The sequence below is a fragment of the Aquimarina sp. 2-A2 genome, from assembly GCF_045505135.1.
GTDB classification, from domain to species: domain Bacteria; phylum Bacteroidota; class Bacteroidia; order Flavobacteriales; family Flavobacteriaceae; genus Aquimarina; species Aquimarina intermedia.
In genome coordinates, this window is the sequence record NZ_JBJKFI010000003.1 from 133,830 (window position 1) to 191,500 (window position 57,671).

Sequence of the window (57,671 nt, forward strand, 5' to 3'; positions counted from 1 at the left end):
CATTATACGGTAGGGAAATATTATTACGAGCACAAAGAATACAAAGCAGCAATTATTGCTTTTAAAAAAGCATTGCAACGCGAAGTAACTACGGTTCCTGATGTGGAGATGCTACAGAATTATATTAAAAAAAGCTACCGTAAATTGTAAGTATGCCTATGAAAAATGAACAACAGCTAGCTACCCAAACAGCAGTACTACAAAACGAGAAGCTTACAGCATTGTTACAGTATGTGCAGGCACATTCTCCCTATTATCAGCGATTGTTTGCCGAGCACAAAATAACTGCCGATCAAATCACTACAGTTGAAGATTTGAAATACATACCGCTAACTACCAAAGAAGACCTGCAGGCGTATAATGATGACTTTTTATGCGTCCCAAAAACCGAGATTGTAGATTATGTTACAACTTCGGGTACTTTGGGTAAGCCCGTTACTTTTGCGTTAACCGATCGGGACCTGGAACGCCTAACCGATAATGAATCGCGCTCTTTTGCTATTGCAGGGGTCACCAAAGAAGATGTGGTGCAACTAACAACTACACTGGATCGACGTTTTATGGCGGGGTTAGCATATTTTTTAGGGACACGTAAGTTAGGGGCCGCTATGGTACGGGTAGGATCGGGTATTCCTGAGTTGCAATGGGATTCGATACATCGTTTTCAATCAACCTATCTAATAGTGGTGCCGTCGTTTTTATTAAAATTAATCGCGTATGCCGAAACGCATGGTATTGATTACAATGCTTCTTCGGTAAAAGCTGCGATTTGTATTGGTGAACCTTTGCGCGATCAAAACTTTGAGCTCAATACTCTGGGAGCTAAGATCAAAGAAAAATGGGATATTGAGTTATACTCAACATACGCCTCTACCGAGATGAGTACGGCTTTTACGGAGTGTGCCGCGCACAATGGAGGACACCACCATCCGGATCTGATCATAACCGAAATTTTGGATGATAATGGAAAGGCAGTACAAGATGGCGAAGTAGGGGAGTTGGTTATCACAATCCTGGGCGTAGAAGCCATGCCGTTATTGCGCTACACAACCGGAGATATGGTGCGCGCTCATAACGAACCCTGTAGATGTGGTCGTACTACGATGCGACTCAGCCCGGTCTTGGGTCGTAAAAAGCATATGATTAAATATAAAGGCACGACGCTCTACCCACAAAGTGTGGTTGAGGTATTGACCAGTTTTGAAGAAGTACTCTTGTACGTAATCGAAGTCATCACTAACGAACTGGGAACCGACAAACTTTTGATTCATGTGTCAGATGCGTTAAGTGCTGCGGACTGTAAAGCGTTAAAAGAACATTTTAGAGCTAATCTACGAGTCGTTCCCGATCTGGTATTACAACCCATAGCCACGTTGAAGGCTATGAAATTTCCCGAAATGAGCCGTAAACCGATTACGTTTATTGATTCGAGAGAAGGGTAGTTTTTTTAATTAGTGACTCGAAAATAATGCATAATAATAATAATGGTTATATATTGGAATAGTAATAACTTAGATTTATGCTAGATCAGCATCATTTTATAAGAAAATTTGACTATAAAACTAAGGCAGAATTATTATTGATCGCAACTAGTGATAAACATGTTGCAGAAGCAAAATCTGCTGCGAACTGGTTACTTGAACATAAAGATTTTAATAAGAATGCCGTCGTAATAGATTCATTTTATAATAACGAAATTAATAGAATCAATAACCTTTGGTACGTTAAAAACGATTTTAGGAAATTCATAGCGACATTTAGCTTTAGAGAATGTTTGAGTGTATTAAGTCTGTTATCGTTAGATTTATGTTTTCGAGAATTTGGAGCATTATTTCATCATCTAGAGAATTGGTTTTTGAATGATACAACTTTACCTAATATATTTCGATTGAATATTGTAATTGTACTACTTCATGTTTTCTATATAATAGAACATAAAAGAGTTAGTACTTACCTTATTAGACTATTATATGATCTAATATTTATTTCAACATACTTTGTTTTTTATTCTCTTCTAAAACAACAATTTTCCATTTCTATTTATTGGGTGGTAGGTTTGGTTTCTCTATGTATGCTGATTGAATTTTTTAATTCTTTTTTGTATTATTTATATAAACTGATCAAATGAGTTTTTATAGTAAAATAAAAATTTGCATTCTAGTCCCATGCGTTGCATTTCTATGTTACTTGCATCTTTACAGTAAAGCTTTTTTCAGGGAAAATATAGAAACAAAATGGACTAAACTAACATGGGATCATTTTCAGGGCATCGTAAAACCGTTTAGTCCCTATAGTGCTTCTATATATTCAGAAATAAAGGTCAGCTATGATACGATTTCTGATCGATATATTTCTTATGCTATTCAAGAGAACCAATTCTCTTGGAAGAAAAGTTCAGTTGGAGATGATAAACATCTTTTACGTCATGAACAATATCATTTCAATCTTACGGAGTACTATTCTCGCAGGATGAATTCTTTTCTAAGAGTTAATAACATAGAGTCTACAGATGATTTTATGGGCGAGTTGAATAGACTAAGTAAGGAATTAGGAAAAGCTCAAAATTTATATGATACTGAAACCAATCATAATCTAAATACTGAGGAACAAAAGCGATGGGAAGCTAAAATTGATAGTATGCTCAAAGAGACTAACTTGTTATACGAGCAATAGCTCTATTTTACCCGATCTGGTATTACAACCTATAGCCACGTTGAAAGCTATGAAATTTCCCGAAATGAGCCGTAAACCGATTACGTTTATTGATTCGAGAGAAGGGTAGTTTTTTAATAACATCTTCCCCGATAGGGAAGGTAGCCAAGCAACACGCAGTCGGACAGGAAGAAACCAATATCGAATACTGAATTCTGAATTCTGAATAACGAAGTTGAAGTTAAACGCTAAATGTAAAAGTGTACCGACTCTTGATTCTTTTTTTTACCCACTGTACAAACTTCGTTGTCAACTCGAACGAAGTCGAGAGGTTGTTCTAGCATATCCTTAAAACTAAAATATCCTTTGACGCCACTGGTCACAGACCAGCGGGAGCCGGAGATACAATAAGTAAACGTATTAAAACTATCATTTTAATCTGCAAGTAAATAGTTTTTATAATATCTTTCGATCTGAAAATTACACATATAACGAGTTGTAGACTAGAAGTAGCTGGTTTATATAAATTGTACGACTAATATAGATAAACCGAATGGAAAACGAATTTAAACACATAATGTCAGAACGGACTGACGAAGAATTAATTAAAATAGTGACAGTTGATAGTGATAAATACAAATCAATCGCGCGAGAAGCAGCACAAATAGAAATAGAGAACAGGAATATTGATGTGGCTAAATTTGATAAAATAAAATCGGAAGCTATAATTCATAAAGAACAAATAAAAAAAATTGATTCCAACGTAGTTAATTCAGGAATTCGATTCATAAATTTAATCATTGACTCAGTAGTGTGGTATATTCTCATAATTATTGTCTTTTTTATTTTTGGATTATTGATTCCAGATGCAGCTTTAGTAAATGATATTGTTATTGTCATCATTAATCTAGTTTTAGTATTTGGAACATTCTTCGCGTATCATAGTTTAATGGAAATTAAATTTCAAAAGACACTCGGAAAATTTGCGACAAAAACAAAAGTTGTAAAGTTAAATGGGGAGAAGCCAGAAAACTCGGATATTATTCATAGAACTTTCTGTAGATTGATTCCATTTGACAGAATTTCGTTTTTGTTTACAAAAAATGGAATCCATGATTTTTTGTCTAAAACTAAGGTTATAAAGGATACTGAAAAATAAATTCCATAAGTTTTTTTCCAATACCGCTAGTCAATAACCAGTACCAATAAGCTACTTTAAAAAAAACCACCCAACACATATTCAATCAGTATAATCTCGGAAGTGGTTGAGGTGGTTTATTATAGATTATGAACTGCTAATTATAGCACTTCTTTAGGAGTATCGGTATCTGTCGCAGTGGTGGTACGATTATCTACCGTTTGGTTGTAGTGTTTTGCCAGAATATCCAACTCGTTTAATAATACATCGTACTCTTTGGTATCCTCTAGCGTAGCATGTGCATTTATGTGATTGACCAAAACACGATAGGCATCAGTAACTACTACACGTAATTGCGGAATATTTCTTAACGCCACTGGTCACAAAACCAGCAGTTGCCATAAGACATACTTATAATTAATAACTCCTTTCCTTGACAGGGAAAGGTGGCCAAGCAACGCGCGGTCGGAAAGGGTTTTTTGTAGCATTCACTCATTTTTATAGCGAAAGTCGATTTTTAAAATAATCTTTGTAGTTTATGGGTGTTTTATATGAAATATCCTCAAAACACCCTATTTTAAAGGAAATGACACTTACATGACATCTATATGTCGTATAAAAGACAAGGGGTATGAGATACATTTGTTTCATAATTTAAAAATCAAAAATTCATGGACAATCAAGCACTTGCAGAACGGTTAAAATATCAACGACAACTTAAGGGACTCTCTCAGGAAGAACTTTCTCATCGTACCAATATTGCCGTACGTACCATACAACGCATCGAAAAAGCTGAGGTAAATCCGCACCTGAATACAGTAAAATTATTGGCAGTTGCTTTAGAGGTTGAAGTAAGCGATTTGCTGCCCTTAGACAATCCCAAAGAAGAAACCATAAAGAAAAAATGGCTGTTATTACTACATGCCATTCCGTTACTGGGAATTTTTATTCCTTTATGTAATGTGCTACTTCCGCTTTTTATTTGGATTCATAAAAGAGAGGACAATCCAATATACGACAAGCATGGGGTGAAGGTAATCAACTTTCAGATTACTGTTTTGTTGTTGGCAGTACTTTCCTTTGTTAGTTTGCTAACGATAGAAAAGTGGGGCTTCATCATATTTATTGCTACACTTCCTGTTTGTGTGGGTGTTGTAATTTTCAATATTATCTATGTATTGCAAAAAGAAAGATGTTACTACCCTTTATCCATCCCTTTTTTAAAATTCAAACCGGGACGTTTCTCAAAAGTAATAGCACTGCTGTTATTGATGGTAACCTTTAGTCAATGTGCAACTGTAGATAATAATACAATACAGCGTTTAGACGGGAGCAGAATTTCTAACGACTCTATTGCCCAAAAAATCAACGTACTTGCCAAAGAAGGAAATGTCCAAGGTATGGCAATAGCTGTTTTTAACGATAAACAACCCGTATATAAGCAAATTGTGGGATTTAAAAACCTTCCTGAAAGGTTGACTTTGTCAGATTCAACAAATATCTACGGGGCCTCTTTGAGTAAGGCTATATTTAGTGTATTGGTTATGAAGCTGGTCGAAAACAATGTAATTGATCTGGATACTCCACTAGAATCCTACTTGCCAAAGAAACTATATGAGTATAAACCCTTGACGCGTTGGCATGATCATTATGCGGATCTGAAAGAGGATAGTTTGTATCATAAAATTACAGCTCGTATGTGTTTAGCACACACCACCGGATTTGCGAATTGGCGGTTTTTAGAACCAGATCAAAAACTAAGAGTTCATGATGAGCCGGGTACTAAATATAGTTACAGTGGCGAAGGATTTGTATACCTCCAAGTAGTTTTAGAAAAGCTAACGGGTATAGGACTGGAGCAGCTGGCAAAAGAATATATTTTTGACCCGTTACGAATGACCAAAACTTCGTACCAATGGCAACCAGCTTTTGAAAGCGATTTTGCGTATGGACATACCATGAATGGAAGAATCTACAGGAAAGATAAGGACAACGAACCAAGGGGTGGGAGTACCTTAGAAACTACAGCTGATGATTATATCAAATTTTTGACAGCCGTACTTAATCATCAGCTCATTAGTGAAAAATCAACCAACCAAATGTTTAGCCCACAGGTTAAGATTCATTCGTTAACTCAGTTTGGTGAGGGATCCAATATTACTACCGATACATACAGAGATATTAAGTTGAGTTACGCACTTGGTTGGGGCTATCTGGAAACACCTTATGGTAAAGGTGTATTTAAAGGTGGTCATGGCAATGGATTTCAGCATTTTTCTATTCTTTTTCCCGAATCAGGAAAAGGAGTTTTAATCATGAGCAACTCTGATAATGCTGAAGGTATTTATCAAAGACTTCTAGAATATATATTGGCAGACAGTTCTATACCATGGGAGTGGTTGGGTTTTGTGCCTTATAAATAGCGTTTGTACACATTCTTTGAGTCATTTGGGCAAATATATCTGCTTATCAAACTAAAGGAACCTGTTTATACTGGTTCCTTTTTTAGTATGGAAAATGCGTTTTAGCAGAATATTTTGATCGAAGGAGTGTTATAAAATTATCTTTATAACCACGAGATGATTTATAAAATACACTCTTTAAACCTATAAAGTTATAAAGATGAAAACGGTTGATAACGTAGGTTTTGATGCATGTGCTGCGATGATAATTATATGATGCATGCTTTAAAAGTGTAACAAATCCTAAAATTGACTTTTTAACAGGATGAAGAATAACATTTATTTACAAGTATATGAAAAGCTTACTCTACCTCTTGTTGATCGTTATATGTTTTATAACAGAGGCGTTTAGTCAAGAAACTCCTTTGAGTCCTGAAAATCATTCTGTGAATGTAAATCTGGTCAAAAACGAAAAATCAGATTTGTCATGGTTTATGATACAGGATACGCTCAAAATTGAATTGGGTAAAGTGCATACTGAAGTCAAAAAGATAGAAGATACGCTGTATGTGATCACTCGTATCAACACAAAACAATCTTCTACACAGTGGATTGACAGTACAATCGTTGAAATTCCAAACTTTAAACCGTTGTATCATTCCTCTTATAACCAACAAAGAGAGATGGTATTGAAGTTTGGAGAAAAGGTTACTGGGTATTATTTAGATAAAAAGACCGGAACGAAAAATGATATTTCAGAAGAAACTACTGCTCCATATTTTGACAGTAATTTTTATCCTCAACTAATCAGATGGCTACCTTTAGAAGAAGGCTACGCTAACACAATTAAGATTTTTGATTACAATCCTACAGCAAAAATAGGTACGATGACAGCGACTATCAAAGAAGTGAGCAGTGCTACGATGAATTTAAAACAAAAGGAAATAGCTGTTTGGAAAGTTGAAGTGACCGATGATATTTCTGATAATACAGCTATTAGCACTTATTATATTGATCAAAATACACGCAAAATTCTTCAGCAGGATATTGATTTTAGAGGAAGAAAAATGTCGATGGAGCTTATTGAAGCGCGGAATTAATTTTTACTTCATCAATCCATTGAACAAAGCCAGATGAGTTAAGCTTGTAAATAGTATAAACAATGGGAAAACAAAAACTTATCAAACGTTTAAAGAGCTATTACCCGTTGGAACGGTTTCATGCTTTTATCACTTTTCCTGCAATCGTGCTATATGTTTTGTATCACAACACGTTTAAAGATGTGATATTTTTACTCTACGGCTTAGGGGTTGTCATCTTTATTCTTATTCAGGGACAACATTACTGGAAATTAAAGTTATATCGGTTATTAAATAAACCTTTTGATCAGATTCAGAATCTCAAATTGTTTAGAAAAGCTAAAACTATTAATTTCTATTTGATGGCTTTGATGCCCATCGTTTTTTTATTTCAACTCTATATAAATGACTGGTCCATTATTCCGGAGAACCTCATGAATTGGGTAGTTGTAGCTAATGTTTTTGGAGTTTTAGAACATATTAACTATTACCATAGGCAACTTATGGTTGATAATCAATCGGATGTCAAATACTTAATGACAAACAAAAAGCTAAAGGTTGCTAGTTTAGCAAAGGATTTAGATGAAAATCAATTTTAGACATAACTATGTTTGTTTAAAACTCAAATAAGGTAACTCATAGAGTATTATGCTCAGCACCCCACGCATCTAAGCTTCTTAAAATCGATTCTAGCGATCGTCCTTTTGCACTCAGCGAGTATTCCACTTTGGGCGGAACAGTTGCAAAAACTTTACGTTCAATGAGTCCGTCGCGTTCTAATTCTCGTACAGATTGAGTAAACATTTTATTAGAGATTTCGCCCGTCTGTTTTTGTAACACGCCTGAGCGAAGCGGCTGCTCTAATAGATGAAACAGGAGTAACGGTTTCCATTTATTACCAATTAAGTTCATGGTATAATGTAGAGGGCAGTGATTATTTTTATTCATTTTAGCTTTCTAAGCGTTTTATAGTGTGCGTAGTACTCCTTTTAGTAAGTATCGAACAATTAGGTAAGGTATTGTTTGGCTGCACGTTATGGTTTAATTTTGCAATATAAATTTATATACTATGAAAGCAAGTAAAAATTATCCAAAATCTTTTTCGCATATAGGACTTACCGTTCCCGACATTCATAAAGCCGTTACATTTTATACAGAGGTTATGGGATGGTATACCATTATGGAACCATCAAAGGTAAAAAAAGATAGAGATACTGCGATCGGTCAAATGTGTATTGATGTATTGGGTGAGGATTGGGAGGAATTCGAGATAGCACATTTGTCAACCTCTGATGGTATTGGGATTGAGCTGTTTTCATTTTCAAACAAACCAAAAGATCCTGCGGCATTCAACCCATTTAATACAGGGTTATTTCATTTTTGTATTCAGGATCCTAACATCGAGAAGCTTGTTGGTAACATCGTAGCCAACGGAGGAAAGCAACGTATGCCTATTCGATCGTATTATCCGGATGATAAACCGTTTAAGATGTGTTATGTAGAGGACCCTTTTGGTATTGTGTTCGAAATTTATACCCATAGTTATGAGTTAACGTATTCTTCTGGTGCATATACGAGTTAAATCGTACTTCCTGTACCTAAGAATTGTTTGTTACAACTATTATATTTTTTATATCTAAAGTCTAATAGGATACACTTTCTTTGTATCCTATTATGCTTTATAGAGATTGTTGTAAGAAGTAAGTATGAAAAAGGAACTAAGTAACATGACAAAAGAAGTTTACGAACGCTGCGGTTTTGAGATTTCTAATTTGAAAACAGAAGATGAAAGTAGGGAGTACGAAGCATGTCAGTTTGAGCTCAACTCATTAAAGGTTATTTCGCGAAACGCAAAGACCACCCCTAAGAAAATAGGGCAGTTTGTAACCTTTTGGAAACGAAGTACAACGGGTCCGATTGAACCTTTTCATGCTACTGATCACTTTGACTTTTATGTAGTCAATGTTAACGCTAAAGATGCTTGCGGACAATTTGTATTTCCTAAATCGGTGCTGATCAAAAAAGGAATCGTTACATGCGAAGAAAAAGAAGGAAAGCGTGGTTTTAGAGTATATCCATCGTGGGATACTCCAACCAGCGCCCAAGCCTTGCGTACACAACAGTGGCAACTTAATTATTTCTTTGTGCTTAATGAAAACAACTGGTTAGAGCGAGCTAAAGCGTTGTATGAACTTTAACTCCTTACTCGTTCGCAGCTATTCTATGCAATTTCCAGGTATTGTTTTTTTGCTTTATTGCGAGGAGATCGTCTGATATGAAATGCGAATAGATTCTCGGGCGTTTTCTTAGTTTTGATTTGGTAAAAACCAGATGCTCCGGCCCCGAGACATGCTCAATGGCATTGCCTAAATTATCAATAATTACCTCATCATAGCTGTAAGACACCATTTCTTTACCCAACAGATCATTGGTGCCCAGCTGCTCCTTAGTCAATTTCAAAACAATAGCTTTCCCATTAGCAAAGGTGGTCGCATTGAGAAATTGTGGCGGTATTATCACAGTACCTGAAGTATCTATGTAGCCGTAGTATATGACGCCATCTTTTTCCTGCTGAATTAAGCATCGCTTATCAGAAAAATAGGGATACTTTATCCCATGGATGTCTTTTCCAAGTCTTAGATCACTCTCTTCGTTCCAGACATAATCCTTTCGATAGGGAATTACGATAGATCCTGTTTTATCAACAAACGCCCAGGAATCACCTTTTTGAATCGCTGCAAGATCTTCATGAAACGGTGTTATAGTTTCTAGATTATCAATTGTTTGTGCAGATGCAAAGGCAAAACACGATAAGAATAAACCGAAAAAAATATGTGATGTTTTCATAGAAATAAAATTGTGTTTGAAATTTAAAACTATGAGAATTACTACTAATAAAAAATGATATTAATCATGTTACAAGGATGATAAATCTCATGAAACTGTAAAGAGAGGTTTCCTATTTTTAAACCAGATATGCCACAATCGAGTTGTGGACTGTATTACTATGACCATTGAACTAATTTATATGAAAAAATTGAAGCAACAGTTACAGGTAGAAGTGGATACTGCTTTTTTATATACTGCTATGGCAGCTAGGGAACGAGACGATGTGTTAAGAAAAGTGTTGCTTGCACTGGCCCAAATAGAACGGGGACATGCAAAGCATATGTTAGTTCGCATACAAGAAGTCACACCAATGTATGAGTATCCGCAACCCAGTCTGCGTGCCAAAATCCAGCTGCGTCTCGGTAAGGTTTTTGGATATGATCATATCATCGGAATGTTGTCGGGTACAGAACGACAAATGGCGCGTCTAGCAGTGCAAAAAAAACTAAAAGCCGGAGAACAGCTCTCGGGTTTTGAACACAATCATCTACGCATTATTGAAGCGGTTAGTAAGAACAAGAATCATATGATATCGGGTGGGTTGTTATCAAAATTTGAAGGACGTCATAAATCTGTTGGGGGTAATGCGGTACGAGCAGCGGTACTGGGAGCTAACGATGGTTTGGTATCCAATATGAGTCTGGTTATGGGTGTGGCCGGTGCAGCAGCGCAAAGCTCTACAATATTACTAACAGGTCTTGCAGGTTTGTTAGCAGGAGCTATATCGATGTCATTGGGAGAGTGGTTATCGGTACAAAGTTCGAGAGAACTTTATCAACGACAAATAGCATTGGAAGCCGAAGAGTTGGAAGCTGCGCCCGAAGAAGAGAAGCAAGAATTGGTGTTACTTTACCAAGCCAAGGGTATGGATGAGCAATCCGCGCAATCCCTGGCAGATAAAGTATTCGAGAATAAAGATTCTGCCTTAGATGCTTTAATTGTTGAAGAGCTTGGTATTGATAAAGAAGAATTAGGAGGATCCGCTTGGGAAGCCGCACTTGTATCTTTTTTTCTCTTTGCTATTGGAGCTATTTTACCGGTAATACCCTATTTTTTTACTTCAGATCGTTTGGCACTTTGGTGGAGTCTGGGATGCAGTGTTTTTGGACTCTTTGTAATAGGGGCTTCAATTACCTTGTTTACGGGTAAATCTGTGGGTTTCTCCGGCTTTAGACAAGTTCTTTTCGGTTTGGTCGCGGCGGCTGTGACTTATGGAGTTGGTACCTTGATTGGCGTTACGATTACAGGGTAGATTTCTATCTGATTTCGAATCTGTCAAAGTGTTTAGGTGTACCTTCAGTATGATCGACCTGAGTGACACTTGCCAACTCTGGTCCTGTAGCGCACCAGGTCAGTAGTTCTTTAAGTTGTTCCTTAGACCCTTCGGCCTCGATGTAGACTGATCCGTTTGATTGATTTTTCACATAACCTTTCAGCCCCAAAGCAATAGCTTTTTCTAGTGTATGCTTGCGATACCAAACACCTTGTACTTTTCCGTAAACAGTAATAAAATAATGCATAATATATAATTAGGATAACACAAAATAACGTAAAACCTTTTTAAATGTTTCTAATTCTGTGTTAATCTAATTCATTGAAATAAATTAAAAGTTAGGTTCCTGATAATTGTCATATGAAATGTCGGCTACTCTATGTAATTTTTCAAGAATTATTAATTTAACTAAATGCATATGAAAGCGCTAGAATCCACATTGAAGGAGATCCTAGAACTTACCACAAAAATCGAGTATGAGTATCCCGAATTATATCGATTTTTAGATGAAAATCCTCAGGTGATACCTAAACATCGTACGATAGAGCAGGATGATTTTAATGAATATCTAAAGGGACTCAAGGATTTGTTAGATCGGTATGTCATGTCCAAAGGGAAACTCCGTGGATTGGAGTGGGAAAAGTAAAAGATCTACGACAGGATATTTCATAACAATCTTTACAATGATGACGGTGATAGCATAAATCTTTAAACCTATATTAAAAGTGTCCTAAAGAATGCTAATTCTCATTAGTGTCTGTATTAAAAAAAGTATTTTAAACAAAAAAATATATGGAGACAATGAGTAAAAAAAAGAACGTCGAAGCACAAGAAAAATTTGGCGAAGCGGTAAATACAGGAAATCTGGAATTAATTCGTGACGTTGTTGCGGATAATGTCAAGGATCATGATCCAGCACCAGATCAAGGACCAGGTCCGCAAGGATTTATAGACTTTTTCAGCGGTATGCGAACTTCGTTTCCTGACTTTGAGGTTGAGGTAGATCACATGGTTACAGATCAAGATAATGTGAGCTTTGCGTATACTGCCAAGGGTACTCATAAAGGAAATTTTATGGGATATGAACCTACCGGGAAATCTTTTGAGGTTCGCGGAATGCAAATTGGACGATTTGAAGATGGAAAACTTGCCGAACGCTGGGGAAGTACCAATCAGTTGGGTATTTTACAACAACTTGGTTTAGTTGAAGGTTCCAGTTAAACCTACCATACATACGATTTAAAAAAGCACGCGATAGTTTTATATATCGCGTGCTTTTTGGTTTAATTAGAGTACTTTATAGGTAAAAGCTATACTAATTTCCTGGCTAATAGATTGTCGTGTAAACAGTTTTTAGGATACAATTTCAATAGATAATCGGACACTTTATTTTTGACAAATAATCAAAGGTTGTTAGAATTGGTTTCGCTACTGCCTTTTTGATTCAAAAGTGTCCGATATCTCTCACTACTGAGGTTACAAAACACACACACAAATTCTTTTCTACTATCGAATACGTTAAAAAAGATTTTGTGTATATACTATAGGTTTTAAAAGTTTCAGATCTTGGATATTAATTCAATGAATACTATATCCATTTATACTACTAAAGTTGGTTAAAGTAAATTTTTATGAAAACAAGTCAATCAACGTGAAAGGGATCAAATAATTTCATAGAGAAAAATTAATGGAATAGCGTTGTTAATCGCAAGAATGAACGCAGGTGTATTTTACGAACAAAAAGTTATAATTTTCCCTTACAGTTTTAAAAGGTGTTTGATACTCCCTTAAGCATCAACCGTTAATCAGCTGGATAAAACTAAATTAAAATTAACTAAAGAACCCTGAATAAGTACGTATTTATCTACGTTAAAGCACGTAGTTTTATACGTGTTTGTTTTAAAATGGTAAATATTGGTGTATGAAAGATACCTGTCAATATATAATTGCTGTATGTAATGCTAAGAGGTCAAACGCTATTTTTACTGAATTTTTTATGAAATTCCTTTCTGTTTGTAGCTCCGGTTTTTTTGAAAATATTGGAGGCATGCTTAGAAACAGTTCTCTCTGCTATAAAAAAGTTATTAGCGATGGTTTTATAAGTCTTTTCTTCTAAAATAGAAACAGATATATCAATTTCCCGTGGGGTTAGCTTGTAATTGGCCAAAGAGGAAAATTTAATGTCGTTTTTTTCATTGCGAACCTTTAAGGTTAAAAACTTGTATTTTTCTTTGATTGAATGGATGTATCGATCAATCTCAATCGCAAGGAGCGCATAAAAGGAAACATTCATTATAGTAAAAGTAAGCCATTGATAATCACCTAGCATTGTCATAATGGGTAATAAGGTTATACCGCCTATGCTAAGTATAGCGAGATCCTTGCGCCGACGGATGTAAGGACAGGGTTCTCTTGCGGCTTTTACTCTTTTACAAAAAAGCCAGAAGAAGTATAGAGCTATAAAGGCTAATGGAAGGACAAACGACAGTCTTGCAATGGCTATAGAGTTGGTAATTGTATATGGCAATATAAACATCACAGCAAACAAAAGCGTAAGCCATATAGACATGTTTTTAATTCGGAACATAAAAATATTAATACGTAAATCATATTCTTTATAAATAAAATAGATAGTGTAAACGCATAGGGTAATAGCTACACTATATGAAATGATGTACTGTAAGAGAAGTAAGTCAGTAAAATTTTTCAATGGAAGAAAGCCTCCACTTGCATTGTATAAAATAAATAAGGTCCCGAGAATCAAAAACCTATCTAGCTTGTAGGATTTAAGAGCAACAGATCTAATGAAAACGAATAAAACGATAAATAAATCTATGAGTAAATAGAAAAAAGTTGTCCAATGTATTGATGTATCAAACATATCGATTAACTTTAAGTGTTTGAAATTTATTTTCATCCAGATTTTTATATACATCATACCATTCAAAGACTTTTCCGTTCATGGCAATAAATACACCTTGAGTTAAATGCATTAATGATGAAATAGCAAACCCCAAATTAAAAGAACCGTCTGTTCTTTTATCAAACCCTAAGACAAAAGCTCCTACCAGGACTATGGTTTTGTTAATTCTTAATTTTCCCAGATACTCAGCAGTTTCTTGCATGGTAAAAGTGCCATGGGTAATTAATATCTTATCATGTGGAGAAGTTTGAACCATTTGTGCGAGCACCTCTCTATCTTTATCTTTTATCAACCGACTGTCTTTACTGAATACTTTTTTAATCGAATACTCAAAAGCTACATTCGCTGTTTTAAAAAAAGAATCAATCTGTACACTATTCTCTTTACTTAAATTTTGATTATTCTCATAATCCAATCCTGCTATGGTGCCTCCTGTGGTAAGTATATGTATCATGACCAGTAGCTGTATAGTTAAAAATCTCCCTTAGAAAAACACGCTCTTTTAGTAATTGCTCCTTTGTAAAGTTGTCGGCGTATTGTGGGCATAGTTTACGCTTATGGACCTTTGAGTAGATGAAAGATCTAACTGAAATCAATATCTTTTCAATCTAAAATCAGCAGAATTACTAAGTTGGTGTCTTACAAACATAGAATTAAAATTTTAATAATCAAATGGTTGGCAAATAATTCAAAGAACTGATATTGTAAAATCTACACAAGATCTAATAAACTACCTAAGGTATTTTAATTAATAAGGCTATACCAGTGGTCTTTATATGTACGGATTATAAGAGTGTGTAATACTATAAAAAAGTGGTAAATCAGAATAATTTAAATTGCAGATTGTATAGCTAGAGGAATTCACTAGGAGGTTTATGAAACTTAAGCTAACCAGAGTATTTATTGAAGCACCAGAGTAAAAACGAATTAAACGATTCGAAAAAGGAAAATTTGCCAAAAGATGCGGAAATATAAATCAGTTGAAGGTTTTACAGCAGTGGGGTTTGGTTGAAAATTCTAAATGGAGGTTAGTTAATAGATAAATTGCTAGCATGTTCTCTATCCATCTGCCTGAAATCCAATGACTAGCCACCTAAACACCTCCTGAAATCTCTTTTTTTGAACATATAAAACGACTCAATACAAAAAAAATAGCTGTAATACAATTTTCAACTTGTTAAACAAATATTAAAGTATTAGATTGCGTTCCTAATAAAAGTTCCCTGATATAAGATGAAAACTACTATTTCCCTGTAATACCGGCACATAAATGACTAAAAAAGAGAATTTTGTAAAATTTTTATACATATGGCGTAGCAAATTTTAATTGCCTTCTAATCCAAAAAAGTTTTCATTTATAACAAATAGGCATATTAATTCATGATTGCATGGATATTGCCGAATAGAAGCGTTAGTAATTTAACCATTGCTAATTTTAGAAAAGAATACAAAAGATGGTTTTACGAAATACGCAGGTTGTGCTACTATCGATGATTTTAGAATAATTATGTAAAACCCTTTTGCTAAGCCGGATATCGCTATATCCAAAAATTAATAATTATCAATCATAAAGCCATTCTATATTACATTAGGTAACTAATACAACTACACTATGAAAAAATCTACTTATCTATTTGAAAATCAATGGACCGATAGTCATTGGAAATTAGTGCGACCTTCCGCACCACTATTACTACTTATCTTTCTTACCCTTGCAGTTTTTACCAATGTCCAAGCTCAAAATTTTACTTGGGAAACAGGTATAGATAATGGCAACACAGTTTCTGAAACCGTAAATGGTGTTACTGCTACGGTGAGTTCGTCTAGTGGGAATGTAGGGATAACTGACGCACGCGGACATGCTGGATCTACTGGAAAAATAGTATTTGAGGGTGAAGGTAGTGAGACTTTTACCATTGCTTTTGACTCTCCTTTAGATATAGAAAGTATTTTTGCTATTGACCTAGATAGACAAGGAGGAAACACTTGGGTTTTTACACCTACAGGAGGTTTTAATTCGGTAGTTACTGAACCAGTAGGTTCAGTTGGAGAAACAGTCACTCTAAACTGGACAAATGTAACAGTAATTACAATTACAATTACTTCAGGTGGTCGAGAGAATTACGGGGTTGACGATATTATTTTATCACCTCCTAACACAGCACCAGCAATAGGTGGAACCTTAGCAGGTCAAGCTGTAAATGACGATGCCACCATTGTTCCTTTTTCTACTATCACTGTAGCAGATGCTGATGGAGATAACCTTTCAGCAACGATTACTTTGGACAACAATGCAAAAGGTATTTTATCTGGTACAGGTTTAACCGGTACTGGTCCTTATACCATTGCGAGTACTACGCCAGCAAACTTACAAGCTATACTAAGAGCCTTGTCTTTTGACCCAACAGACAACCGATCATCAACCAGCGAAACAACTACTTTTACAGTTGTTGTAGATGATGGTAACGATATAGATACCGATAATACCACTACGGTTATATCAAGCGCTGTAGCACCAACCATAACCAGTGTTATGGTACCCTCTAACGCCACATATATAGCAGGACAAAATCTAGACTTTACGATTAACTTTGATGAAAATATAACAGCTAATACAGCAGGAGGCACTCCGCAACTAGCAATAACTATAGGGGCAACAACGCGACAAGCTACGTATCAAAGTGGAAGCGGAAGCTCGGCATTGTTATTTAGATACACTGTACAAGCAGGTGATCTAGATACCAATGGAATAGCTGTAGGGGCTTTGAGTGCCAATGGTGGGACCTTTAGAGATTCTGGAGGGATGGATGCTAACCTGACCTTAAACAGTGTGGGAAGCACCACGGCTGTATTAGTAGATGCAGCAGGACCTATTGTAACGAGCGTGAATGTGCCCGCTAATTGGACCTATATAGCAGGACAAAATCTTAATTTCACAGTAAACACTAATGAAAATGTAACGGTAAATACAGGAGGAGGCATTCCGCAACTAGCAATAGCCATTGGAGCCACAACACGACAAGCTGTTTATCAAAGCGGAAGTGGAAGTTCTACCTTATTATTTAGATACACTGTTCAAACCGGAGAACTGGACACCGATGGTATCGCTATAGGTACGTTGGCTGCCAATGGTGGAACCTTAAGAGACGCTGTTGGAAATAATTTGAATACCACATTAAACAGTGTGGGAAACACCACGGCTGTATTAGTAGACGCAGTAGCGCCCACTGTAACGAGTGTTACAGTACCCGCCAATGCTACATACATAGCAGGACAAAATCTAGACTTTACGATTAACTTTAATGAAAGTATAACCGTTAATACAGGAGGAGGTACCCCACAACTAGCAATAACTATAGGAGCAACAACGCGACAAGCTACCTATCAAAGCGGAAGCGGAACAGCTGCCTTATTATTTAGATACACCGTTCAAGCGGGTGAATTAGATACCGATGGAATTACTATAGGTACGTTGGCTGCTAATGGCGGAACATTAAGAGATGCTGCTTCTAATAATGCTAACGCAACTTTAAATGCTGTAGGTGCAACTACCGCTGTTCTAGTGGAGGCAGTAGCTCCAACAGTAACTAGTGTCACCGTTCCTTCAGATGGTATATATAATAACGGTAGCAATTTAACTTTTACGGTTATCTTTAATGAAAACATAACGGTTGATACTACTGGAGGAACTCCAGAGCTAGCCATTACCATTGGCAGTACAGTTCGTCAAGCAGTATTTAACTTCGCTTTTGGAAATAGGGTGTCATTTAGATACCGTGTTCAAGCAGGTGAATTAGATACGGATGGTATTACTATAGGAACTTTATCCGCTAATGGCGGAACGTTAAGAGATGCTGCTGGTAATGATGCAAATCTAGCATTGAATAGTGTTGGTAACACCTCTGGAGTGTTGGTTGATGCAGTGGCGCCAATAGTAACTAGTGTTACGGTACCCGCTGATGCGACTTACATCACAGGAGAAAATTTAGACTTTACGGTCAATTTTAATGAAAATATATTCCTTACAAGTACAGGAGAAACTCCTTCGGAGTTTAGCATAACTATAGGAACATCAACACGATATGCCAGATTTCTGAGTGCAAGCTCACCCACTTCTTTGATATATCGGTACACCGTACGAGCCGGAGATTTGGATACCGATGGAATAGCGATAGAGAATTTAAGACCGTATGAAGATTTCATAGGTGACACAGCCGGTAACGAAGCTGATCTCACATTAAATAGTGTTGGTAATACCTCTGCAGTTTTTGTAAATGGAGTACCGCCAACCGTAACTAGTGTTTCGGTACCCGCAAATGCGACCTATACTACAGGAGAAAATTTAGACTTTATGGTAAATACCGATGAGAACGTAACTGTAAATACTGTTGGTGGCACTCCGCAACTATCAATAATCATAGGAACAACAACCCGACAAGCTATCTATCAAAGTGGAAGCGGAACTTCGGCAATGTTATTTAGATATACCGTGCAATCGGGAGAGCAGGATACGGATGGAATAGTGGTAGGGGCCTTAAGCGCCAATGGCGGGACTTTAAAAAGCGCTATCGGGAATAACTTGGACACGACATTGAATAGTGTGGGAAGCACTATTGCAGTATTAGTAGATACGGTTGCTCCAACAGGATATTCAGTGGTCATAGATCAAAGTCCTATTAATGCAGATAATCAAACTTCAGTAAGTTATACATTTGACAACGCTGAGGTAGGTACTACCTATAACTACACTTTCATCACTTCTGGTGGCATAGAAACAGTAACCGGATCTGGAATTGTAGGTTCAACGGGAGCTACCATTACAGGAATTGATCTAAGCGGTTTGACCGATGGAACTATTACGTTAAACGTAACCTTAACGGATACAAGTGGAAATATAGGAAGTGTTGCTACAGATACAGAAACTAAGGATACGGCATCAACCGAACCAGTTACAGTAAATATTATGAGCACAGCTACCAGTCCGGTAACTGAACAGGATCTTCCAATCCTTATTACCATCACTTTCAGTACTTCGGTAATAGATTTTGAAGAAGGTGATATACTGTTGTCTAATGCATCCTTAGAAAATTTTGAAGGTACGGGAGATACCTATACGTTTGATTTAATCCCGACTGCCGAGGGTGTCGCTACTGTTGATGTTTCTGAGGATGTTACGCAAGACGCAGATGGAAATATGAATATAGCTGCAGCACAATTTGCTATAGATTATGTGATAGAGGAGAGCGAATTGGAAACACTATTAGTGCCAAAAGGATTCTCGCCAAACGGGGACGGAATTAATGATACCTGGGTCATAGAAGGGAATGGAGAATTGCAAAATATAGCAGTTAAGGTGTTTAATCGATGGGGAGCAGAGGTGTTTAGTGCTGAAAGTTATGAAAATGATTGGGATGGAACGTCAAATGGTAAAACTGTCTTAAGAGCATCTAACAAATTACCTGTGGGTGCTTACTATTATGTGATCACAGCGCTTACAACCAATGCAGAGCCAATAACCGGATGGATTTATATCAATTATTAATTCCAGAATCATTTATTCCCAAATTCATAAATAGTAAAAGATGAAAAATTTAAAATTCCTATATATAGTAATTATTTCGGTTCTGGGCTTACAAGTTCAGGCACAGCAAGATCCCCATTTTAGCTTATATAAATTTAACATGAATGCGGTCAACCCTGCCTATGCTGGAACTAATGGCAGTCTCGAAGGCATTTTTAGTGTCCGTAGCCAATGGACCGGGACACCGGATGCCCCGGAAACCTTTAATTTTAATGTGAATTCTCCGGTAGGTAAAAAAGTTGGACTTGGTTTAAGTGTTATTGCAGATAATGTATATGTGCTCAATGAAACTCATGTATATGCTGATTTCTCCTATAAAATTCCCTTATCAGAAACCACCAATTTATTTGCAGGTGTAAAAGCTGGAGGTTCCTTTTTAAATATTAACTTATCAGAGACCGGTGTGCAAAATGATCCCTTATTTACTGGTGATGTAAGTGAGTTTAATCCAAATGTTGGTGTGGGCTTTTATCTAAAGGCTACTAAATACTACATTACGGCTTCAGCGCCGGGGTTATTGTCAAATGATCGGTTTGAGAAAGAAGCAAGTAATCCTGTAGAAGCGAGTGACGAATTGCACATGTTTCTGGGTGGTGGATACGAATTTGTATTCAATGAAAATTTTGCTTTTAAGCCTTCTACGATGTTGAGAGCGGTAGCAGGCGCTCCTTTATCTGTAGATGTAACAGGAGCCGTTGCGTTTAAAGAAAGACTTGAGTTGGGTGGTAATTATCGCTTGGATGAGAGTTTTACGGTCTTTTTAACAGCAGGTTTTATTGATAATGCACTTACTTTTGGTTATGCTTATGAAAATGCAACCACGGATGTAAGTAATTACAATAATGGCTCTCATGAGGTAGTTTTAAAATTCAGGCTCAATTAAGCAAGAAGTATTTCAATTCAAAATAACAAAATTGCCCTCTCTAAATGTAAAATATTGGAGAGGGTATTTTTTCTGGTTCATTTGTGAGATTATACTGCTAGATTAAATCAGATAAACACTGATACCGTTATATTATTAATACCGTAATGTATCTGCGATTAGTATAAAGGAATAAGTTCTAGTAAACAATAGTTAATATTACAAGTTTTTCTAATTCAATCTTCTTTGTTCATCTTCAGATCCAGATGATCTCTTCTCTTTCTTTTTTAAATTGGTATTCCCTAGTGGAATAAATAGATTTAATCTAAAAACAGGCCCTTCTCCATCGTATTTCCAATCATACAAAATTCCCTGATCAGATAAGTCTGCTATAATTGGCCATTGGCTACTGCTATCAAATACATCATTTATATTAAGAGATAGCGCTGTACCGTTCTTAAATTTCTTCTGTACTCCTATATCTAGTCCGTAGCGAGTAGCTACTTTAGCCACACCTACATAATACGCTGAGGTATAGGTTCCGTTGATCTCTAATTGCCATTTTTTTCCTAAATCGAAACTATGGTTTGAGGTAATTGCCACATTACTGGCATTTCTTTCTAAAGTCTTACTGTCAATTACAGTGGATTGATTGCGGTGATATCCTATAAAACTATATCTGCTGGACCACCAATCCTTAATTTTCCAGGGGAAATTGGCCGATAAGGAAAAGATATTTCTTTTTAGGCCTTGTCCTGGTCTTATGATAGCCAATTGTTCCTCCCTATCTAATCCGGGTTGCAGACTTAAAATTGGGCGACGGGTATTAGAAAACTCAAAGCCGAAGTGTAAGCTTTTGTAACGATAGTCAAGTTTATACTGATTTGAGTTGGAGGGGATAAGGTTTGGGTTTCCGGTAAATAAGGTGTTTTGGTTAAAGAAATAAAAATAGGGTGCCAAACTTTGAAATCCTGGACGTTCAATACGTCTCACAAAAGAAAGGTTGAATTCATTTATTTCATTTAGCCTGTAATTCATATATAAACTTGGAAAAAAATTGCCCTTGTTACGATCTACAATGGAGCCTTGATTATCTGCATTAAGTTCTAGGTCATAGTATTCATAGCGTAGTCCTGATTTTAGTAAAAAGGAAGGATGTAATTGCCAGTCCAAGGATAAATAACCGGCATAGATCTGTTCGTTCATCGTAAACTTATCTGTAAAGTTGGGATCATCAACATAATCATTACTTTCTTTAAAAGCTACCTGTACCGTATTTTTAAAATCAGATACCGTTGTTTTGAACCCGGTTTCTATTTTAACCTCATCAGAAATTCCCAATCGTAAATCCCCTTTTAAAACGTTTATGTATAGTGGTGTTTCTGATAAAGACAGGAAATCTTCTTCACTGATTACAGAACCATTTCTAGTATTTAGAGCATTATAAATCGTAGGATTATCACGCTTAAAAGATATGTAATCATAATCTATAGTAAAGCTGTTTTTTTCAGAAAAGGCATGCCTTATATTGAAGTTTAATAGATTACGAAAGAGTTTGTTTTCTTCAATACTTGTTACAAATTGTTTTGAGGAACCCAATAACTCACTTTCTATAGTAGTATCAGAGGTAGCATCCATTTCCCAATCCCTGTTATTGAAGTTAAATAATAGTCCAACAACAGTATTGTTACTTAGATCATAGTCTATCCCTAATTCGCCTGAATATAATCCGGTCGTTGTATTTCTCTTGGAAAACAAATCAGAAATAACCCTTTCATTAGGATATACATAATCTGTCAATAATGAGATTCTTTGTATTTCATTATTCACATTAGCAGAGAGGTTAGCATAGAGGTATAATTGATTTTTCTTAAAGGTCATATTCATTGAACCCCCATATTTGATGCGTTCCCCATAAGCTACATTACCAGAAACTCTGCCAGTAAAGCCCTCTAGATTACTTTTTATCATATTAATATTAATAACTCCCGCATTACCTTGGGCATCATAACTGGCAGGGGGAGCTGTAATCAGTTCAATATTTTTAATATTGTCGGCTGGCATACTCTCTAATAAATTAATTAGATCTGAAGCTTCCATTCTAACTTGTTTATTATTGATCATAACTAGCACACCTTGCTTACCCATTAGATTAATTTCATTGGTCGCCCGGTTGATGCCAACAGAGGGAGATTTACTTAAGACATTCAATGCTGTATTACCTGCATTGGTCACACTATTTTGAACGTTAACAATTGTTCTGTCAATTTTTTGTTCAAACAAAGGCTTTTCAGCAGTTATAACAACTTCGGAAAGGGTTTCTGCGTTTTCTTCTAGAATAATTTCTCCCAAATCAATAGGGCTCTCAGATACCGGAATGCTTATGCTATAATCTCTAAATCCTAGAAATCGAACGCTTACAAGTAGAGGAACCTTTTCCTTGTAATCCATTTGAAAAGTACCCGCCTCGTCAGTGATAGTTCCTTTTACTAATGAGGAATCAGCAACTTTAAGAAGAAGGACATTTGCATACGGTATAGGTTCTCGGTTATCTTTTAAAATAGTTCCTTTAATCTTAGATTGTCCAATTAGTGCATTTGTAAACAAAAGTACTACAACAAAAAGTAGAGGTGCTCGATAATGATCCATGATGAATGTGATTTTTTATCCGAATGTATAGGTATTAAACATGTTGTTAGAAAGAAAATGCCCTAAGTCCTAGGGCATAGGACATACAACGCTGGTATTAATATAAATGTAGTTGGTATGAGAAGTTAGGTTTTATAAATGAATAAATTTACCTTCGGTACTTTATCGTATAGAATTGAATAGAAATATGCGTTACTTGTACCCGAAAATTAGATAGCTTATATGTTTTCTTTTGATAAAGAATATAAAGGTTGGAGCTTTGAGCGTGTTTCCCGTCATATACTATATTGGGGATTTTGGCTAAGTTTTTATTGTATTGTTAATGGTTCTCAATATGGCAGTAGGTACTTTGAATGGTTTTTGTTCGAAGCAATAATCATGACGGTAAAACTTCCGTACGCTTATTTTGTAGCATATTATTTATTACCAAAATTTCTTCCTCAAAAAAGATATGCGCTATTGGGAGTATCAGTATTGTTATCTGCGTTGTTGGCAGTGGTTTTCATGTTAGTAATATACAACCATTTTCCGTATACCATGAAAGCTGAAGAATCAACCTTATGGTCGGGAAAAACCTTTTACCGTATTCTAGATTTAATTTATATCGCATCCTTAGTAGTCATCATTAAGTTAGTACAGGAGTATTACCGACAAAAAAAAGCAAATACACAACTTCGAGAAGAAAAAATAAAAGCTGAATTACAGATTTTAAAGAATCAACTACAACCTCATTTTCTTTTCAACACCCTTAATAACATAAACAGCCTCATAATTTCTAACGATAACAATGCCTCTAATGCTGTATTAAAACTATCAGATATGTTGAGTTATATGTTGTACGATTGTAATGTAGAGCAAGTAATGATAAATAAAGAGGTTGATTTGCTTAAAAATTATATCCAACTAGAAAAAATACGATATGGTGATCGCTTAGATCTATCTTTTGAAGTATCTGGTGAAGTTCATCAAAAATCTATTGCGCCATTACTTTTGATGCCATTTGTTGAAAATGCCTTTAAACACGGAGTGGCAAAAAGTGAAAAAAAATCCTGGATACGAATCTATTTAGATGTAACTGGTGATGATTTATCCTTTATGGTAGAAAATAGCTTACCAGAAGAGTTTAATAACGATTCATCGCAGCTTAAAAGTGGGATCGGTTTGCATAACCTTAAAAAACGTCTGAAATTACTATATCCTAATCATCATTCGATTACAAGTAATACACACGATTCTTTTTTGATAAATCTAAAAATTCATTTATGAACTGTATGATCGTTGAAGATGAACTTCCGGCAGTAAAAGCCCTTGAAAACTATATTTCACAATTTGAGGATTTAAAGATTGTTAGTGTTCACAACAATGCTATCGATGCTATCGCAGAGTTGCAAAAAAATCATTATGACATCCTTTTTTTGGATATTCAATTGCCAAAAATGTCTGGTATACAATTATTGAATTCTCTAAAAAGCTATCCAGCAGTAATTTTAACCACAGCACATCGCGAATTTGCTTTAGAAGGCTATGAGTTGGAAATTACTGATTATTTATTGAAACCAATCGCCTTAGAGCGTTTTGCAAGAGCTATAGCAAAAGTATATCAAAAGACGCAGAAACAATTTGTCACTCCAGACTTACCTGTGCAACACGATACATCATTTTTTTCTGACCCTTTTATTTACGTTAAAAGTGAGCGGGAATTTATCAAGATTCTCTTAAAAGACCTCTTGTATATTGAAAGTATAAAGAACCATATAAAATTAGTAACTACTACAGAAAGTATTGTAGCACTAATGAGCTTATCCCATATTGAAGAAAAATTGCCTGAGAAATATTTTTTGCGTGTCCATCGATCTTATGTGGTCTCTGCACAACATATAACAAGATTTACCCAAAATAGTGTTACTATCCATAAAAAAAGTATTCCCATTGGTCGTCATTACAAACAACAATTTTTGTCATGGATGAATGATACCATTGTTTAGCGTCAATACACATACGTCAAATGTTTTATGAAAAATTGATACAAAATATTTATTTTTAAAACCCAACAAACAATGAACAACCAAATTGCATCGTACCCAATCATTATACTGCTAAGTATCATAGTATTATTAACATCATGTAGTAATGATGATGACAGAGGGGTGCTAAGCAACCAAAAACAGATTACAGCTTTTGTATTCACTTCTACAAACAATCCGGATCTGAAAATGGATATTACAGCAATAATAGATCAAGACAATAAAACTATTAGTGCTTCTGTTCCTTTTAATACAGATATTACTGTCCTTAAACCTGCTATATCAATATCAGCTGACGCTTCAGTTGACCCACAAACTGACAAAGTGCAGGATTTTAGCAATGCTGTATTATATACGGTCACCGCACAAGATAACTCTCAACAAGAATATAAAGCAGAAGTAATAGTTGAGGAAGTTAAACTAACTGATCGTGATGTTTTAGTAGAATTTTTTGAAGCAAATCCTAGTAATACTTTGGGATGGGATGTAAATGATCCAACTATGGATTCCTGGGGAGGTGTTACCCATGACAAAGGTAAGGTTACGGCTTTGTATCTTAGTAGTAGTAAGATTACATCGATTCCTTCTTCTTTTGGCAAGCTAAAAAATTTAAAAAGGCTAGTGATATTAAGGAACGAACTAACTAGTCTGCCTACTGAGATAGGAAATCTAGAAAAACTAACAACCCTTTCTTTGGTAAGTACCAAACTTACAGATATTCCCAAGGACCTAAGTGATTTAACTAATTTAGAAGAATTATCTCTTTTAAACAATAGGCTAACTTCTATTCCAAAAGAAATAGGAAATTTAGGAAATTTAGAAATTTTGCGAATAGGAAATGATGGGTTGACTAGTTTTCCTGATGAAATTGGCAAACTAGTAAATTTGAAAACACTATCATTAAAAGGTGAAAATATAACAATCATTCCTGCAACAATTAATAACCTAACAAAATTGACAGATTTATACTTAATCCTAAGTAATCTAACTAGTTTTCCTGTAGAATTACAAAACCTGACCAACTTGACTCATTTGGGTTTAAACTGCAAACTAATTAGTTTCCCTGCCGGAATTGATACTCTGGTTAATCTATCCTTTTTATCGATAACCGGTATTAATTTATCTAGTTTCCCTACAGAAATTGGTATGCTTTCAAATTTGACTACGCTAAGTATGAGCAATAATAACCTGAGCAGTTATCCAGCAGAAATTGATGCACTTTCAAATTTGACTACTCTAAATATAAAATATAACGATCTAACCACGGTTCCCACAGAAATAGGATCGTTTACAAACTTACAAATGCTGTCGTTATCTGGAAATGAATTGGTTAGTGTCCCTGTAGAAATAGGCAATCTAACAAATTTGACTTCTTTAGATATGGAAGAAAATAAGCTAGCTGCTATTCCTAAAGAAATAGGTAATCTTATACAGCTGGAAAACCTGTATTTAGAAAACAATAACCTCAGTGCTATTCCACAGGAAGTATGTGATCTCAAAACCAATCATAACACTAATATTTTTATAGACAACGAAGTATCCTGTATGTAAATAGAATCGTAATTTCTTATCAAATTGATTAATAAACAAAGGTATTGTAACGCAGATTACATCTTTGACCCATATATCACCAAAATTATAAAACACGAAATGAAAAGAATTAATATGCAAATGATTTTATGGTTAATGATTCAGTTATTAATCGTAATAGGTTCTACCTTTTTAAAAGGAGATGAAAGTTTAATCCTCTTTTGGATGACGCTACCATTTCTTATAGTAAACTGTATTGCAACCATTATCATACTATTTGGCAAGCCAAAAACAGGAAGTATTATATTTTTAATAGGCAGCATTGTATTTGTACCCATAGGTCTCATAGGTGTTATGGGAGCTCGAAAGACTTTAAATAAAATAAAAGAAGAAAAATTTCTAAAAACACTATAAATTATGGAACCAATCAAAGAACTTACATTAAATAAAAAAATGGCTAATCAATATCTTATTATGGGGGGCGTAGCGCTTCTGGTGGGTATGATTTTATTTGCATTAGCAGGTAATGGGATGCTTATTGGATTTGGAATTTTATTTATGATAATGGGCGGGTTGAATAAAAATTTGAAAGTAGTAACGATTCATAACCAGTACTTAGAAATAAAATTGGGGATAATCGCTTCAAAAAAACTTATAAAGTACAATCAAATTACAAGCTTCTCTATTGTGAAAAAAGTATTAGAACTACATTACATTGATGAAGCGAATAAACCAAAAAAAGTAAGAATACAAGTCAAAGCTTTAGAAAAAGAAGATATCACAGCATTAGATAAGGTATTGCATGAAAAAACAGATTTGGAAGGTACTAATAGTTTGATCTTAATAAAATAAAAGCTATAATTTTTCATTTCTTATTTCAGCAAAGAAGACGCTCCAACCTCTTTCTTATAGTCAATTTTACAAATCAAATGTATCTATACAAAAAAATAATTACGTCTTTTCTCATACTTTCATATCTGCTTTTATTTACAGGTAGCTGTATTTCGAAACAATCCATCCACGTTTTACAAATCAAGGAAGTGAAAAAAAATGACTCAGATATTACAGTCATTAAAAAACTGATTAAGAAAGGTAGCAATGTCAATTATGAGGATGAATCTCAAAACACATCCTTGCATTGGGCATCCTCCAAAGGACACCTGGAGATCTCAGAATATTTGATTGAATCCGGGGCAGAAATTGACAAAGTAAATAGCTATGGGTGTACATCACTGATCAATGCACTTAGAAATGAACACGTTGAACTAGCCAAGATGCTAATCATGGCTGGTGCTGATGTAAACAAGGCTGCAGCCAATAAAGACAAACCACTATTTTTGGCTATTGAAAGAGGATATATAGATATTGTTGAATTACTACTTTCAAAAGGAGCAAAGGTCAACTATGTAATCGGGTGCATTTATACTCCTCTGTTGATTGCGGTAGAGCGAAATCAGTTGGAGATGGTTGAAGTATTGGTTAATGCAGGAGCAGAAATCAATCAGGTAGCTCAAATTTCCCCACTTTGTATGGCTGCCAGACAAGACTACAAACCCATAGTCGAGCTCTTACTTTCAAAAGGGGCATCTGTAAATTTAACAGGTAGCAGTGGCATATCGCCACTTTTCGCGGCTTCATATAACGGTCATCTGGAAGTAATGAAAACACTTATAGCCGCTGGTGCTGATATCAATATGAAGGATAAATTGGGGGAAACGGCTCTTTATAATGCTGTTTCTCAAAATCAACTCAAAGTGGTCGACCTACTGCTGACGGAAGGAGCTAATGTCCTTCTCAAATATAAAAGAGACGAAAGAACGACATTGATACTCGCCGCAGAAAAAGGGTATACAGAAATTGCTAAGTCCTTGATATCTTTCAAGTCGTCTGTAGACACAGTAGATTTATTTGATAATACCCCTCTATTTGTTGCAGCAGAGAACAATCACTTAAAAATTGTTCAACTTTTGATTCAAAAAGGAGCAGATGTAAACAAACAAAACATGCTTGGTGAAACACCTCTTTTCAAAGCTTCAGAAAACGGACATCTTGCAGTTGTTCAGTACTTGCTAGAATCAGGCGCAAATATCAACATTCCCAGACTGGGTAAGGAAACTCCCTTATACACAACCATAAAAAAAGGGCAACCTGAGGTAGCTGGTTATTTGATTAAAGAAGGAGCTGATATTAATGCCGCAGATGAAAATGGAGAAACCCCTTTATATCTGGCTGTATTAGAAAGCAGGACAAAAATAGTGAAACAGCTCATAATTGCTGGAGCAAATATAAATTCAAATATTACATATGACCAGCCTATTATCCACATTGCAGCATCACAAGGAAATATGGAAATACTTACTATGCTAGTTGAAGCTGGTGCTAATGTACATACTATAGAAAGGTACTATGGAGCTACAACCTTGCATTCAGCTATAACATCAGTTAACCCAGAAGCAGTAAAATACATGATCAAGCTTGGAGTTGATGTTAATAAAACTAGTCAGAATGGAAGAACAGCCCTCCATTTTGCATGTATGATCAAACAGGAAGAAATGGTGAAATACCTACTAGCTTCGGGAGCAAATCCAACAATAAAAGACAGTATGGGTGATAAAGCTATTGATCTAACAAATGATCTAAAGATTAAAAAAATGCTAGAGTAATGCTACATCATACAAAAATCAACTAACCCACTATCTTAATTCAAAATCATGAAGGCAACCACCACTTTACTTTTATTTATTATTTGTTTCTACACGTGTAGTTATGGACAAGATGCAATCGATACTCAATTGATAAATGAAATCAAAAAAGAAAATCCTGATCCTAAAACTATAGAAGACTTAATTAAAAAGGGAGCTGACTTTAATTACAGAGATGCCGAAGGTGTGACCTCTCTTCTTTGGGCATCTGCTATTGGGCATACAGTTATTGTGGATAAACTGTTGAATTCAGGAGCAGAAGTTGATGTTTGCATTAAAAATGGACGAAGTGCTCTTCATTTGGCTTCTTACTATGGATATGTAGCTGTTGTGAAATTACTAATAGCAGCAGGAGCAGATGTAAATTTAAAAGATTCGGAAAGAAAAACAGCACTGATATGGGCTGCCTTCAAAAGTCATGTAGAGATTGTAACCATTCTGATTGAATCTGGCGCTGATGTCAATCATCAAGATTTTGAGGGATCTACTCCACTCAATAAGGCCGCATTGAAAAATAATGTAACAATCGTTCAGGAGCTGATTAATGCAGGAGCAGATGTAAATACTCAAACTTCTCAAGGGTTTACCCCATTATTGCAAGCATGTGCTAATGGTAATATAGAACTTGTAGCACTTCTTATTAAATCAGAAGCAGAGGTGAATAATAGTAGTTTAGATGAGAAGACGCCACTTTCACAAGCAGCCAGAAATGGACACCTAGAAATAGTACAGTTGCTCATAAAATCAGGAGTGGATGTAAATGATGGAAGAGAATATAGCCCTGCCTCTCATGAAGCTTCTTCTAACGGACATTTGGAAATTTTGAAAGTTTTGATTGCTTCAGGAGCCCATGCAAATCTGAACAACACTCTTTCAACTGCGATAGCAAATAACCATCTCGAAACTGTAAAATATCTGATAACCTTAGGTGCTGATGTAGGTACCTCCTTTTCTGAAGAGAATTCACCACTATACTTTGCCATTATTAATCGTCGTCTAGAAATCATTGAATACTTGATAGCTTCGGGAGCAGACATACACAAAGCCAATTCGAAAGGAGAAACACCTCTTAGCTTGGCTGCTAGCAGTGGTAATATAGAAATCATAAAACTTTTGATAGGCTTAGGGGCCAATGTGAAAGATTTAGCACTGCACTTTGCCATTGGACATAGTCGTCAAAGCACTATTAAATACTTAATAGCTGCGGGAGCAGATATCCACAAAGCCAATTCTAGAGGAGATACACCCCTTCACTTGGCAGCCAGTGGCGGTGAAACTAATATTGTAGAGCAACTTATAGATTTAGGAGCTAATGTAAATATTATCAACAAGGCAGGACATACAGCGCTTGCTTGTGCCATGAATTCTAGACATCATCAACAAATAGTTGATCTACTAATTACCTCGGGAGCTGATGTTAATAAGTCTAATTCAAAAGATGGTACTCCGCTTGGTCTTGCTTGTAAAGAAGGATATTATGCAATTGCAAAACAACTTATTGCTGCAGGTGCTAATGTAGATGGTGGTAGTTTAGATAGCAATACCCCTCTTCATAAGGCAACCCAGGGGAAATATCATGAAATTGTAAAATTACTTATCTCTTCAGGAGCAGATGTTGATAAAGTAAATAGTTTTGAGGAAACAGTTTTACATGTAGCATCTTATAGTGATCGTACAGAAATTGTAAAACTATTAATTGCTGCGGGAGCAACAATTGATTACCCGGATTCTGAGAAAGAAACACCGCTGTTCGAGGCATCCGACAAAGGATACCTGGAAACCGTTAAATGCCTGATTACGGCAGGAGCAGATGTGAACAGAACAGAGGAAGATCGATACACCCCTACATATATTGCATCCTACAACGGTCATGTTGAGACTGTAAAACACCTTATTAAATCTGGTGCAGATATCAACTTAAATGGTTTTGATAATGAATCTCCCCTTTATGTTGCCTCTTACAATGGACATACAGAAACAGTGGAAGTTTTAGTAAAAGCTGGAGCGGATGTAAATGAGCAAAAATCAGGAAAGATTACTGCTCTTTTAGGAGCGGTGCAACAAGGAAACTTAGGAGTTGTCAAGCTCTTAATTGGAGCTGGAGCTGTAATAGACATCGTAGATGACAATGGGGTCACACCTCTTCATCGAGCTGCATCTAGAGGTCATAAGGAAATTGTTGAATACCTGCTAGCCTCAGGAGCCAATGTAGATATGAAAGACAAATATGATAAAACTGCGTTTGATGTCGCAAAAACTTTGGCAATTAAGAAATTGCTGAACTAGACTTTTTTATTGTCATAATCTTATAGCAATATAAAAAAGTAGTACAGGACAATTATTAAAACATAGTTTTGACTACTAATAATTACTTTCATTAGTTCAATGTAAAAATAATATATCTAACACCAATGTGTTCATGGAACAAAATCAAAATAATCTACTTATGAAATTTATCTTTTGTCTATGCTGTTTGTGTATATCATTTACCAGTTGTAAAAAGACAAAATCTTTAGAAACCACCATTGAGTATGTGCAAACTGAGCCTGTTGAGCGAAGTAATGCAGAACTACCCTCTGCAATAGGGAAATGGAGACTTGATTCTGTAGTTTTTATTGATAATGGTATTAGAGGTAATGTACAGACACCTTTTACACATACATCCTGGATATTCGATAAGAATGGAATGTACATTGTTGCTTTACAGCAAGAGCAATTAGCGATAACACCACTGCAAGATAGTGTTAAGCAAAAATCATCTCTTACAGCAGAGATCCCGAAACAAGAATTTAATGGAAGATATCGACAGAATGAAAACGAATTAATAACCAATATTTTAGGTAGTAAAACAAAGTACCGTATCGTAAAACAATCTGATACAACATTGCAATTACAATCTCAAAGGTGGCAAACCCCACCCATATCTGAAAAGGAAGCGGAACAATTGGCTGAACATTATTTTACTTTTTTACAATAAGAATATATTTAAACTTTTTTATATGGCGAAAAAACCAGAGATAAAAAAACTATTGGAATAACTATTCTATGTAACTAAACTTATAATTAAGCTTATCGATCAATATATGAAAAACACGCTCTTATTCCTTTTCGTTTTACTCTATTTCTGCATAACCAGTTTCGGACATCACAGTTAATTAACAGCATTAAACAGGAAAAATCAGATAGTAAAGCAATAAAAAAGCTTATTAGAAATGAGTCCAATCTCGATAAAATCGATGTTGATAGACAAAGCGCTCTATATTGGGCCTCAAACTCACGTTTGGCTTTTTTATAAAATAAAGAACCACGTCTTTTGGACGTGGTTTCTTGAGTGATGTGACCTCGGCAGGATTCAAACCTGCAACCTCCACAGCCGTAATGTGGTGCACTATTCAGTTATGCTACGAGGCCTTTTTGCGGGTGCAAATATAACTGTTTTTATAAAGTAACCAAAGGAATTTAATTAATTTTTTGTAATTTAAAAATAGAGCCCCTCACCATTATTTTTTGGTTCAAATGAAAGATAACAGATAAGTGACTCTATAGTAGGAATTTAATTTACGCTATTACTTAACGCTTCGAAGAAGGTCTTGAGAGCATTTTTTTAGCTAATTCTGCTCCGATTAGGTTTTGCAACAGATTTCCTTGCTCGCCTTGCTTACCTCCCGATTCAAAATAAATTTGTGGTAATCTTAAATCTTTTAGTTCTCGGGCAACATTAACTGAGGTTTTGTATTCCCATTCAGCACGTTCTTGTGGTGTAAGTCCTGCAGTAACAAGTTTTGCGTTTTCATAAGATTGCGCGTCAGCCATTGTTTTTTGTGTTTTAGCTTTAAACTGCGCAACTTCATATTTTTTTCGCTCTTCTATAAGATTAAATTCAGCTACCTTGGCACGTGTCTCAGCTTCGATGGTTTTTTGAATTTGTTGCTTTTCTAATTTGGCTCGCTCTGTAGCTTTTTCAGCTTCTCCTTTAGCAGTTTCTTTTTGAGCGCGATAGAACTCTCGTTCTGCCTGTTGTTTCTCCAATTGTGTTTGTGCAACTTCTTCTTTTTGAAGCTGTAGACGCTTATCGAAGGTAGATTCCCAATCAATTTCGGTAACCACAGCCTGAATTACTGTTAGTCCGTAGGATTTTAATGAATTCCCTCTTTCTCGTACTGGCTCACCATTGATTTTTTTGATTCTAAAGCGTTTTTGCTTAGACTCTTTATTATTGGTGATTGTACGTATGGTCATACTATCCCCGATAGTCTCAACACTTTCATTAGTAATATACTCTTCGAGTACATACATTCCATTCTCTAATTGATCTTTAAAATATCGATCAAAATCAGAAGCTTGTCCTGAAATATAGTCCTGGGCATCCATCAATTTACAGGTGTTTTTGATAGATTGATCAATGTTTGGTATAATTCGGGATCGAATAAGGTTTCTTTCAGTCTTATTACGATCGGCCACCGATAAAAATTGATCCTCATCAACCGTATTGATACTAATAACCACAGAGGTAGCAATCCTAGCTTTAACAGCATCACTGAAAGCCCAATATTTAGCTTTGTCTACATTGGCGTATTGACTTTGTTCTCCAAGATCACCTTCACTATCAGGGATTACATATTTTATTGGTAATTCGAACTGAATAGGGATGAGACGTCCCCACATCTTCGTATGAATTCCTTGTCTGAAAACCGCTTTTTGACTCCCCCAAGGGTATTGCACCGCATACGCAGTACCAGGTTCGGCGTAGAACAATAATCCTGAAAGTACACTTAATACAAACCCGAACGCAATGAGTTGTAAACTTCTGGTTTTAGTAAACCAGGCAAGTGCTTTAGAACTGTTGAAAAAAGGAGTAATTACGAGACTTATGACTCCTATAATTAAAATTAAGATTCCGAAAAATGTTAGCATAGATAATGTTTAATTGGTTAGATATTATTTTTTAATTGTTAGTGTGTATCGATTAGTTTTTACATGATTTCTCTATTTTTACTAGTTGTTTTCTCAATATATAAGCAAGGTTATTGTTAACAAAATTTTTAGACAGCTTTTTATGAAACTTATTTTGTATTTATAAGTAAATTAATGATTATGGTTTCGGACTGTTTGCCTTGTACTTGTTTAAAGTTTTAAATTGTAGATTATAGAGCAATTTTGGCATTGTGTTGAAAGTTTTCAAGAGGATTTTTACCTCACTTTTAAATTATGTAGAGAGATTTCATTAAAAATTGTTTCCATTTTATATAATTCGTTATTTTGCCAGATGGATTTGAAAAAATATATCAGAGATATTTCTGATTTTCCAAAAGAAGGGGTAGTATTTAAAGATATTACACCGCTTTTAGGAAATGCAGAAGCTTTAAAAGTTTGTGTAGATCGTCTACATGCCTTGTATAGTTCCGGGCAAAAAGTAGATAAAGTAATTGGAATCGAAGCTCGCGGGTTTATTTTGGGAGGGATGTTGGCAGAACGCTTTAACGCAGGTTTTATACCCGTTCGTAAAAAAGGAAAGTTACCATATAAAGTAAAAAGTAAAGCCTACAGTTTGGAGTACGGCGCAGATGAGTTAGAAATCCATGAAGATGCCATACAGCCTGGAGATCGCGTGCTGATTCATGATGATGTATTAGCAACGGGGGGTACTGCAAAAGCAGTGTGTGAGCTAGTTGAAGAACTTGGAGGTGTAGTGGTGCAATGTAATTTTATTATTGAGTTGGATTTTTTAAAAGGAAGAGAGCAATTAAAAAAGCCCGTTGTGTCCTTATTTAATTTTTAATATATAAAAAACGCCTTCAAAGTCTTTTTCATTGAAGGCGTTATAAAATAAGTTATACGTTCATTAATTTTTTGTGGTCGCGATGATTGCTCCATCATTCGCTTTTTCTCCATATAAACTTTTAGCGGTCTCTGGTTTTAGAAAATCAACCATATCTAATTTATCATCTTTTGCTAACTTGTCCAAAGTCTCAAAAGCTTCTTCTTTTCCATCGATAATGATGAGTTTATCAACTCCCGGCTTATCTATAAAATGATAGCGTTGTTTACCTTGAAACGGCGAGATTGCCTGCCCGTTAAAGCTAAAATTTCCTTGTTCATCTTCATCAAAATCAAAAGAAAAAGAGTTTATTATCTGATCTTTTAATTCTTGCAAATTAATTCCTCCTTTAAAGAGCAGCGAATCAGCATCTCGATCAAAATCAAAATTAAAAGCGAAACCGTGATTTTGCATCAGGCTATCAATGTTTATGTGAGGATGTTTGAAAGGGGCATTATTTTTCCACGTGGTTATCTTTAAACTATCTTGATTGCTAATAAATAAACCACCCGATTTAAAACCCAGTTCGATAGCAGTTATAGGAACATTGGAGGAAGAAGTATAATTGGTTTTTGAGTTGCCTTTCTTTAAAACGATTGAAAGACCTGTTATTTCTTTTTGATCATTATGGGTTACATTCTTAACAAATAGTTCGATACCATTATCGGCAAAGAAAGCTTTGAGGTCATTAAGCTCTTCTTCCGTAGTGTCTTTGTTAATTACGGCAGTTACCTCATTGTTCTCAAAAGGTTGCCAAAAACTATTATTTTTTTCTACAACAGTAAACGCTGATAAGGAGAGCACACCTAGTACGCAAGCTCCTGCAAGTAGCCATCGTTTCATATCAATAGTATTATTTGAATTAATAAGTTTCTAAAATCAATAAAAAGACGATTCTAAATCAAAAATGTTGCAAACAATGGATGGTAATACACTATAAAGCTCGTTTAGTAACGAAGAGTTTCCATCCAAAAAGTAGCATTTGAAATTTTGACGCTTTAGATAAATCCAATTGTTTTTTGCTAAAACTTGGTAGAACTAATTTGTTGAGACGGGCTAAAAATTGGTAAAATTGTTTTTTCATAATACAAAATTAGTAATCTTTTATGTTATAGTAAGATACCCGGATGGTTTAAATAAAAGATAAAATGAAAACAACTACTTTAAATAGACTTATTATCTTCGCTGTCAAAATCCATTAAGCATGTTCTTAAATATACTTTATCTTTTTATCGGACTGGCATTATTAGTTGTAGGAGGGGAATTTTTGGTACGCTCCTCGGTTGCCTTATCTTTTCGACTTAAATTATCGCGTATGGTAATTGGTCTTACCGTAGTTTCATTTGCAACGTCAGCACCAGAATTGTTGGTTAGTTTACAAGCAGCATTGGATGGATTGTCCGATATTTCTTTAGGTAATGTTGTGGGTTCTAACATAGCAAATATAGGGCTGGTATTGGGAATTACTGCGTTGATTGGTCCATTAGCAATTGATAAGGACTTTTATAAGCTCAATTGGCCTGTGATGGTTGTATTATCTTTTGTACTCTATCTTTTTCTTAACAATGATGATGTATTGTCCACTACAGAAGGTGCTATTTTACTTCTTTCGTTATGTGTGTATCTGTTTATATTAATTCGGAATGCAAGAAAATTCTCAGCTGCAGTTACAGATGAAGTTGATGATACCCTGCAACAAACATCAAATTTTAAGATAGCGATTTGGTTATTGATTGGTGGTGCAGCACTCTATTTTGGTTCAGAATTATTAGTCAATGGTGCCGAGGCGATTGCTATTGTGATGGGTGTGTCTGAAGGGGTAATTGCAGTTACACTTATAGCAGTGGGTACGAGTGTTCCTGAATTAGCAGCTTCAGTAATTGCAGCATTGAAACAAGAAAAAGCAATTTCCTTGGGTAATTTGATTGGTTCAAACATCTTTAATATTGCTTCAGTATTAGGAATTACTGCTATTATACAGCCCATTGCCATCAAAGATGAAACATTAATGGATACCAATATTTTTTGGATGTTAGGCTTTGCTATGATTTTATTACCGCTGGCTTTTATACCAAAACGTATGGAGCTGGGAAGAATCAAAGGGCTTTTTATATTTGGAGCATACTGCGTATTTATAGCACTAGTTTTTGTGAAGTAAGCTTTCATTATTTGAAAATAACAAGCCTGAACATCTCGATGCTCAGGTTTTTTTGGTTTTAGTATAAAGGACTCTTTTATTTTTTTGTCATAGGATTAGGAAATAGCCATAGGTTTTTAAGTAGCGTTAATAATTATTTAACATAAATTATAAATAGATTGTGTTTTTTGATCAATCCTATTGTTTTTATAAGGGTTGGTTTCTATTTAAAAGTATTTTTAAAAGGTTATGCCCCTGTTTTTTTAGGGGGTTAAGATTTATTTAATACTTAAAAAAAATAAATTACTATATTTGTGCCGAAATAATAACAACTAAAAACTCTTATGTCAACACTTAGGTTCCGTGCTTTACAAGAAGCATTAAGTCGTAAAAACGTAGCAATTAAAGAAATTGATCGTAGATCGGTTTTATTCGGAGAAAACGTTTTTAATCAAGAAACGATGCAACAATGTTTAACAGATGACGCTTACGATAGTGTGATGAATGCTATAAACAGCGGCACTAAAATGGATCGTAAGATTGCTGATCAGATAGCTTCGGCTATGAAAGACTGGGCCTTGTCAAAAGGAGTGACGCATTATACACACTGGTTTCAGCCATTAACCGGAGCTACAGCCGAGAAGCATGATGCCTTTTTTGAAACTATTGGAGATGGGAAAGCGATAGAAAGATTTGGTGGTGGACAACTAGTTCAACAAGAGCCTGATGCCTCATCATTTCCTAATGGAGGAATAAGAAATACATTCGAAGCACGTGGGTACACTGCATGGGACCCAACATCTCCTGCCTTTATTTATGGTACTACTTTATGTATCCCTACAGTATTTGTATCTTATACAGGAGAAGCTTTAGATTATAAAACACCATTACTGCGAGCTTTACAGTCGGTTGATCAAGCTGCGACAGCAGTAGCAAAATATTTTGATAAAAATGTAAAGAAGGTAAATGCCTCTTTGGGATGGGAACAGGAATATTTTCTTATAGACAGTGCCTTGTTTAATACGAGACCCGACTTGGTGATGACAGGACGTACCTTATTAGGACATTCTCCGGCAAAAGGACAACAATTAGATGATCATTATTTTGGCAGCATCCCATTACGTGCTTTAAATTTTATGATGGATCTTGAAATTGAATGTATGCGTTTGGGTATTCCTGTCAAAACGCGTCACAATGAAGTAGCACCTAATCAATTTGAGTTAGCACCTATTTTTGAAGAATCCAATTTAGCAGTAGACCACAATTCACTACTTATGGATGTGATGGATAAAGTTGGAGCACGTCATGATTTTAAAGTGTTATTTCATGAAAAACCTTTTGCAGGTGTAAACGGTTCTGGAAAACATAACAATTGGTCGCTTAGTACAAATACGGGAGTGAATTTATTGGGGCCCGGTAAAACACCGATGAGCAATTTACAATTCTTGACCTTTTTTATAAATACAATCAAAGCAATTAATGATAATGAGGAATTGATGCGTGCGGGGATTGCATCAGCCAGTAATGATCATCGATTAGGAGCCAATGAAGCTCCGCCAGCAATTATCTCCGTATTTATAGGAGAGCAGCTGACGGCTGTTCTAAAAGAGTTGGAAAGTGTAACTAACGGAAAGCTCTCACCAAAGGAAAAGACAGATTTAAAATTAAATGTTGTAGGTAAAATTCCTGAGATTTTATTAGATAACACAGACCGTAACCGTACTTCGCCTTTTGCGTTTACCGGTAACAAGTTCGAATATAGAGCAGTGGGATCAAAAGCGAATTGTGCAAATCCTATGACGATCTTAAATACAATTGTTGCAAAACAGTTACGTAATTTTAAGAAAGAAGTAGATGCATTGATTGATACAAAAGAACTTAAAAAGGACGAAGCTATCTTTAATGTATTGCGAGAGTATATCAAACAATCAAAGAATATTTTGTTTGAAGGTAATGGATATGGTGATGCTTGGGAACAAGAAGCAGCAAAGAGAGGATTGAGTAATAACAAAACCACTCCGGTTGCTTTAAAAGCAAAAATCTCAGAGAAATCTTTAGCACTGTTTGAAGAGATGGGGGTTATGAACCGCATTGAATCTGAAGCGCGTTACGAAATTGAAATGGAAGAGTACGTAATGCGTATACAAATTGAAGGACGCGTTCTTGGCGATATTGCACGTAATCACGTAATTCCGACAGCAGTCAAATATCAGAATACGTTGATCAGTAATGTTTCAGGTTTAAAAAGGTTGTACGGAGATGATTTTAAAATGCACGCTAAAGAGCAGATGGAGATTATAGAAGAAATCTCAAGGCATATAAGTCAAATTAATACTAAGGTAAATGAGATGACCAATGCTCGTAAAGAAGCAAATAACTTAACTGACTCCGAAGAAATGGCGTATGCGTATTGCGATAAAGTCAAACCTTTATTTGATGATATTCGATACAGTTGTGATAAATTGGAGTTGTTAGTGGATGATGAGTTATGGCCACTAACCAAGTACAGAGAATTACTTTTTACAAGATAAGTAAGAAATAACGTATTATAATTTTAACAAAATGTTTAAAAAAGCCATAGAACTGAGTTCTATGGCTTTTTTTGTAGTGTTTCATCGAAATGTCATAATATTTTGAATTCTAGGTAATTAATTTTGCTAAATTTACAAGAGTCAATAGTTGCAACGATTGATAATACCCCTAGTCCCTTACACTATTTTTTGAGTTAACGATAATTATCGGAGCACGAGGTGTGCGGATAAGTATGATGCATATGTTTATAAAATGGCAATAACAGTATTATCAATTTAAAACATTTCACACATGAAAAAAATGATTTTTGGCTTAGCAGCCCTTTTATTTTCAACCACAGTAATGGTTGCGCAATCTAATACTAGTAATATTTTACAAACTGGAACTTCAAACACCGCAAGTGTTGATCAGGACGGGTTAGAAAACGATGCCCTGACGACTCAAGATGGGATGTCTAACAACGCAGAAACAATTCAAGGTAGTGAGGCGTTTGCTTCAAGAAACGGAGTTGTTGTCCAGTCACAAACAGGTAACAAAAACAATGCATTTGCACAACACGAAGAAGATCGTAATGAAATTTATCAAGTGCAGGTAGGTGATGGTAACTCAGCTTCCGCGACGCAAAATTTATTGAATTTTGGAGGAGATAATTATGCGGATCAGTCTCAGGAGGGTGATCGTAATACCGCATTGATCTCTCAAGAAGGAAATGGCTTTTTTGGAGATGGAGTAGGTAATGTTGCTTTTCAAATTCAAGTTGGTGAAATGAATACTGCTACTACCGGACAAAACGGCGAAGATAACTTTAGTGGAATACTGCAAGAAGGTAGCGATAATGTAGCTACGATGGCTCAGGTTGGAAATGAAAACTATGCTGAGCAACTTCAGATAGGAGAAGCTAATATGGCTGCCGGCGAGCAATGGGGTACAGGTAATACACTCCTTCAATACCAAGAAGGCAGTGGTAATATGGCAACTTCATTGCAGGGAAGTTCCATCTTTGATTCTCGTAATGGTATTGTAGAACAAATACAATTGGGAGAAGAGAATACAGCCTTTGCACAACATGAGGAGGATAATAATGAAATCTATCAAGTTCAGTTCGGGGATGGCAATAATGCATCAGCTACACAAAATCTAGCCTTCTTTGGTGGTGACAATGTCACTATGCAAGGACAGTTAGGGTCCAATAATGTTGCTGTAGCTTCTCAAGAAGGGGACTTTGGGATTTTTGGTGAAGACAACTTGGTAATGCAAGTTCAACTAGGTGAAGGAAACATGGCAACATCTTCTCAAAATGGAGCTGAAAATACAAGTGATATCTTACAGGATGGGATAGAGAATGTAGCTTCAGATACGCAATTTGGTATCGGCAATTCAACAATGGTTCGTCAGACGGGTGCTATGCATAACAGCACAATTCTTCAGGTAGGGACTAATAATGCAGCAGTAGTAAACCAAGTAGGAGGTTTATAAAATTAATAATTTTAAGCAACGCTGCACAAAATAAGTGCAGTGTTGTTTTATTTATAAATTGAAATATAGAAATAATGAATAATCTCGGCATAGTAGTGAGTTTACTCATGCTTACAGCATCAGGGTATGCTCAAGATATAGACGCTGATCAAGTAAGATCAGATTTACAGGATTGGCAGCTGGATCAACAAGAAACATTTTCGGCTATTGAAAGATCGTCTACTGAGATACAAGCAAATCTCAATAAATCGGTATTTATAAAACAGATGGGTGAGACCAACACTGCTTTTATTGATGTCTTTTCAAACGCCTATGCAGTAGAGGTAACACAAGCCGGAGATTACAATGCAGTTGACATTAATGAATCTGCATTACAGATTACAAAAAATATCATTCAAAACGGGAACAATAATACATATTTTGAAAATTCTTATTCGACTGGACAACATACAATGATAGATGTTAATCAAGAGGGAAGTAATCTATATTTTGAAAAATTTGGAAGTAATGCGCTTTCCAATAAAATTAAACTAAAAATGACTGGGAATTCTAAAACCGTAATACTCCGAAATTTTTAGCTATGAGATGACTATTAATATTTTGACCTATGAAACCTAAAAGAATACTCTTATTTGTGTTTTTATTGTCAATATCGATAAACGCTCAAGAAAAAATTTCAGAAGACGTGGTAGCTAAAATCAAATTGGAGCAAATTGACGATATCATCACTATTCAAGCAACAGCAACCAACACCACAGAAGTTCTTAAAACTTTAAAATATACGCTCACTGTATTTAGAACTACGCCGTCAAATAACAAATCAAAGAACTCTCAAGAGGGAAGATTTACACTCGAAGCAAACGAGTATAAAGAATTATCACAGACATCTATTAATAAGGAAGAGCGGGATCATTTAGTAATTATGCTTTTGATTAGTAGCGATCAAGGAATTATTGCTACAGATCGTTTAGAGATTAATGGAGTCTCAAATGCAGAACAACCTCATGAAAACCAAAAGAATAAACCTAACGACGGAATTGAATTAAAAGGAATTGTAGTCGAGGAAACCAAGACGAAACCAGGAAAGGATTTTTATGACTTTTTTTATAGTACCTACTCTTTGAATCAAATTAATGGTAATAAAATAGTCAAGGTGGTAGAGAATTTAAGTTTTGGCCGTAGTACTATAATTAAGGTAACTATAGAAGATAATACCATCTTTGAATTTCTAGGAAAACCGGATTTAGAGTATCTGGAACAAATGTCAAACACCGCTGTGCGTAAGGTGTATCGTTATTTTCAAGACTTAAAAGAGCAGAAAGAAAATATTTTTCAATATTGAGAAAACTATTTATATAATAAACAAAATTCTTGTGTCATGAAAGCATTTATTTTAACAGGAGTCTTAACGCTACTGGGAGTGAATTTTGGATTTACTCAAACGACAAACGAGATTGTAATTGATCAACAATCCACAAACAGTGCCATAGCAGTCACACAGACTGGAGAAAATTTATACGCTGGCGTAACCCAGGTTGGGTTGATTGAAGGTGAGCTAGGAGACAACAATTCAGCGATAATCCAGCAATTGGGTTCAGTAAACACCACAGAAATTTCACAGAGAGGTAATAATAATGAAAGTGAAATAGACATAAATGCCTATAGCAGTCATACCACTATATTTCAAGAGGGATTTAATAATATAGCAAAAAGTGTGAGTAGAGGAAATTATCTAATTAATTCTACGATCTCACAAATAGGTAACTTTAATACTAGTGATATTTTTACGTATGGGGAAAATGAAATGATTGCTTCTATTCACCAACAAGGAGATCATAATATTACTTCGATCAATGTAAGTTCTGAAATTTGGGGGTTCTCAGATGCGCATCAAATTCAGATAGGGAATAAGAATACAATATCATTATTTCAAAATAGTATAATATCGGGATATTCATTACAGCGCCAAGAGAGTTATACTGATCTAGGTAATGTAGCAATAGGAGTGATGCAGGGCAAACGTATCAAGTTAGAGCAGTTTCAACATGGTGATGGAAATTATGTTGAAAGCAATCAACTTGGATGGGGAGGAGAAGTTTTTTCGGTCGTTGCAAGACAAGTTCAGACGGGCGATAATAATTCGTCAACTGTTTTTCAATCTGGAGAAGAAATTATCGTGAACCAATTACAGGAAGGAGATAATAATATCGCAGAAGCTTATCAAAGAACCGAGGCAATGTATGGGAGAATAGAGCAAAAACAGCTTGGGGATTATAATATTGCTTTAGCCAAACAAGAGGATATTATGAATTTTGACTTTAATCAAACTACGCATTCACAATCTGGTAGTTACAATGAAATTTTATCCTATCAAGCTTTGGGAGCAAATTCAGCTCAAATATCTCAGGAAGGAAATTTTAATAAGGTAGATGTTTTTCAAAGCGGAAATTATCATTCCATAGCAGAGATAAATATTCAACAGAACTCAACAGCATTGGAAACAGGAAATTTTGCAAAGGCTTATCAGAAGGATTCAGAATTTGTGCTCGTTAAACAGCGGCAAACAGGAGTTAATAATATATCTGAGGTGGAACAAAAAAAAGTGGCACATGGAACAATTTCTCAAACTCAGATAGGAAATATTAATCATGCTTTAGGTCTACAATCAGCTGGGTATGATCATTCCTTGTTACAGTATCAAGTTGGAAACGAAAACTTAGTTATGGCAATACAGGAAGGAGATGAATCTTTGGCAATTATGCAACATCAGACAGGAGATATGAATAGTATGACTTCCTTACAGACAGGATTTGGGCTCACTATGCAGGGGTATCAATCTGGAAATCTAAATATGATTAAAACTGATCAGTCGGGAGAATATAATTCAATTGATTTGAATCAAGAAGGAACTGGACTTCAAGCAACGGTGATTCAACAAGGGAGTATGAGTGCCATAGCCATTCAACAATCAAACTGATCTTTGAACATTATAATAACATTTTTTGAAGAACTTATTTGATATTGACTTTTAAATAAATGACTCATCTACCAACGTACATATGAATTCATATAACTTTTAAAATCACACTATTATGAAAAAAACTATTTTAATTTTTATGGGGCTTTTAAGTTTGCAATTTGCAATTGCGCAAACCACGAGCAATGAGATTGTAATCGATCAAAACTCAGAAAACAGTGTTATAACCGTTACACAAATTGGTGAGGATTTATACACATCTGTTACGCAAGCAGGAGAAAGTGCCGAAGAGGAAGGAGAAAATAATACCGCAATTATTGATCAAACAGGAGGATGGGGAACCACATCTATTATCCAGAGAGGAGAGGATAATTATGCAAAAATTGATCAAAATAATAATACCTATAATATTTATGAAAGCTTTAGCCGTATCACACAAGAAGGTGATTTGAATACAGCAGATATTTACTCTAGAGGAGAAAGCGTAACTGCAGAAGTAGCTCAAAAAGGAGATAATAACAGTGCAACCATTTTTCAAAATGGAATTTTTGATGACATTGCTAAGATTACTCAAACCGGTAATCTGAACACAGCAGAAATTTTACTCGATGGTTTTGACTATTTGAGTACTAATTACTCGGAACAAATACAGGTGGGAGATAGAAATATTATTTCAATTACAATGGGACCTTCAAGTTTCGGTAATTATTCCTATCAATATCAAGAAAGTATCGAAGGAGATGGCAACACGGCTGCAGCCACTCAAACATCTCGTTTTAATAGAGTAGAACAACGACAAATAGGAGATAGAAATAATGCGACTTCTACACAAAGAAGAGTACGTATGTATAGTACTGCAAATCCGGGTGAACCAGAGCTTGTAGTTCGACAAGAGCAAACAGGGCTAGACAATGAAGCCACAGCTTATCAATTTGGGGAAAGCAGTGTAATAGAACAAATTCAAATAGGTAATAGCAATACTGCAAACGCTTCTCAAGGTACCGATATTCGAGAATCCCACGTTAGCAACACCTTTCAGCAACAGACAGGTAATAACAACCAAGTCTTATCTAAACAAATTATGCCGGTAAATGAATTGTACCCAGGTAAGGTTCGACAGATTCAAAATGGTGATAACAATCAAATTTCATCAACTCAGACAGGTGGTTCCAATGCTACTATCTCACAAAGCGGAAATAAAAATATTGCAACCAGTTCGCAGAGTGGATTTACTGCTGGATCTATAACAATAACTCAAAATAGTTTGCATAGCTGTACAGGTAATGAAGCTACAGCAGTACAAACAGGGAATGATCAATATACCCATTACAGTAGCTCCATAGTTCAAAATCAAGAAGGAAATCAAAATGTAGTAACAGCAACTCAGGACAATGCCGAAATGAGCAGTCTAAGTCAATCGCAAATAGGAAACCTTAATCAAGCTACAGCACTACAAATGGGTTATGAGAATAGCTTGACTCAAATTCAGCAAGGAGACTCAAATGTTTTGCTTTCTACACAGTTAGGAGAAGGTAATGTTACAATAGCACGTCAATTTGGAGATATGAACACCCTGGAAACTACGCAAAGCGGAATGTATAACTCCTTAAAATATACACAACAAGGTTCAGGGCTTGAGGCTACCATTATACAAAGTGGTGATTTAGGTAGTATTGATATAACCCAAACTAATTAATTACATATACAACTAGAGTAAGTCCGGCTCCGAGTACAGCCGGACTTACTTCTAAAATTTAAAATCGTGAAGAAAATTTTATTATCAATTTTATGTATACCAGCGTTTTCTGTAGTGCAAGCACAGGAACTCGTATATAAACCTAAAAATCCCGCGTTTGGCGGTGATACCTTCAACTATCAATGGCTGTTAAGTTCGGCCGAATCGCAAAATAAGTTTACCGAAGAAACTAATTCCGGAAGAGATCAACGATCCGATTTGGAACGGTTTACTGAAAGTCTAAATAATCAATTGTTGAGTCAAATTTCAAGAACTTTATTTACAGAGCAATTTGGGAATGAGGGGTTGCAGGAGGGTACGTATACCTTTGGAACCTTATTTATTGAAATTTTTCCTTCAGGAGAGGGACTGGTCATCAACATACTCGATACGAGTACAGGTGATCAATCTCAAGTAGTAATACCTAACTAACCATTAATGAATTCAAAATTTTACACAGTATCATTTATTATTTTTTTAGCTATCTCATTATCCGGTTGCGGCACCTATTTTAATCAGCCACTTACAATAGAAGAAGCGCGTATTGGAGAAGATACCGAATTATCTAAAGAGTTGCGTAACTTTCCTTTGCCACAAGAGCCCGTAGTGGTCGGCGTGTATAAATTCCGCGATCAAACTGGGCAATATAAACCCACGGAGAATGGAAGTACTTTTAGTACAGCAGTTACACAAGGTGCAACCACAATTTTGATCAAAGCACTTGAAGATTCAAAATGGTTCGTACCGATCGAAAGGGAAAATTTAAGCAACCTTTTAAACGAACGTAATATCATTCGTTCTACCAGAAAAGAGTACCAAAAAACTCAAAACACTGATCAACCACAGTTACCTCCCTTACTTTATGCAGGCATCATTCTTGAAGGCGGTATTGTCTCATATGATTCTAATATTATCACCGGCGGACTCGGGGCACGGTATTTTGGCATTGGCGGTTCTACACAATACCGTCAGGATCGAATCACCATATACTTGCGTGCAGTATCCACGTCAAGCGGAAAAATTCTTAAAACGGTATATGTATCCAAAACAATATTATCTCAGGCCCTGGATGCCAGTTTTTTTAGGTATGTGAAATTTAAAAGACTCTTAGAAGCCGAAACTGGTATCACAAAGAACGAACCTGCACAGCTTGCAGTAACCGAAGCCATTGAAAAAGCGGTCGCTTCTTTAATCGTTGAAGGTATTGAAGATAACTTATGGGCGCCAACTGCCGAGCCGGAAGAAGTTGAACAATTGCTGTTTAACTACAAAACCGAAAAACTTAAGGCACAAAACACTAATCTGTATGATCGTTATATGAGAGATCGACGTAACAAACATGCTTTTTTTATTCAAGGGGGAACTTCTCTTATTAGTGGAGACTATGGTAATTCGGAGCTTTCTTATAATGGCGGACTCGGAATGAAATGGTTTTTTAATCCATACGTGAATCTTGCAGCATCTATAAGTAAGTTTGAACTCAAAAATGATCCTTCTTTTGTAAATGGGTTTAATGCTTTTCAGCTTAATAGTGAGTTTATTCTGCTGCCACAAGAAAAGTTTACGCCCCTCCTGTTTGGTGGTGCCGGCGTTGTGAATGCAGACAGTTTTGATAAAACCTTGTTCCAATTACAATATGGGGGAGGTGTTGAATATCTAATGAAAGATACCTTTGGCATTAGTCTCAGCGGAACACACAATGTTGTCATGAGCGATAAATTAGATGATGTCGTTCAGGGAAAACGGGATGATCAGTATTTTAATTTTGTGGTAGGACTTAATTGGTATTTTGGTAAAACCAAAAGAACAGTTATGCAGAATTAATAAGATTATCTCTCAAAGCAAAAAATTAAAGATTAAAATAAAAATTTACGTTCCAGTAAATATTCAATAAATAAGATATATGAAAATATTCTATTCGATACTAGTATGCATCACACTATATAGCCTTATGTCCTGTAGTGAAGATACAATTGAACTTGAAGGTTTAGGTGCAGTAAAAGGAAAAGTAGTTGTGGTAAATACGAATGAACCTCTAGAAAATGTAAAGATTTCAACCAACCCATCTACAAGCACAGTCTTTTCTGATAAAGACGGGAATTATGTCATAGAAAACATACCGACAGGGGATTATTCAATTTCGGCACAGAGAGAAGGCTTGTTGGCAGAATTTGAGGCTATTTCGGTATTAACTGACAAAACCCTCGAAGTAGTATTTGAAATGGATGTCGAGACTGCCGCGAATCGTCCACCCAATGCGGCAAAATTGGTAACACCCCCGGATAATTCTGCAGATCAACCGGTCGAGGTACAATTGATTTGGTCTGGGAGTGATCCGGACAAAGAAGATGTCTTAGAATATACACTTAGTTTACGAAATGATCAAAATGATATCGTAGAGTATTTCGAAGAAATCAAAGATACGACCTACACTGTTACTGGGTTGATATATGGAGCCAAATATTTTTGGCAGGTGACGACTACCGATGCTATTAATGATCCTGTCAATAGTGAAACATTTGCATTTACCACCGCAACTGCATCGAATAACAGAATAGTGTTTAGTCGTCTCGTTGAAGGCAATAGTGTGATATATTCTGTCGATGAAGCAGGGGAGAATCCGATACGCTTAACTTCACTTTCAAAAAATAGCTTTCGACCAAGAAGAAATGTACAAAATGGTAAAATAGCGTATTTACAATCTGTCGGATCTCAAGTGCATTTATTTACCATGAGTCTGGATGGATCTAATCAAAAACAAATTACCTCACAGGTACCGGTGGTAGGTTTCAATTTGGAAGAAGTTGATTTTTCCTGGGATCAAAATGGGGCCAAACTATTATATCCTAATCAAGACAAGTTGTACGAAATCAATAATGATGGTAGTGGATTAGCTGAGCGGTTTCAAACAACCAATGGGAATGTAATTACAGAAATCGATGTTTATGAAACAGGTGATATAACAGCGCTTAAAACTAATAATCTGGAAGGGTATAACGTCGAGATATTTACTATCAATGCATCCGGGACGGTTCTCACAACGGTAGTTTCAGGTGTTGCCGGTGCAGCCGGAGGAATTAATCTTTCTGTAGATGGTAATTTGTTATTATTTAGTCGCGATGTTTCAGCGTTTGAAAGTAGCTCTTATCGACAGTTGGATACCAGATTATTCGTCTACAATTTTACAGATAGCACCACAACTGATATTTCTTCGGATAAACCTGCAGGAACTAATGATTTGGATGCACGCTTTTCGCCCAATGAGGTAAGTGTGATTCTTACAAATACCTCAAATGATGGATTATCTATGAAAAACATACAGACACTTGCAATACAAGGCGGATCAACCCGAACAACAATAATTGAAAATGCATCCATGCCTGATTGGGAATAAGATAATTTATAATTCGGATTTAAGAATTCTTAAATTCGGTTATCTTTGTGGCTTAACACAACATTCATGAGTCAAGAAGTAAGTAAACGGTATGCCCAACGAGGTGTTTCTGCCGCCAAAGAAGATGTACACAATGCGATCAAAAATATTGATAAGGGTCTTTTTCCTAAAGCATTTTGTAAAATTGTTGAGGATCATTTAACCGGAGACGAAGCATATTGTTTAATTATGCATGCTGATGGTGCAGGAACAAAATCTTCCTTAGCCTATATGTATTGGAAAGAAACTGGTGATATTTCTGTTTGGAAAGGAATTGCTCAGGACGCCCTTATTATGAATATTGATGATCTGTTATGTGTAGGAGCAACCGATAATATTATGCTTTCTTCTACGATCGGAAGAAATAAAAATTTAATTCCGGGAGAGGTGCTGTCTGCAATCATTAATGGGACTGAAGAATTGTTGGCTGATTTAAAAGAATTCGGCGTTACGATTCATTCTACAGGAGGGGAGACTGCTGATGTCGGAGATTTAGTTCGTACCATTATAGTAGACTCTACAGTAACGGCGCGTATGAAACGAAGCGATGTTATAGATAATGCCAATATCAGACCGGGTGATGTGATCGTTGGTTTATCCTCTTTTGGTAAAGCATCGTATGAAAAAGAATATAATGGCGGTATGGGAAGTAACGGACTAACCTCTGCCCGTCACGATGTGTTTGATAAAAGTCTTGCATCCAAATATCCTGAGAGTTTTGACCCTTCTGTACCAACGGAGTTGGTCTATTCAGGAAAAACTAACTTGACTGATGAGGTTGCTGATTCACCCCTTGATGCCGGAAAACTGGTATTGTCGCCCACACGTACGTATGCGCCTATAATTAAGAAAATTTTGGAACAGTATAAAAGCGATGTCATTCATGGAATGGTGCATTGTAGCGGTGGTGCGCAGACTAAAGTATTACATTTTGTAGATAAGGTACATGTTATCAAAGATTCGCTTTTTGATGTACCACCTTTATTTAAATTAATTCAGGAAAACTCAGGAACTGACTGGAAAGAAATGTATCAGGTGTTTAATATGGGGCACCGTATGGAACTATATGTCTCCCCAGAAGTAGCAGAAGATATTATCGCTATATCAAAAAGTTTCGATGTAGATGCCCAAATTGTCGGGAGCGTAGAAGCTTCAGATACTAAAAAGCTGACGATTACTTCAGAGCACGGAACATTTGAATACGAATAAAAATAATTTGATAGCGTACGAAATATTAAAAGAGGCCTTTTGGGCCTCTTTTTCTTATTTAATTTAAATCGAAAACTATTTTGGTATTAAGCAAAATCCTTCAATATCAGTAGCATGCCGAGTAATATTTTTACTATGCATAATTGTTCTGTCGTATACTGATAAACGAATGTTATATCCACATTGTGGCATGTTGTTGGTTGCCAACTCCCAGGTACCGGTTTTACCTGGAGCAACAATGTCATTATAACTAATAGAATTCCCGGGTACGCCATCGATAGAAATGACTCCCGAATTTGACTCCGGACTCGGTGTTACTACAAAACTCATCACTCTTGGATACTCAGATAAGGCTTTATATTCACCAGAGATGACATCTCCGGGTTTAAAGCTTCCGCAATTTCCTGCACCAGAAGTAATTTCAACATCAGCCACCGGAGCTTCCTTGTGCGCCATAAAGTTAGTTGAGTTACCAGTAAGTAACAGCGAAGCACTTCCTGCATTTCTTACCTCAATTTTTATGGTATGCATTCCACTTTGCGTTGGAATGAAATATCCTAAATAGTTGCCCACAAATTTAGTATACGGCATCCACCCATCCGCATCGGGGATAAGCGTCTCTTCTCCAGAAAATCCTATCTTATCTGCAGTAACATGATTCAACAAATTATAGGCACCACTACTTGGAGGTGTGATAACTAGGCGATATTCTAAGGCTGTAGCTCCACCGTTGATAAGGCTTCCTGTAAAATTAATTTTACCATCAAACGGACTTTCCTCGGCATTAATACTTAAACCTAAAGCATCTGATCCATTTGCTAAACCATCGGTTTGATCGATATCATCAATATGCATACTTCCCAATGTTTCTATGTTTAGACTTAAATTACCGGGAATGATCCCTTTAGGTAAAGACTTAACTTCAACATGACATTGTTCCCAATCTCCCCAATGCGCCACATGATTTGGTTGGTTTATTGGTGGCGCAACATTCCAGCTTAAAATACCTTTTAGTTTGGCTTTACCGGACTCACACCACTCTTTGCGTTTTTTGTCTAAATCTACGGCGAGTGCTACGTTGTAATTAAGTCCATCTTTCGGAATTTCTGAAATATTGTGAACTGTGATTGAAGAGGTTCCCATATATTCCCAGCCACTGCCAAAATCCATGTAAAAAGCAACATACTCTTTACTTCCCGTCTGGCAAAGATTACCGGAGTATCCTGCTGATTTTTTGAGGTGGATGGTACCATGTAAGGTAGTCATTGCGCGATTAAGGGCGACACAGGTCAACTCTTCATAGGTTGTGTTAAACTTTGGTTTCAACAGGAAATCCAAAATGTTAGAAAAATCAAAATCAAGCTGATTGAGGTATCCCGGTAATGCAAAGGGTGTTGCATCTTGAGAATTTATTTTCTTAATCGCAGATGCATACCCAAAGCGTGTTGCCGGAATTTTGTGTTTCTTTATGATTTCCACCTGGTCTTTGATTGAAATATTTTTGAAATCGGGTAACAGGTTATTTTTCTTTAAAATGGTATCGATTTTTTTAAATTTTGGATATAAAACGAAATCATCAAAAAAGCATTGAAATCCGCGTAAAGGTTCGATTTGAACGTTACGTTCGATAACATTGCCCCAATAGGGTGTCCAATTTGGTTGATTGGCTGGTGGTGCCGCGTTCCATGATAGAATAGCACGTACTTTAGGGAGCACAGGTTTCTTATCGCAACATCTGCGCTTGTCCGGATCAATTTTAAGTTGGACGTTATAACACAAATCCTCGTCAAAACCCAGACTATGTGCATTAAAATTGGTGACCCCCTCATCTACCCAATTTCCGTTGCGATCATAGTCGAAGTAAAAACGAACATATTCAAATGTCCCTTTACTACACGCATTACCTCCGTAGCCTGATGCTTGCTTGATTTTTACAGTTGCATTAATCACTTCATTTTTAGGGATATAACTAACGCATACGATTTCTTCGAATTGTGTGTTCTGGTTTATAGAAGAAAGATCGCCAATAGCTTCTGTAGCTGACAGAACATTATTTTGCGAATCTTTAGCCGCTAGCAGTAAAATGTTGAAATTACTGCGCAGATTTGATACTGACTTTGAGATTTTTTCCATGATAGATGTATTTAATTTTATGAATTACTGAAATGTCAAAAGGATCTATGTCCCTTTTGTGAAATTCAAACCTACTTAAAAAGATCAATGAAGGAAAGAGTCAATTAACTGAATTTCAACTGGTTTATGAGGCGTTATCAACTGGTGGTTTACTGGAGTGTGATGCGGGTTTTCCCCCTATAAGATTGAATCACTTTGGTAGCAACAAACAACATTAGTTTCTTTCTTTGTATGAATGAATATTTGCCATAAATTGCTTCATAATAAGATTAAAGCAATATGCGCTTTAGACAAAAAAGATTACTTTTGTAGCTTCTACAGAAGGAAGAACCTATTATGATTGATAAATTAAATATAGTAAAACAACGTTTTGAAGAAGTGAATGATTTAATCATTCAGCCGGATATTATTTCGGACCAAAAGCGTTATATACAACTAAATAAAGAATATAAAGATCTCAAAGCCTTAATGGATAAAAGAGATCAATATATAGAGTTGACTAACAATATTACAGAAGCTGAGGAAATTATTGCCGATGGGAGTGATGCCGAAATGGTCGATATGGCTAAGATGCAGCTAGAGGAAGCTAAAACCGAACTACCGGGATTAGAAGAATCGATTCGCTTTATGTTAGTGCCTAAAGACCCTGAAGATGCTAAAAACTGTGTGGTTGAAATCCGTGCAGGAACAGGTGGTGATGAAGCAAGTATTTTTGCCGGGGATCTCTTTAGAATGTATACGAAGTATTGTGAGGGGAGAGGATGGTCGACCAGTATTGTTGACCTTAATGAAGGTACAAGTGGTGGTTATAAAGAGGTTATTTTTGAAGTTAATGGCGAAGATGTATATGGTACTCTGAAATATGAAGCTGGGGTGCATCGTGTACAACGTGTACCACAAACAGAAACCCAAGGACGGGTACACACGAGCGCAGCTACAGTTATGGTGTTGCCAGAAGCAGAAGAATTTGATGTTGAACTGGATATGCAGGATGTGCGTATTGAACGTACAACATCTACAGGGCCGGGAGGTCAGTCGGTAAACACGACCTATTCTGCTATTAAATTACATCATGAGCCTACGGGAATGATTGTAAGTTGTCAAGATCAAAAATCCTCACATAAGAACCTTGAAAAAGCATTGAAAGTTTTACGTTCAAGGTTGTATGAGATCGAATTAGCCAAAAAGCAGGCTGCTGACTCCGAGAAGCGTAAAAGTATGGTATCGAGCGGTGACCGTTCGGCAAAAATTAGAACCTACAACTATCCACAAGGACGCGTTACCGATCATAGAATTGGTTTGACGCTATATGATCTTGGTAATATTATTGACGGAGATATTCAAAAGATTATTGATGAACTGGAGTTAGTTGCCAATACAGAGAAACTTAAAGAATCGAGCGAGTTGTTTTAGAGTTAATAAAAACAACTCTTAGAGAACATAAAAAAATCGTTGCTAACCCTAGCAACGATTTTTTTAATATTAAAGCTGAATTAAAATTGAATTATACTGCTTCAGTTTTCTTTACAGGTCGTAACACAAAATATAAGCCTACGATGATAAAAGGAATACTCAACCACTGACCGGTAGATAATACATCTCCCAATGAATCTTCAAACCCACCTTGACTTTTCTTTACAAATTCCACAATAAAGCGTACAAGCCAGATTAAGATTAAATACATCCCAAACAAAAATCCCGGATGGTTACGTTTATTAGTTTTCCAGTAAAGGAACCATAAAATAAACGAGACAAAGATATATCCAAACGCTTCGTATAGCTGTGCAGGATGGCGAAAGGGTACGGTTTCAAGCAAAGTTGCATATTCCGGATTGGTAACTACTGCTGAGTACGCTTCATTTACATTTTTAATTCCTGTGGCTTTTACTACCTCATACTTCGATAAAGCTTCACGTATAAAACGGACTCCGAATACAGAATCGGTAGGTTCACCAATGATTTCAGAATTAAAAAAGTTTCCTAAACGTACAAAAATACCACCAAAAGCTGCCGGAATCGTAACACGATCCATGATCCACAAGGGATGCTTTTTCAATACTTTTTTAGAATAGTAGTACATGGCAATAATAAAAGCGATAGCCGCACCGTGACTTGCAAGTCCTCTAAAACCAATAAACTCAAACTCCGGACTAAAACGGATTGGTAGAAAAATCTCGAGCAGGTTGTTGCGGTAATAATCCCAATCATAAAAAATCACATGCCCAAGTCGTGCACCAATCAATGTGCCTAAAACAGCATAGATAAAAACCGAGTCTAGTTTTTCCATCGAGATGTTTTCGCGGACATAAATTTGCTTCATAAGGTACCACCCTAGTGAAAAGGCAATTACGAACATGAGGCTATAAAAACGAATCATAAAAAAACCTAAATCAATACCCTCGACCGGGTTCCAGGTAATTTGAGAAAATATCATATACAAGAGTTGTTTTTAAGGAAGGTAAATATAGGTATTTATATTAGAATGATGAGCGTTTGGCTAAGAAGTCAAAAACAAGCTAAATGGATTTAAGTATTGCCTTTATAAAGAGCTCTAAGGATATAATAGACTTTACCTCTGTGTTGTTACACCGCTAGCGCTCGTCTGTGATGGGTGCAGTCATAGATTGGTGATTTGTTAAGCGTAATTAAATAAAAGCTATAACATTACTAATGTAGCTTTTTGTATTTTGGTTGTCCCGATCCCTCAGATATGATAGCGCGGAAATGTTTTCCGTGCCAAGTATGAGTAAGCAATAAGAGTAAAAAACAAAGCAAATAGCAGTCACGTTTGTAAAAGTTGTGGCTGTTTTTTTATATCATACCAATGTCTCGTCCGGAGCGATTCATTAACAATCTATAATTCTGTGAGATGGTTCTTCAATATTTAGCAAAATATTAATAATGTTCTTAAACAACCACACGGTATACTACGCATAGATTTTGTAACTTTAGAAGGATGTCGTTTATAGTGCAAACGAAGTCTAAACTACTCTTACTACTTGTTTTAATAGGTGCAATCTTAATAGTATAGACCATGAGTTTACTATCCGAACATGTAATCCCGGGAGATCACGGAAAGATATTTGAAACAAACGCTAAAAGTCGTAAAGATCTTGAGCGTGTGCAATCGTTTATTTGTGAGCTCGAAGCGGTAAGTGATGTGTTGATCAACGAAGATGTTTTTCCAAGACAGTTAACCGTACATACGTCAGCTTTATTAAAAGTAAAAGATGTTGAAAGGCAAGTGCTCAAAGCAGGATTTCACGTAGTGCCCAAAGCAATTTTTCCGATATAGTTACTTAGTATCTTTTTCGGGAACCGGATCATATCCTTTGCCGCCCCAGGGGTGGCAACTAAAAATTCTTTTAAGTGCCAAAGCACCTCCTTTAAAAATTCCAAATCGTTGTAAAGCTACCAGTGTGTACTGCGAACAGGTAGGGTGGTAGCGACAGGTAGCAGGGGTAAGAGGGGAGATTACCAACTGATAAAAGCGGACTAAACCAATAAACGGAATGGCTAAAACTCTTTTTATAGTAGTTGTAATAGCCATTCCTTTGTATGTTAGTTTAGCGAAAACGTAGTTCCGTCACGACCATCTTTTAGCTGAATGCCCATATCGGCCAATTCATCTCTGATCTTATCTCCGATAGCAAAATCTTTGTTCGCACGTGCTTCTGCACGCAATCGGATCAGTAATTCTACTGTTCCGGAAAGTTTATCGCTAATGTCTGAAGATTCTTCATTAGAATCCAAAAGTCCTAAAACATCAAACACAAAACCGCGTAGCGTAGTGCTTAACAACTCGAGATCATTTGCCGTGATGCTGGCTTTTTCCTCTTTAAGGGTATTGATGAACTTAACAGCATCAAAAAGCTTAGCGATAAGAATGGGACTATTAAAGTCGTCATTCATGGCATCATAACAAGTTTGTCTCCATGCAGGTACATCCAGACCTTTGGTTTCACTGCCTGTTTGGATAGCAGGCAGGGCTTGTACGGCATCCATCAAACGATAAAAACCTTTTTCTGAAGCCTCAAGCGCTTCGCTGGAAAAATCCAACACACTTCTGTAATGTGCTTGCAGCATAAAAAATCGCGCTACTGTTGGCGCAAATGCTTTAGAAAGTTTGTCGGTTTCTCCGCTAAATATTTCAGCCGGAGAAATACTATTCCCCGTGGATTTGGACATTTTTTTTCCGTTAAGGGTAAGCATATTGGCGTGCATCCAATAGTTTACAGGGGATTGACCACAGGCTGCTTCTCCTTGAGCAATCTCACATTCATGATGTGGAAATTTTAAATCCATCCCACCACCATGGATATCAAAATGTTCACCCAGATATTTACTGCTCATCGCAGTACATTCTAAATGCCATCCCGGAAAACCATCACTCCATGGTGAAGGCCATCGCATGATATGCTGCGGTTCGGCTTTTTTCCATAAGGCAAAATCCTGCGGATTTTTTTTATCACTCTGGGCAGCTAATTCTCGGGTGTTGGCAATCATATCTTCGAGAT

Annotated in this window: 50 protein-coding genes and 1 tRNA gene (2 of these 51 cut by a window edge); 36 read left to right on the top strand and 15 right to left on the bottom strand. The window is 36.0% G+C overall.

Annotated features, from left to right (window positions below; genetic code table 11):
• The 4 genes from ACJRPK_RS08915 to ACJRPK_RS08930 all read left to right on the top strand — a co-directional run.
• Window positions 1-150, top strand: the 3' portion of a protein-coding gene (locus ACJRPK_RS08915) for a C45 family autoproteolytic acyltransferase/hydolase (RefSeq protein WP_407139878.1). 1,515 nt of this gene lie to the left of the window's left edge; the window shows 150 of its 1,665 coding nt (coding positions 1,516-1,665); the start codon falls outside the window, past its left edge; it ends in the stop codon at window positions 148-150.
• Between the two features lie 2 nt (window positions 151-152).
• Window positions 153-1,442, top strand: a complete 1,290-nt coding sequence (locus ACJRPK_RS08920; protein WP_407139559.1) for a phenylacetate--CoA ligase family protein — start codon at window positions 153-155, stop codon at window positions 1,440-1,442.
• A 682-nt stretch (window positions 1,443-2,124) separates the two neighbouring features.
• Entirely contained in the window at window positions 2,125-2,673 is a 549-nt protein-coding gene (locus tag ACJRPK_RS08925) for a hypothetical protein (RefSeq protein WP_407139560.1), read from the top strand.
• 532 nt (window positions 2,674-3,205) lie between these two features.
• Entirely contained in the window at window positions 3,206-3,811 is a 606-nt protein-coding gene (locus tag ACJRPK_RS08930; RefSeq protein ID WP_407139561.1) for an RDD family protein, read from the top strand.
• 140 nt (window positions 3,812-3,951) lie between these two features.
• Here the strand turns inward: ACJRPK_RS08930 and ACJRPK_RS08935 are convergent, their stop codons facing one another.
• Window positions 3,952-4,167, bottom strand: coding sequence for a hypothetical protein (locus ACJRPK_RS08935; protein ID WP_407139562.1), 216 nt, complete (start codon window positions 4,165-4,167; stop codon window positions 3,952-3,954).
• Between the two features lie 294 nt (window positions 4,168-4,461).
• Between ACJRPK_RS08935 and ACJRPK_RS08940 the strand changes: the two genes are divergently transcribed.
• From ACJRPK_RS08940 to ACJRPK_RS08950, 3 genes are all read left to right on the top strand, one after another.
• Complete coding sequence (locus tag ACJRPK_RS08940) at window positions 4,462-6,213, top strand: serine hydrolase (protein ID WP_407139564.1); 1,752 nt, start codon at window positions 4,462-4,464, stop codon at window positions 6,211-6,213.
• Window positions 6,214-6,545: 332 nt separating this feature from the next.
• Entirely contained in the window at window positions 6,546-7,292 is a 747-nt protein-coding gene (locus ACJRPK_RS08945; protein WP_407139565.1) for a hypothetical protein, read from the top strand.
• A 62-nt stretch (window positions 7,293-7,354) separates the two neighbouring features.
• Window positions 7,355-7,870: a hypothetical protein gene (locus ACJRPK_RS08950; RefSeq protein ID WP_407139566.1), complete on the top strand. Its 516-nt coding sequence runs from the start codon at window positions 7,355-7,357 to the stop codon at window positions 7,868-7,870.
• A gap of 37 nt (window positions 7,871-7,907) precedes the next feature.
• Here the strand turns inward: ACJRPK_RS08950 and ACJRPK_RS08955 are convergent, their stop codons facing one another.
• On the bottom strand, window positions 7,908-8,219 hold the full coding sequence (locus ACJRPK_RS08955; RefSeq protein ID WP_407139567.1) for a winged helix-turn-helix transcriptional regulator: 312 nt from the start codon (window positions 8,217-8,219) through the stop codon (window positions 7,908-7,910).
• 121 nt (window positions 8,220-8,340) lie between these two features.
• Between ACJRPK_RS08955 and ACJRPK_RS08960 the strand changes: the two genes are divergently transcribed.
• Entirely contained in the window at window positions 8,341-8,853 is a 513-nt protein-coding gene (locus tag ACJRPK_RS08960) for a VOC family protein (RefSeq protein ID WP_407139568.1), read from the top strand.
• Between the two features lie 124 nt (window positions 8,854-8,977).
• A complete protein-coding gene (locus ACJRPK_RS08965) occupies window positions 8,978-9,469 on the top strand; it encodes a MepB family protein (protein ID WP_407139569.1) in 492 nt (163 codons plus the stop codon).
• A 4-nt stretch (window positions 9,470-9,473) separates the two neighbouring features.
• Here the strand turns inward: ACJRPK_RS08965 and ACJRPK_RS08970 are convergent, their stop codons facing one another.
• A complete protein-coding gene (locus ACJRPK_RS08970) occupies window positions 9,474-10,118 on the bottom strand; it encodes a WG repeat-containing protein (protein ID WP_407139571.1) in 645 nt (214 codons plus the stop codon).
• A 181-nt stretch (window positions 10,119-10,299) separates the two neighbouring features.
• Between ACJRPK_RS08970 and ACJRPK_RS08975 the strand changes: the two genes are divergently transcribed.
• On the top strand, window positions 10,300-11,412 hold the full coding sequence (locus tag ACJRPK_RS08975) for a VIT1/CCC1 transporter family protein (protein ID WP_407139573.1): 1,113 nt from the start codon (window positions 10,300-10,302) through the stop codon (window positions 11,410-11,412).
• Window positions 11,413-11,416: 4 nt separating this feature from the next.
• Here the strand turns inward: ACJRPK_RS08975 and ACJRPK_RS08980 are convergent, their stop codons facing one another.
• Window positions 11,417-11,680, bottom strand: a complete 264-nt coding sequence (locus ACJRPK_RS08980) for an acylphosphatase (protein ID WP_407139575.1) — start codon at window positions 11,678-11,680, stop codon at window positions 11,417-11,419.
• 171 nt (window positions 11,681-11,851) lie between these two features.
• Here ACJRPK_RS08980 and ACJRPK_RS08985 point away from each other — a divergent pair, with 171 nt between their 5' ends.
• Both ACJRPK_RS08985 and ACJRPK_RS08990 read left to right on the top strand, forming a co-directional pair.
• Complete coding sequence (locus ACJRPK_RS08985; RefSeq protein WP_407139577.1) at window positions 11,852-12,079, top strand: hypothetical protein; 228 nt, start codon at window positions 11,852-11,854, stop codon at window positions 12,077-12,079.
• 155 nt (window positions 12,080-12,234) lie between these two features.
• Entirely contained in the window at window positions 12,235-12,654 is a 420-nt protein-coding gene (locus ACJRPK_RS08990) for an ester cyclase (RefSeq protein ID WP_407139579.1), read from the top strand.
• A gap of 748 nt (window positions 12,655-13,402) precedes the next feature.
• On the opposite strand, the gene ACJRPK_RS08995 is transcribed toward ACJRPK_RS08990, so the two are convergent.
• Entirely contained in the window at window positions 13,403-14,002 is a 600-nt protein-coding gene (locus ACJRPK_RS08995) for a response regulator transcription factor (protein ID WP_407139581.1), read from the bottom strand.
• Window positions 14,003-14,306: 304 nt separating this feature from the next.
• Complete coding sequence (locus ACJRPK_RS09000; protein WP_407139582.1) at window positions 14,307-14,810, bottom strand: asparaginase domain-containing protein; 504 nt, start codon at window positions 14,808-14,810, stop codon at window positions 14,307-14,309.
• A 1,158-nt stretch (window positions 14,811-15,968) separates the two neighbouring features.
• On the opposite strand from ACJRPK_RS09000, the gene ACJRPK_RS09005 reads away from it, so the two are divergent.
• Complete coding sequence (locus tag ACJRPK_RS09005) at window positions 15,969-19,898, top strand: gliding motility-associated C-terminal domain-containing protein (protein WP_407139583.1); 3,930 nt, start codon at window positions 15,969-15,971, stop codon at window positions 19,896-19,898.
• A gap of 40 nt (window positions 19,899-19,938) precedes the next feature.
• Window positions 19,939-20,820, top strand: coding sequence for a type IX secretion system membrane protein PorP/SprF (locus ACJRPK_RS09010; RefSeq protein WP_407139584.1), 882 nt, complete (start codon window positions 19,939-19,941; stop codon window positions 20,818-20,820).
• Between the two features lie 210 nt (window positions 20,821-21,030).
• Here the strand turns inward: ACJRPK_RS09010 and ACJRPK_RS09015 are convergent, their stop codons facing one another.
• Window positions 21,031-23,448 (bottom strand): TonB-dependent receptor domain-containing protein, encoded by a 2,418-nt coding sequence (locus ACJRPK_RS09015; protein WP_407139586.1) that lies wholly within the window; start codon window positions 23,446-23,448, stop codon window positions 21,031-21,033.
• Between the two features lie 222 nt (window positions 23,449-23,670).
• Between ACJRPK_RS09015 and ACJRPK_RS09020 the strand changes: the two genes are divergently transcribed.
• From ACJRPK_RS09020 to ACJRPK_RS09055, 8 genes are all read left to right on the top strand, one after another.
• Entirely contained in the window at window positions 23,671-24,714 is a 1,044-nt protein-coding gene (locus ACJRPK_RS09020) for a sensor histidine kinase (protein WP_407139587.1), read from the top strand.
• The gene (locus ACJRPK_RS09025) at window positions 24,711-25,433 is read left to right on the top strand and encodes a LytR/AlgR family response regulator transcription factor (RefSeq protein WP_407139588.1); all 723 of its coding nucleotides are present in this window, start codon (window positions 24,711-24,713) and stop codon (window positions 25,431-25,433) included. The genes ACJRPK_RS09020 and ACJRPK_RS09025 overlap by 4 nt, the downstream gene beginning before the upstream one ends.
• A 72-nt stretch (window positions 25,434-25,505) precedes the next feature.
• Window positions 25,506-27,023, top strand: coding sequence for a leucine-rich repeat domain-containing protein (locus ACJRPK_RS09030; RefSeq protein WP_407139589.1), 1,518 nt, complete (start codon window positions 25,506-25,508; stop codon window positions 27,021-27,023).
• Between the two features lie 99 nt (window positions 27,024-27,122).
• Entirely contained in the window at window positions 27,123-27,416 is a 294-nt protein-coding gene (locus tag ACJRPK_RS09035) for a hypothetical protein (RefSeq protein ID WP_407139590.1), read from the top strand.
• A gap of 3 nt (window positions 27,417-27,419) precedes the next feature.
• Window positions 27,420-27,854 carry a hypothetical protein gene (locus ACJRPK_RS09040; RefSeq protein ID WP_407139592.1) on the top strand — a complete coding sequence of 145 codons (435 nt, stop codon included), beginning with the start codon at window positions 27,420-27,422 and terminating at the stop codon, window positions 27,852-27,854.
• 188 nt (window positions 27,855-28,042) lie between these two features.
• Window positions 28,043-29,665, top strand: coding sequence for an ankyrin repeat domain-containing protein (locus ACJRPK_RS09045; protein WP_407139594.1), 1,623 nt, complete (start codon window positions 28,043-28,045; stop codon window positions 29,663-29,665).
• A 48-nt stretch (window positions 29,666-29,713) separates the two neighbouring features.
• A complete protein-coding gene (locus ACJRPK_RS09050; protein WP_407139595.1) occupies window positions 29,714-31,990 on the top strand; it encodes an ankyrin repeat domain-containing protein in 2,277 nt (758 codons plus the stop codon).
• A 160-nt stretch (window positions 31,991-32,150) separates the two neighbouring features.
• Window positions 32,151-32,681 carry a hypothetical protein gene (locus ACJRPK_RS09055; RefSeq protein ID WP_407139596.1) on the top strand — a complete coding sequence of 177 codons (531 nt, stop codon included), beginning with the start codon at window positions 32,151-32,153 and terminating at the stop codon, window positions 32,679-32,681.
• A gap of 360 nt (window positions 32,682-33,041) precedes the next feature.
• Here the strand turns inward: ACJRPK_RS09055 and ACJRPK_RS09060 are convergent.
• A tRNA-Arg gene (locus tag ACJRPK_RS09060) sits at window positions 33,042-33,115 on the bottom strand.
• Between the two features lie 159 nt (window positions 33,116-33,274).
• On the bottom strand, window positions 33,275-34,618 hold the full coding sequence (locus tag ACJRPK_RS09065) for a hypothetical protein (RefSeq protein WP_407139597.1): 1,344 nt from the start codon (window positions 34,616-34,618) through the stop codon (window positions 33,275-33,277).
• Window positions 34,619-34,970: 352 nt separating this feature from the next.
• Between ACJRPK_RS09065 and ACJRPK_RS09070 the strand changes: the two genes are divergently transcribed.
• Complete coding sequence (locus ACJRPK_RS09070; RefSeq protein WP_407139599.1) at window positions 34,971-35,483, top strand: adenine phosphoribosyltransferase; 513 nt, start codon at window positions 34,971-34,973, stop codon at window positions 35,481-35,483.
• Between the two features lie 63 nt (window positions 35,484-35,546).
• Here ACJRPK_RS09070 and ACJRPK_RS09075 read toward each other — a convergent pair whose 3' ends face one another.
• Together ACJRPK_RS09075 and ACJRPK_RS09080 are read right to left on the bottom strand one after the other, a co-directional pair.
• Complete coding sequence (locus ACJRPK_RS09075; RefSeq protein ID WP_407139600.1) at window positions 35,547-36,365, bottom strand: hypothetical protein; 819 nt, start codon at window positions 36,363-36,365, stop codon at window positions 35,547-35,549.
• Window positions 36,366-36,456: 91 nt separating this feature from the next.
• Window positions 36,457-36,606, bottom strand: a complete 150-nt coding sequence (locus ACJRPK_RS09080) for an SsrA-binding protein (protein WP_148782671.1) — start codon at window positions 36,604-36,606, stop codon at window positions 36,457-36,459.
• A 120-nt stretch (window positions 36,607-36,726) separates the two neighbouring features.
• Between ACJRPK_RS09080 and ACJRPK_RS09085 the strand changes: the two genes are divergently transcribed.
• The 11 genes from ACJRPK_RS09085 to ACJRPK_RS09135 all read left to right on the top strand — a co-directional run bounded on the left by ACJRPK_RS09085 (window position 36,727) and on the right by ACJRPK_RS09135 (window position 51,021).
• Window positions 36,727-37,680: a calcium/sodium antiporter gene (locus tag ACJRPK_RS09085; RefSeq protein WP_407139602.1), complete on the top strand. Its 954-nt coding sequence runs from the start codon at window positions 36,727-36,729 to the stop codon at window positions 37,678-37,680.
• Window positions 37,681-38,003: 323 nt separating this feature from the next.
• On the top strand, window positions 38,004-40,190 hold the full coding sequence (locus ACJRPK_RS09090; protein ID WP_407139603.1) for a glutamine synthetase III: 2,187 nt from the start codon (window positions 38,004-38,006) through the stop codon (window positions 40,188-40,190).
• A 292-nt stretch (window positions 40,191-40,482) separates the two neighbouring features.
• Complete coding sequence (locus ACJRPK_RS09095) at window positions 40,483-41,667, top strand: hypothetical protein (RefSeq protein WP_407139605.1); 1,185 nt, start codon at window positions 40,483-40,485, stop codon at window positions 41,665-41,667.
• Between the two features lie 74 nt (window positions 41,668-41,741).
• Window positions 41,742-42,245, top strand: coding sequence for a hypothetical protein (locus tag ACJRPK_RS09100; RefSeq protein ID WP_407139607.1), 504 nt, complete (start codon window positions 41,742-41,744; stop codon window positions 42,243-42,245).
• A gap of 29 nt (window positions 42,246-42,274) precedes the next feature.
• The gene (gene csgH / locus ACJRPK_RS09105) at window positions 42,275-43,009 is read left to right on the top strand and encodes a curli-like amyloid fiber formation chaperone CsgH (protein ID WP_407139608.1); all 735 of its coding nucleotides are present in this window, start codon (window positions 42,275-42,277) and stop codon (window positions 43,007-43,009) included.
• 36 nt (window positions 43,010-43,045) lie between these two features.
• Entirely contained in the window at window positions 43,046-44,644 is a 1,599-nt protein-coding gene (locus tag ACJRPK_RS09110) for a hypothetical protein (protein ID WP_407139610.1), read from the top strand.
• Between the two features lie 115 nt (window positions 44,645-44,759).
• Complete coding sequence (locus ACJRPK_RS09115; protein WP_407139612.1) at window positions 44,760-46,340, top strand: hypothetical protein; 1,581 nt, start codon at window positions 44,760-44,762, stop codon at window positions 46,338-46,340.
• 66 nt (window positions 46,341-46,406) lie between these two features.
• Window positions 46,407-46,811, top strand: coding sequence for a curli production assembly/transport component CsgF (locus tag ACJRPK_RS09120; RefSeq protein ID WP_407139613.1), 405 nt, complete (start codon window positions 46,407-46,409; stop codon window positions 46,809-46,811).
• Window positions 46,812-46,817: 6 nt separating this feature from the next.
• On the top strand, window positions 46,818-48,203 hold the full coding sequence (locus tag ACJRPK_RS09125) for a CsgG/HfaB family protein (protein ID WP_407139615.1): 1,386 nt from the start codon (window positions 46,818-46,820) through the stop codon (window positions 48,201-48,203).
• A gap of 79 nt (window positions 48,204-48,282) precedes the next feature.
• Window positions 48,283-49,773 (top strand): carboxypeptidase-like regulatory domain-containing protein, encoded by a 1,491-nt coding sequence (locus tag ACJRPK_RS09130; protein WP_407139617.1) that lies wholly within the window; start codon window positions 48,283-48,285, stop codon window positions 49,771-49,773.
• Window positions 49,774-49,839: 66 nt separating this feature from the next.
• A complete protein-coding gene (locus ACJRPK_RS09135; protein ID WP_407139618.1) occupies window positions 49,840-51,021 on the top strand; it encodes an AIR synthase related protein in 1,182 nt (393 codons plus the stop codon).
• 75 nt (window positions 51,022-51,096) lie between these two features.
• On the opposite strand, the gene ACJRPK_RS09140 is transcribed toward ACJRPK_RS09135, so the two are convergent.
• Window positions 51,097-53,154 (bottom strand): hypothetical protein, encoded by a 2,058-nt coding sequence (locus ACJRPK_RS09140; RefSeq protein WP_407139619.1) that lies wholly within the window; start codon window positions 53,152-53,154, stop codon window positions 51,097-51,099.
• A gap of 336 nt (window positions 53,155-53,490) precedes the next feature.
• Here ACJRPK_RS09140 and prfA point away from each other — a divergent pair, with 336 nt between their 5' ends.
• The gene (gene prfA / locus ACJRPK_RS09145) at window positions 53,491-54,567 is read left to right on the top strand and encodes a peptide chain release factor 1 (RefSeq protein ID WP_407139620.1); all 1,077 of its coding nucleotides are present in this window, start codon (window positions 53,491-53,493) and stop codon (window positions 54,565-54,567) included.
• Window positions 54,568-54,658: 91 nt separating this feature from the next.
• Here the strand turns inward: prfA and lgt are convergent, their stop codons facing one another.
• Window positions 54,659-55,588 carry a prolipoprotein diacylglyceryl transferase gene (lgt, locus tag ACJRPK_RS09150; RefSeq protein ID WP_148782685.1) on the bottom strand — a complete coding sequence of 310 codons (930 nt, stop codon included), beginning with the start codon at window positions 55,586-55,588 and terminating at the stop codon, window positions 54,659-54,661.
• 600 nt (window positions 55,589-56,188) lie between these two features.
• Here lgt and ACJRPK_RS09155 point away from each other — a divergent pair.
• The gene (locus ACJRPK_RS09155; RefSeq protein WP_407139621.1) at window positions 56,189-56,449 is read left to right on the top strand and encodes a heavy-metal-associated domain-containing protein; all 261 of its coding nucleotides are present in this window, start codon (window positions 56,189-56,191) and stop codon (window positions 56,447-56,449) included.
• On the opposite strand, the gene yidD is transcribed toward ACJRPK_RS09155, so the two are convergent.
• Both yidD and cysS read right to left on the bottom strand, forming a co-directional pair.
• Complete coding sequence (yidD, locus tag ACJRPK_RS09160; RefSeq protein ID WP_407139622.1) at window positions 56,450-56,704, bottom strand: membrane protein insertion efficiency factor YidD; 255 nt, start codon at window positions 56,702-56,704, stop codon at window positions 56,450-56,452.
• An 11-nt stretch (window positions 56,705-56,715) separates the two neighbouring features.
• On the bottom strand, window positions 56,716-57,671 hold the 3' portion of the coding sequence (cysS, locus tag ACJRPK_RS09165; RefSeq protein WP_407139623.1) for a cysteine--tRNA ligase. 541 nt of this gene lie beyond the right edge of the window; the window shows 956 of its 1,497 coding nt (coding positions 542-1,497); the start codon falls outside the window, past its right edge; it ends in the stop codon at window positions 56,716-56,718.

Coding starts and splice junctions, on each gene's coding strand:
- ACJRPK_RS08920 (WP_407139559.1), top strand. CDS start 153: ATGCCTATGAAAAATGAACAACAGCTAGCTACCCAAACAGCAGTACTA.
- ACJRPK_RS08925 (WP_407139560.1), top strand. CDS start 2,125: ATGAGTTTTTATAGTAAAATAAAAATTTGCATTCTAGTCCCATGCGTT.
- ACJRPK_RS08930 (WP_407139561.1), top strand. CDS start 3,206: ATGGAAAACGAATTTAAACACATAATGTCAGAACGGACTGACGAAGAA.
- ACJRPK_RS08940 (WP_407139564.1), top strand. CDS start 4,462: ATGGACAATCAAGCACTTGCAGAACGGTTAAAATATCAACGACAACTT.
- ACJRPK_RS08945 (WP_407139565.1), top strand. CDS start 6,546: ATGAAAAGCTTACTCTACCTCTTGTTGATCGTTATATGTTTTATAACA.
- ACJRPK_RS08950 (WP_407139566.1), top strand. CDS start 7,355: ATGGGAAAACAAAAACTTATCAAACGTTTAAAGAGCTATTACCCGTTG.
- ACJRPK_RS08955 (WP_407139567.1), bottom strand. CDS start 8,219: ATGAATAAAAATAATCACTGCCCTCTACATTATACCATGAACTTAATT.
- ACJRPK_RS08960 (WP_407139568.1), top strand. CDS start 8,341: ATGAAAGCAAGTAAAAATTATCCAAAATCTTTTTCGCATATAGGACTT.
- ACJRPK_RS08965 (WP_407139569.1), top strand. CDS start 8,978: ATGAAAAAGGAACTAAGTAACATGACAAAAGAAGTTTACGAACGCTGC.
- ACJRPK_RS08970 (WP_407139571.1), bottom strand. CDS start 10,118: ATGAAAACATCACATATTTTTTTCGGTTTATTCTTATCGTGTTTTGCC.
- ACJRPK_RS08975 (WP_407139573.1), top strand. CDS start 10,300: ATGAAAAAATTGAAGCAACAGTTACAGGTAGAAGTGGATACTGCTTTT.
- ACJRPK_RS08980 (WP_407139575.1), bottom strand. CDS start 11,680: ATGCATTATTTTATTACTGTTTACGGAAAAGTACAAGGTGTTTGGTAT.
- ACJRPK_RS08985 (WP_407139577.1), top strand. CDS start 11,852: ATGAAAGCGCTAGAATCCACATTGAAGGAGATCCTAGAACTTACCACA.
- ACJRPK_RS08990 (WP_407139579.1), top strand. CDS start 12,235: ATGAGTAAAAAAAAGAACGTCGAAGCACAAGAAAAATTTGGCGAAGCG.
- ACJRPK_RS08995 (WP_407139581.1), bottom strand. CDS start 14,002: ATGTCTATATGGCTTACGCTTTTGTTTGCTGTGATGTTTATATTGCCA.
- ACJRPK_RS09000 (WP_407139582.1), bottom strand. CDS start 14,810: ATGATACATATACTTACCACAGGAGGCACCATAGCAGGATTGGATTAT.
- ACJRPK_RS09005 (WP_407139583.1), top strand. CDS start 15,969: ATGAAAAAATCTACTTATCTATTTGAAAATCAATGGACCGATAGTCAT.
- ACJRPK_RS09010 (WP_407139584.1), top strand. CDS start 19,939: ATGAAAAATTTAAAATTCCTATATATAGTAATTATTTCGGTTCTGGGC.
- ACJRPK_RS09015 (WP_407139586.1), bottom strand. CDS start 23,448: ATGGATCATTATCGAGCACCTCTACTTTTTGTTGTAGTACTTTTGTTT.
- ACJRPK_RS09020 (WP_407139587.1), top strand. CDS start 23,671: ATGTTTTCTTTTGATAAAGAATATAAAGGTTGGAGCTTTGAGCGTGTT.
- ACJRPK_RS09025 (WP_407139588.1), top strand. CDS start 24,711: ATGAACTGTATGATCGTTGAAGATGAACTTCCGGCAGTAAAAGCCCTT.
- ACJRPK_RS09030 (WP_407139589.1), top strand. CDS start 25,506: ATGAACAACCAAATTGCATCGTACCCAATCATTATACTGCTAAGTATC.
- ACJRPK_RS09035 (WP_407139590.1), top strand. CDS start 27,123: ATGAAAAGAATTAATATGCAAATGATTTTATGGTTAATGATTCAGTTA.
- ACJRPK_RS09040 (WP_407139592.1), top strand. CDS start 27,420: ATGGAACCAATCAAAGAACTTACATTAAATAAAAAAATGGCTAATCAA.
- ACJRPK_RS09050 (WP_407139595.1), top strand. CDS start 29,714: ATGAAGGCAACCACCACTTTACTTTTATTTATTATTTGTTTCTACACG.
- ACJRPK_RS09055 (WP_407139596.1), top strand. CDS start 32,151: ATGAAATTTATCTTTTGTCTATGCTGTTTGTGTATATCATTTACCAGT.
- ACJRPK_RS09065 (WP_407139597.1), bottom strand. CDS start 34,618: ATGCTAACATTTTTCGGAATCTTAATTTTAATTATAGGAGTCATAAGT.
- ACJRPK_RS09070 (WP_407139599.1), top strand. CDS start 34,971: ATGGATTTGAAAAAATATATCAGAGATATTTCTGATTTTCCAAAAGAA.
- ACJRPK_RS09075 (WP_407139600.1), bottom strand. CDS start 36,365: ATGAAACGATGGCTACTTGCAGGAGCTTGCGTACTAGGTGTGCTCTCC.
- ACJRPK_RS09080 (WP_148782671.1), bottom strand. CDS start 36,606: ATGAAAAAACAATTTTACCAATTTTTAGCCCGTCTCAACAAATTAGTT.
- ACJRPK_RS09085 (WP_407139602.1), top strand. CDS start 36,727: ATGTTCTTAAATATACTTTATCTTTTTATCGGACTGGCATTATTAGTT.
- ACJRPK_RS09090 (WP_407139603.1), top strand. CDS start 38,004: ATGTCAACACTTAGGTTCCGTGCTTTACAAGAAGCATTAAGTCGTAAA.
- ACJRPK_RS09095 (WP_407139605.1), top strand. CDS start 40,483: ATGAAAAAAATGATTTTTGGCTTAGCAGCCCTTTTATTTTCAACCACA.
- ACJRPK_RS09100 (WP_407139607.1), top strand. CDS start 41,742: ATGAATAATCTCGGCATAGTAGTGAGTTTACTCATGCTTACAGCATCA.
- csgH (WP_407139608.1), top strand. CDS start 42,275: ATGAAACCTAAAAGAATACTCTTATTTGTGTTTTTATTGTCAATATCG.
- ACJRPK_RS09110 (WP_407139610.1), top strand. CDS start 43,046: ATGAAAGCATTTATTTTAACAGGAGTCTTAACGCTACTGGGAGTGAAT.
- ACJRPK_RS09115 (WP_407139612.1), top strand. CDS start 44,760: ATGAAAAAAACTATTTTAATTTTTATGGGGCTTTTAAGTTTGCAATTT.
- ACJRPK_RS09125 (WP_407139615.1), top strand. CDS start 46,818: ATGAATTCAAAATTTTACACAGTATCATTTATTATTTTTTTAGCTATC.
- ACJRPK_RS09130 (WP_407139617.1), top strand. CDS start 48,283: ATGAAAATATTCTATTCGATACTAGTATGCATCACACTATATAGCCTT.
- ACJRPK_RS09135 (WP_407139618.1), top strand. CDS start 49,840: ATGAGTCAAGAAGTAAGTAAACGGTATGCCCAACGAGGTGTTTCTGCC.
- ACJRPK_RS09140 (WP_407139619.1), bottom strand. CDS start 53,154: ATGGAAAAAATCTCAAAGTCAGTATCAAATCTGCGCAGTAATTTCAAC.
- prfA (WP_407139620.1), top strand. CDS start 53,491: ATGATTGATAAATTAAATATAGTAAAACAACGTTTTGAAGAAGTGAAT.
- lgt (WP_148782685.1), bottom strand. CDS start 55,588: ATGATATTTTCTCAAATTACCTGGAACCCGGTCGAGGGTATTGATTTA.
- ACJRPK_RS09155 (WP_407139621.1), top strand. CDS start 56,189: ATGAGTTTACTATCCGAACATGTAATCCCGGGAGATCACGGAAAGATA.
- yidD (WP_407139622.1), bottom strand. CDS start 56,704: ATGGCTATTACAACTACTATAAAAAGAGTTTTAGCCATTCCGTTTATT.